This is a genomic window from Sphingomonas sp. G5, from assembly GCF_052660795.1.
Map to the genome: position 1 here is coordinate 3,314,875 of NZ_CP109660.1, position 57,671 is coordinate 3,372,545.

Below are 57,671 nucleotides of genomic sequence, written 5' to 3' on the forward strand. Positions count from 1 at the left end.
GCCGACGACATCGCCTCGATTCGCATCGACTTCCCCGAGGCCCTGGGCCTGGAGGGGCGTGCCGGGTACTACGACGCCGCCGGCGCCCTGGTCGACATGATCCAGAGCCACCTGCTGCAGGTCATGGCCTTCGTCACGATGGAGCCCCCGGCATCCCTCGATCAACTCGATCTGCGCGACGCGACGTCCGCGGTACTCCGCGCAACGCACGTGAAAGACGACGACCCGGTCGCGAACTCGCGCCGCGCGCGCTACACCGCCGGCGACGTGGGCGATCGCCACTTCTCGTCGTACGTCGACGAGCCCGGCGTCGACGCCTCGCGCGGCACCGAGACGCTCGCCGAGATGACCGTCGAGGTGCGCACCGCCCGTTGGCAGGGGGTTCCGATCGTGCTGCGCTCGGGCAAGGCGCTCGGCGCCGGAGACCCGGCCGTCACCGTGACCTTCAAGCCCGTGCGCCACCTTCCCGACGGGTTCATCGGCGACAACGAGCCGTCCGAGATGGTGTTCTCGCTCGGGCCCGACACGATCAGCCTGGGCCTGAACATCAACGGCGCCGACGACCCGCTCGATCTCGAGCGGGTCAACCTCTCCGCCCATCTCGGCGAAGGCGCGCTCAAGGCCTACGGCGAAGTGCTCTCCGGCATCCTCGATGGGGACGCCATGCTCGCCGTCCGCGGTGATGCCGCCGAGCAGTGCTGGCGCATCGTGCAGCCGGTCATCGACGCGTGGCGCAAGAACGAGGTGCCGCTCGACGAGTATCCGGCGGGTACCGCGGGCCCCGCGTCGTGGAAGGCGTGATCGACGCCGCGACAAGGGGCGGTTCTGCGGCCCGGCGTGACGCGGGACGGCGTCTCATCACAGACGCATAAGTTCATACGGGAACACTCGGCCCATCGATGGCGTTGAGTGGTGCGGGTCAACGGCGTCCCGCATCAGTCCCCGTTCTCAGGAGTACCCATGTCTCTCGCGCTCGACCGCACCGCCCCCACCGACGCCCCCATCCTCGACGTGCTCGCCGAGCGATGGAGCACCCGCGTCTTCGACCCCGAGACGCCGATCGACGAGTCGGCCCTCCGCTCCGCTCTCGAGGCCGCCCGTTGGGCTCCCTCGGGCATGAACTTCCAGCCGTGGCGCTTCATCGTCGCGCGCCGGGGTACGGCCGCGCACGAGCGTGTCGTCGCCTCGCTGATGGGCTTCAACCAGGCCTGGGCCCCCGCGGCCGGCGCTCTGCTCGTCGTTCTCGCCGAGACCGAGACCGAAGACGGCGAAGCGCGCGCCTGGGCGATGTACGACAGCGGTCAGGCCGCCGCCCACTTCACGGTCCAGGCCCACGCCGGGGGCCTCGCGACCCACCAGATGGGCGGATTCGTGTCCGACGACCTTCGCGCGGCGTTCGACATCGACCCCCGCTTCACCCCCGTCACCGTCATCGCGGTCGGCACCCTGGGCGATGTCGACGCGGCCGAAGAGGGCCTGCGTCAGCGCGAGCTCGCCCCGCGTGAGCGCCGTACGGTCGAGGAGTCGCTGCTCGTCGACGACTGAGTCACGGCATCCGGCCCCGTCTGCCGCGCCCACGCCGTCCGCCCGCACCACGCTGCGCAACAGCCGCGGGACGGGCGGCGTTCCTCTTGTCTTGACCACGCATAAACGCGATCCGCGCGTATAAACGCTCTCTCCTCGCGTTTATGCGCGGAAAGAGCGTTTATGCGTGACCGGAGCCGGCCGGGGCCCACGAAACGGCGGGCCGAACGCGGAGGAGGGATGCCACGCACCCGACGTGGCACCCTCGTCCGCCGAACTACTCGACGATCTCGGCCTCGATCACGTCGTCGTCGCCCGCCTCCGGTTGCGCGGGGCCGGTGCTGACGAGCGCGAGCGAGTCACCGTCGCTCGCCACATCGACCCGCACGACGTCGCCGTCGCGCACCGTTCCGGCCAGGATGGCCATCGCGAGGCGGTTCTGGATCTCGGTCTGGATGAGGCGACGCAGCGGCCGCGCTCCGTACACCGGGTCGTACCCGCGCTCGGCGAGCCACGATCGGGCGTCGGGGGTGACCGCGAGGCTCAGTCGGCGCTCGCGTAGGCGCTGGTGGAGCGCGTCGACCGAGAGTTCGACGATCTGCGCGAGGTCGTCCTGGCTGAGAGCCTGGAAGATCACGATGTCGTCGAGGCGGTTCACGAACTCCGGCTTGAAGGCCTGGCGCACGAGTGCCTGCACCTGCTCGCGCTTGGTCTCCATCGACAGGGTCGGGTCGATGAGGATCGGCGACCCCAGGTTCGACGTCAGCACCAGGATGACGTTCGTGAAGTCGACCGTACGGCCCTGGCCGTCGGTCAGGCGGCCGTCGTCCATGACCTGCAGCAGCACGTCGAACACCTCGGGGTGCGCCTTCTCGACCTCGTCGAGCAACACGACACTGTAGGGGCGCCGGCGCACGGCCTCGGTCAGCTGGCCGCCCTGCTCGTACCCGATGTACCCCGGAGGGGCACCGACCAGCCGCGAGACGGAGTGCTTCTCGCCATACTCCGACATGTCGATGCGCACCATGGCGTGCTCGTCGTCGAAGAGGAAGTCGGCGAGCGACTTCGCCAGCTCGGTCTTGCCGACACCGGTCGGACCGAGGAACAGGAACGAACCGACCGGCCGGTGCGGGTCGCTGATGCCCGCGCGCGAGCGACGGACGGCGTCGGACACCGCTTTCACGGCATCCCGCTGTCCGATCAGGCGCCGACCGAGCTCGCGCTCGAGGTGCAGAAGCTTCTCGGTCTCGCCCTGCAGGAGGCGACCCACCGGAATACCCGTCCACGCCGCGATCACGGACGCGATGTCCTCATCGGTGACCTGGTCGTTGACCATGCGGTCGCCCGCCGGTTCTTCGCGCTCGGCGACCATGAGCTCGCGCTCGAGAGCGGGGATCTCGGCGTACAGCAGACGCGACGCCCGCTCGAGGTTGCCCTCGCGCTGAGCGCGCTCGGCGTCGACGCGAGCGGCATCCAGTCGGGTCTTCAGATCGCCGACGCGGTTGAGCGAGGCCCGCTCCCGCTCCCAGCGAGCCTGCAGGTCGTCGAGCTTGGCCTGCTCGGCCGCGAGGGTCTCGCGAAGGGTGGCGAGGCGCTCCTTCGAGGCGTCGTCCTTCTCCTTCTTCAGAGCGAGTTCCTCGAGCTTGAGGCGGTCGACGTGTCGTCGCAGTTCGTCGATCTCGAGCGGTGCGGAGTCGATCTCCATTCGCAGGCGCGATGCGGCTTCGTCGATGAGGTCGATCGCCTTGTCGGGGAGCTGACGCGCGGGGATGTAGCGGTTGGACAGGGATGCCGCGGCCACCAGCGCCGTATCGGCGATCGCGACCTTGTGGTGGGCTTCGTACCGCTCCTTGAGGCCGCGCAGGATCGCCACGGTGTCTTCGACCGTGGGCTCACCGACGTAGACCTGCTGGAAGCGCCGCTCGAGGGCGGCGTCCTTCTCGATGAACTCGCGGTACTCGTCGAGCGTGGTCGCTCCGATCAGGCGCAGTTCTCCGCGCGCGAGCATGGGCTTGAGCATGTTGCTCGCCGCCACCGAGCCCTCACCGCCACCCGCGCCCATGAGCACGTGCAGTTCGTCGATGAAGGTGATGATGCGCCCGTCGGACTCGGTGATCTCTTTGAGGACGCTCTTGAGGCGCTCCTCGAACTGGCCGCGGTACATCGCACCGGCGACGAGCGCCGAGATGTCGAGCGAGACCAGCTCTTTGTTCTTGAGGCTCTCGGCGACGTCGCCCGCGACGATGCGCTGAGCGAGGCCCTCGACGACGGCGGTCTTGCCGACACCGGGTTCGCCGATGAGCACGGGGTTGTTCTTGGTGCGCCGAGTGAGCACCTGGCTGACGCGGCGGATCTCGCCGTCGCGCCCGATCACGGGGTCGAGCTTGCCCTGGCGGGCCCGGTCGGTGAGGTTGATGCCGAACTGCTCGAGGGCGCTGCGCGCGTCCTCCTGCCCCGGCTGTTGTGTGGCGTTCATGTGTTCTCCCGGAAGTCTGTTTGCCGCTGCAAAAAGTTGAGCGGAATTGGCTCAAGTTTAGCAGCGAGGAGTGCGCGGGACAATGGGGGTCGAGTCGCCCCGATCAAGGGCCGCGGCACGGGGGCGACCCGGTCGACGTCGAGGCGGGCCGCCATGCGGAGCAGTGCCGCGACGCGCCGGTGGGTGCGGCGTCGACGCGGCGCGTCGGCGTCGTTGTCCGTACGACGGTCGCGCTCCGCGGCTCGGCGTCGGGCGCGACCCGCATCCCGCCGCGCACGGCAGTTCGGACCGTCACGCGGAGCTCCGGCCCGACACGCCGTGACCACGACCGCCTGAGCAGCGCATCGGCCGGGAACTCCGCACGACGGCAGGGGATGCCGGGCCGTGGGGCCGGGCCATAGGGCCGAGGTGCCGGGGCGTAGGGCCGGGGCGTAGGGCCGAGGCGCCGGGCCGGGGTGCCCGGCCGTGGCGCCGGGCCGGGGCGCCGGGTGCCGGACCACCGGGACGGAACCCGTGGTGGCCGGAACCCCGAACGGCGGGGTCAGGCCGGGATCGGCTCCGCGTCTCGTGCGGCAATATCGGCCCCGGACGCCGCGGGCTCACTGCACGAGAAGCGCGCACGGTACGCCGTGGGGGTCAGCCCCATCGTGCGGGCGAAGTTCTGCCGAAGCACGGCCGCGGATCCGAAGCCGCACTCCGCGGCGATCCGGTCGAGGCCGAGGTCGGTCTCCTCGAGCAGCCGCTGGGCGTGGAGCAGGCGCTGCCGCGCGAGCCACGCGGCAGGGGTCGCGCCGAGGTCCGCTTTGAAACGGCGGGCGAAGGTGCGCGGCGACATGTGGGCGCGCGCCGCGAGTCGTTCGACCGAGAGCTCGGCATCCAGGTTCTGCAGCATCCACTCGGTCACCGGGGCGAGCGAGAGCGAGGAATCGATCGGGATCGGTGAGGCGATGAACTGCGCCTGACCGCCGTCGCGCTGGGGGGCGACGACCATGCGGCGAGCGATGCGGTTGGCGAGTTCGGAACCCAGCTCCTGACGCAACAGGTGAAGGCTGGCGTCCAGCCCGGCCGCGGTGCCGGCGCTGGTGATGATGTTCCCGGACTGCACGTAGAGCACGTCGGGGTCCACCTCGATCTCGGGGTACATCCGCGCCATGACGTCGGCGTAGCGCCAGTGCGTCGTTCCGCGCTTGCCGTTGAGCACTCCGGATGCCGCGATCACGAACGACCCGCTGCACACGCTCAGCAGCCAGGCACCCCGGGCGTGCGCCGCGCGCACGACGTCGAGCACACGCGGGTCGACGGCTCCCCACGTCTCCCGGGGGATCGGCGCGAGCACGAGGATGTCGACGTCGGCGGCGGCCTCTAGACCACGTTCGACGTTGATCGAGAACCCGATGTTCGACGGCACGACGCCCGGGTCGGGCGCAACGATCCGGAAGTCGAAGTTCGGGATGCCGTCGTCACTGCGGTCCAACCCGAACGCCTCGCAGGCGAGACCGAATTCGAAGGGGGCGAACCCGGGCTGGATGACGACGGCGACCGAGCGCATGCGAACCTCCGGTGTGGCAGAAATCTTTCGGCAGGCGTCCATCATGTCACTCGTGGGCACCATTCCTCTACCCGTAGCTTTTCTGCCATGGCTTACTTCATCGCTCTCGGCATCCTGTCCCTCGCCGGCATCGTCGGAACCGTGTGGCTCATCCGCACCGACGGATACGGACGCATCCCCACCGACCCTCGACGCGCGGCGCCGCGGGAGCCCCGCGAGAAGCAGACGGAGGCTCCGCGCGAGACGCGGCGAGCGGCGAGTCTCAATGTCCCTCGCACCGTCACCAGCCCCATCGTCGTGCAGACGCCGTGACGGTCCTGCCGCGTGCGCGACGGCGGGCGCGGCAAGAGGCCTCACCCCCGGACGCCGGCATCCCGACGCGGCACGAACCCTCGGCCGTCGCACCCCGGCTTCCGTGGAACCGGGAGCTGGTTCAGCGCCCTGCGGCGACCGCGCGGGCGTACACGTCGACCATCGCGGCCGTGCGGGAGGACTGGCGGAACCGCTCGGCGATCGAGGGATCCGGAGCGACCGGAGTGCCCGCGGCGATGTCGGTTGCGGCATGGCGGAGAGCCTGCGCGAGCGCCGGAACCGTGGCATCCGCGACGGCCCAGATCCCCGACCCCAGCTCGGCCGCGATGTCCGGATCGCTCACCACGGCGGGGGTTCCGAGCGAGGCCGCTTCGAACACCGTCATGCCCTGCGTCTCGAATCCGATCGAGGTCTGCACGACGGCATCCGCGTCGGCGAGGCGACGCAGCGTCTCGGCATAGGGCAGGCGCCCCGCGAAGATCACCGACGCCGTCGGCGACGACCGCTCGATCAGGCGTCGCGCGGCGCGAAGCTGAGCCCCGCCGCCGACGATCTCGACCTCGGCATCGATGCCCGAGGCCACGACCGCCTCGAGGAACGGCAACAGGCGCTTCTCGGGGCTCATGCGCCCGAGCCAGATGAACCGCGGGCGGCCGGGTCGACGCTCCGAGGCCTCAGCGCCGAGCGCGGCGTCGAGTACGTCGTCGTCGATACCGTTCCAGATCACGTCGACCGCATCGGCGACGCCGTGGTTCTCGAGGCGGCCGGCGAAGTGGCTCGAGGGTGCCGTGACCGCTCGAGAGAGACGGGCCAGCTGGCGCAGGAACGCCCAGCCGTCGGCAGGACCGGCGGCCGCGGACCTCGCGATCGCGCGCCGATCTCGGGGCGACGCCCCCGAACGCTCCGCGTTCGGTGCATTGCCGTGGAGGGGGGCACCGCTCGGCAGCACCTTCCTCGCCCAGGCGTTCAGCGCGCGCAGCACGAGCCCGGGGAACGGCGCCGTGGCCTCGATCCCCACGTCGACGCGGTTGTGCATGGTGTGAACCACGGGCAGGCCGTGGCGCGCGGCGTAGCGGTGGCCGATGAACGCACCCCAGAAGTCGGCCTGCACGTGCACGACGTCGACCGGGAGTCGCGCGCCCATCTCGGCATCCAGGAATCTGTCCGTCCGAACACCCGGCCAGCTCAGCGCGTACTCGCGGTCGGGGGTGATCGGGATCGACGGGAGGTCGAGGTACGCCGCATCGTCGCGTGCCGGCCGGTGCAGGCGCGGCGCCACCACCGTGACGACATGACCAGCGCGCTCGAGGAAACGTTTCTGCAGACGCATCGACACCTGCGCGCCGCCGAGCGACTCGAGGTGCTGGTCGGCGAACATCACGACGTGCACGGGGCTACTCCGGCAGGGGGCGACCGCGGTAGAGCGCCTCGAAGGTGTCGAGCGTGCGATTGATGTCGTGCACGGCGACCGCGTCGAGGGAGGCCTGCTGCATGCGCGTGCGCTCCTCGGGAGAGGCGGTGAGCACATCGGTCAGGCGTGCGGCGAGCTCGTCGGCGTTTCCCGGCTCGAAGAGGTAGCCGTTCTCGCCGTCGTGCACGAGATGGGGAAGCGCCACCGCGTTCGCGGCGACGATCGGCAGACCGGATGCCATGGCCTCCATCGTGGCGATCGACTGCAGCTCCGCGATCGAAGCGATGGCGAAGACGCTGGCGCGCGAGTACAGCGTGCGGAGGTCTTCTTCGGAGGCGTGTCCGTGGAACGTGACGCGTGAGGAGACCCCGAGCTGCTGCGCGAGGGTTTCGAGCTTCGCTCGCTGGTCGCCTCCGCCGACGATGTCGAAGGTGACATCGAGGGCGGGGTCGAGCTGCGACAGCGCCGTGAGCACGACGTCGATGTGCTTCTCGGTCGTGAGACGCCCCACGAACAGGAGGCGATTCGCGTCGCGCGGCGTGAGGTCGGGCCGGTAGTTGGAGCGGTCGATGCCGCACGAGATGGGGATGACGCCCGAGATGTCGATCGTCGACTCGAGGAAGTCGGCGGCCTTGCGGGTGGGGGTCGTGACGGCGCGCGTCATCTTGAACGTGCGCTCGGCGTCGGCCCACGCCAGCTTCACGAAGAGGCGGTCGAGCGCGTCGGGCAGGGTCGTGAAATCGAGGATGTTCTCGGCCATCACGTGGTTCGTCGCGATCACCGGGATGCCGCGCTTGCGCGCCTCGCGAGCGAGACCGCGACCGATGATGATGTGCGACTGGATGTGCACGACATCGGGCTTGATCTCGTCGAGCAGGATGCGGGCGTAGTGCTTCGCGCGCCACGGGAACACGAAGGTGAGCCAGTCGTGCGGCAGGAAACGGTGGGAAGGCAGCCGGTGCACCGTCATCGGCTGGTCTTCGATGACCTCGGTGCCGGTGCCGACGGTGCCGTGTTGCGCGCTGGGGGCCGCGACGTGCACCTCGTGTGCGCGGGCGACGAGACCCGCCGCAAGACGTTCGGCGAAGCGCGCGGCGCCGTTGACGTGCGGGAGGAACGTGTCGGCGCCGATGAGGATCCGCAGCGGTCGGTCGGGGGTCGACGGCACATCGGGCGCGGCCGGGGATTCGGTCGTGGCGTCGGGCACGGAAGGATCGGCGGGCGTCGCAGGAGTGGTCACGAGGGGTGAGGCCTATCTATGCGGCGGTCGTAGCGAGGGCAAGGTGCAAGCGCCCGTCCACTGTACCCGAGCGGGTTTTGCGGCCCTGGGGCGCCGCACAGGTGTCGCCGAGGCTCCCCGGGCACCTACCCGCACGGGCGGGTGCGGCGGCCCGGCGACGGCTCGGGGCGCAGCCGAGGGTTCGGGCCGGCCACGGTTCGCCGCGATGCGCCGAGTCCGCCCCCACCCGAGCGGAAGCCCCGCGCGACGAAGCCCGCGCGGTGCGGGACCGAGCGGGCTTCGCGGGTGACGCGAGGCGGCGTTACTCGCCGGGTCGCGAACCGGGCGCAGGGACGCCCTGTGCCGGACGCGGCGGACCGTCGGTGCCCGCGGCGGCGGGAACCTCGGATGCCGCGGCCGCCATCGCCGACACGACCACGGCGTCGTCCGTAGCAGGAGAGTGCCGCGGGTCGCCCTCGCGCTGCGCCTCGACCGAGGCCGGGTCGAGGTCGGTCGAAGCCTGCTCGAACTGCGAGCGGTACAGGCGGTAGTACGCGCCCTCGACCGCGATGAGTTCGTCGTGCGTGCCCTTCTCGACGATGTCGCCGTGCTCCATCACCAGGATGAGGTCCGCATCGCGGATGGTCGACAGGCGGTGCGCGATGACGAACGACGTCCGGCCTTCGCGGAGAGCGGCCATCGCCTGCTGCAGCAACAGCTCGGTGCGGGTGTCGACCGACGAGGTCGCTTCGTCGAGGATCAGCACCGACGGGCGGGCCACGAAGGCGCGCGCGATGGTGATGAGCTGCTTCTCGCCCGCCGAGACGTTGGCGGCATCCTCGTCGAGCACGGTGTCGTACCCCTCGGGAAGAGAGTGCACGAATTGGTCGACACGGGTCGCCACGGCGGCTTCGACGATCTCGTCGTCGGTCGCGCTCTCGCGGCCGTAACGGATGTTGTCGCGGATCGAGCCGGCGAACAGCCACGGATCCTGTAGCACCATGCCCGTGCGCGAGCGGACGTCGTCTCGCCGGAGCTCGGCGATGTCCTGTCCATCGAGGAGGATGCGCCCGCCGTCGAGCTCGTAGAACCGCATGATGAGGTTCACGAGGGTGGTCTTGCCGGCACCGGTCGGGCCGACGATCGCCACGGTCTGTCCGGGCTCGACGCGGAACGACAGGTCGGTGATCAGCGGCTGCTCGGGCGTGTACGAGAACCGGACGTTCTGGAACTCGATGACTCCGCGCCCATCGATCTGGGCCGGGGCGTCTGCGGCATCCGGGTCTTGCTCCTCCGCGTCGAGCAGCGCGAAGACCCGCTCGGCCGAGGCGGTGCCCGACTGCACGACCGCGGCCATGCCGCCCAACTGCGACAGCGGCTGCGTGAACTGCTGCGAGTACTGGATGAAGGCCTGCACGTCGCCGAGGCGGATCTGCCCACCGGCCACCATGAGTCCACCGAGCACGGCGATGCCGACGTAGGTGAGGTTTCCGACGAACATCATGCCGGGCATGATCATGCCCGAGAGGAACTGGGCCTTGAAGCTCGCCTGGAACAGTTCCTCATTCTCGGCCTCGAACTTCTCGCGGGCGTCCTTCTCTCGCCCGTAGACCTTGACGAGGGCGTGACCCGAGAACGATTCCTCGACGCGGGCGTTGAGTCGACCGACCTTCTTCCACTGCTCGCCGAACGCCTTCTGCGACTTCGGTCCGATGACGCCGAAGATGACCGCCATGAGGGGGAGCGACACGAGAGCGACGAGCGCGAGCTGCCACGAGATCGTGAACATCATGATGAGCACGCCCACCACGGTCAGCACCGAGGTCAGGGCGCTCGAGAGCGACTGCTGCATCGTCTGGGTGATGTTGTCGATGTCGTTGGTGACGCGGGAGATGAGTTCGCCGCGCTGGACCTTGTCGAAGTACGACAGCGGCAGGCGGTTGATCTTCGCCTCGACGTCTTCGCGCAGACGCCACATCGTGCGCACCATGATGACGTTGATCACGTAGCCCTGGATCCACGACAGCAGCGACGAGCCGACGTAGATCGCGAGCACCGTCACGATCACGAGGCGGAGCGCGTCGAAGTCGACCCCGGCGCCCACCGAGAAGTTGCTCATCGCACCGACGATGTTGGCGATGTCGTTCTGGCCGGCCGACCGCAATGCCGCGACGACCTCGGCCTGCGAGGTTCCGGCGGGGAACTGCTGAGCGAGACCCTTCGAGACGACCCCCTCGAAGATGATGTTCGTCGCATCGCCCAGGACGCGCGGGGCCAAGACGGCCAGCACGACGCCGAGAGCACCGAGGATCGAGACGAAGACGAAGGCCGCGGCATACGGCCGCAGGAGCCCGATGAGGCGACGGAAGCTGGGGCCGAAGTCCGACGCCTTGCCGGGTGCGACGCTGTCCCAGCTGCCGGAGTTCAGCCGCGCCTGCTCGGCGAGCTCGGCCTCGGCGCGCTCTTCTTCGGTGAGGGTGTCGGGAGTGCTCATGCCTCGACCCCCAGCTGCGACTCGACGATCTCGCGGTAGGTGGCGCTCGTGGCCAGCAGCTCGTCGTGTGTGCCGAGACCGGCCATGCGGCCGTCTTCGAGCACGACGATGCGGTCGGCGCCCGTGATGGTCGACACGCGCTGCGCGACGACGATCTTGGTCACCTCCGGCAGCTCTTTCCAGAGCGCTTGTCGCAATCGCGCGTCGGTGCTGAGGTCGAGCGCCGAGAACGAGTCGTCGAAGACCAGCACCGCGGGGCGGTGCACGATGGCCCGCGCGATCGCCAGGCGCTGGCGCTGACCGCCCGACACGTTCGTGCCGCCCTGTGCGATGCGCCCCTCGAGCCGGCCCTCCATCGCCTCGACGAAGTCCCGCCCCTGAGCGATCTCGAGGGCGTGCCAGAGCTCGTCGTCGGTGGCGTCCTCACGCCCGAACCGCAGGTTCGATGCGACCGTGCCGCTGAAGAGGAACGGCCGTTGCGGGACGAGCCCGATGCTCTTCCACAGCACATCGAGGTCGGCCTCGCGGACATCCACGCCGCCGACGCGCACGGCACCCGACGTGACGTCGAACAGACGGGGGATGAGCGAGACGAGCGTCGTCTTTCCCGCGCCGGTGGAGCCGACGATGGCGACGGTCTCACCGGGTCGAGCCGCGAAGCTGATCCCCGAGACCACCGGTGACTCGGCGCCCGGATAGGCGAACGCGACGTCGTCGAACACGATCGCGCCCGGTTCGGGCAGGCGCTCGACCGGGTCGGCCGGACGCTCGAGCGTCGACCGGCTGTCGAGCACTTCGCCGATGCGCTCGGCCGAGACGGCGGCGCGCGGGATCATCACGGTCATGAAGCTCGCCATGAGCACGCCGCCCAGGATCTGCGCCACGTATTGGATGAAGGCGAACAGCGTTCCGATCTCGACCCCACCGGCGTCGACCTGGATACCGCCGAACCAGATGACGCCGACCACCGTGACGTTGAGGACCAGCATCGCCAGGGGAAAAAGCAGCACGAAGAGGGAGCCGACCTTGCGGCCGACGACCAGGATGTCGGTGTTGGCCTCGCGGAAGCGCTCTTCTTCGATGCGCTCGCGGACGAACGCCCGCACGACGCGCACGCCGGTGAGCTGCTCGCGCATGACGCGGTTCACGCCGTCGAGCTTGGTCTGATAGCTGCGGAACAGCGGCACCATGCGCGCGATGATCAGCCCGGCCGCCACGAGCAGCGTGGGCACCGCGACGGCGATCAGCCAGCTGAGGCCGACGTCTTGCTGCAGGGCCATGACGATGCCGCCGATCGCGAGCAGCGGGGCGCTGACCAGCATGGTCGCGCCCATCATCGCGAGCATCTGCACCTGCTGGACGTCGTTGGTGTTGCGGGTGATGAGGGAGCCCGCGCCGAAGTGCGACAGCTCGCGCTCGGAGAACCCGCTCACGCGTTCGAACACGTCGAGGCGGATGTCGCGGCCCGCGGCCATCGCCGCCCGTGCGGCGAAGTACGTCGCGATGACGGACGCCACGATCTGGCCCAGCGAGATCACGAGCATGAGCCCGCCCTGCGTCCAGATGAAGCCGGTGTCACCGCGGGCGACGCCGAGGTTGATGATGTCGGCGTTCAGGCGCGGGAGGTAGAGCGTCGCGATCGCGGACGCGGCCTGGAAGACGAGGATCGCGACGAGCAGCCAGCGATAGCGCGAAAGATAGCGGACGAGGAGTTTGCCGAGCACGAAGCCCTCCGAGGAGATCGACGCGGTCGCGATGACCGCTGGTCTCAGCCTGGCACCGACCTCCGACATCGGCCACCCCGAGCCGAGACGGGCTCGCTCCTCGCGGTGCGGACCGGACCCGGCATCCCCGAACGTGTACCGGAGGAGAACGAATCGCCGTCAGCGGATGCCCTCGATCCATCGGGCGACCATCCCGCCGAAGACCTCCCAGTTGGCCGCGCGGCCGAGACCACCGTGGTCGAGATCGACCGGCTCGATGCGAAGCCGACCGTCGATGCGCGACCGCCAATCGGCGTCGCGGCGGGCCGCCGTCTCGGCGGTGACCCCCTGCGTCGCCGCCACCAGCAGCGTGTCGGCGCGCGCCGAGGCGGTGACCGCGGGAATTGACAGCCGGAGGTGACGCTCGAACGTCGACACGAGCCTCTCCCGCGCTTCGCCATCGAGATCGGCGAGGACCGGGTCGTCGGCCATGCTCCGCACGAAACCCGCGACCTGCTCGTCGACGGGGGCCCCGAGCTCGTCGTCCGCGCCGTCGGCGTACGCGTCGAGCAGGACGACGGATGCCACCTCGTCGCCGAGTCGCGCGGCGATCTCGTGCGCGAGCTGCCCCCCGAACGACCAGCCGAGCAGGTGATACGGGCCGTGGGGCCGGACTTCGCGGATGCGCGCGATCTGATCGTCGACGATCGCATCGACCGAGGTGAGCTCGGGGCCGCCCGACAGCGCCGGGTCCTGCAGCGCGAAGACCGCGAAAGCCGGGTCGAGGTGGCGACACAGACCCGCGTACGCCCACCCGAGCCCGCCGGCGGGCTGCAGGCAGAAGACGGCGGGGCCGTCGGCATCGCGCAGGCGGAGGACGGGGGCGAACATCGTCTCGCTGCGCTCGCCCGCCGCCGCGCGCGCGAGACCCGCCACGGTCGGCGCCCCGTACAGGTCGCGCACGCTCAGGTCGAGGCCCGACGACGTCCGCAGCCGCGAGACGACCCGTACGGCGAGCAGCGAATGGCCCCCGAGCAGGAAGAAGTCGTCGTCGCGGCCCACCTCGTCGACGCCGAGCACCTCGGCCATCGCCTCGGCGACGAGGTACTCGACATCGCCGATCGGGCGCTGCCGCTCCACCGACTCGCGCACGGGCTCGGGCAGGGCGCGCACATCGAGCTTTCCGTTGACCGTCAGCGGCAGCTCGTCGACGACGGTCACCGTGGCCGGCACGAGATAGTCGGGCAGCTGCGACCGCAGGGCGGCGGTGACGTGGGCGGTCCGCAGCGGCGACACGTCGGCCACGACATAGGCCGCGAGCTCGGTTCCCCGGGGGCCTCGCAGCGGCACGACGGCGGCGCGACGGATGCCGTCGAGGGCGACGAGGGCCGACGAGACCTCGGCGGGCTCCACGCGGTGACCGCGGATCTTGACCTGGTCGTCGCTGCGTCCGAGGTAGCTGATGAGGCCGTCGCCACCGACCATCGCGAGGTCGCCCGTGCGGTACATACGCTCTCCCGGCATCCCGAACGGATCGGCGACGAACCGCTCGGCGGTGAGGTCGCTGCGTCCGAGGTAGCCGCGGGCGAGGCCCACCCCCGAGAGGTAGAGCTCCCCCGTGACCCCGGGCCGCGCGGGGCGGAGCGCATCGTCGAGAACTCGCGCGACGGTTGCGGTGATGGGTCGACCGATCGTCGAGGTGGGGCGTTCCTCGACATCGGCGCCGAGGGCGTTGATCGTGTACTCGGTCGGGCCGTAGAGGTTGTAGCCGTGGACACCGGGCGCGTCGCGCAGCGCCCGCCAGAGGTCGTCGGGCACCGCCTCTCCCCCCAGCGACACGAAGACCACACCCGGGCCGTCGGCGGTCGGGTCGGTGCAGCGCGGGCGGGCGAAAAGCCCCTCGTCGACGAGGATGCGGCCGTAGCTCGGCGTCACATCGAAGCCGTCGATGCGGTGGTCGTCGAAGTAGGCCAGCAGCGCGCGCGGATCGCGCCGCATGTCGTCGTCGATGACGTGCACGCTGTGCCCTTCGAGCAGCCAGAGCAGCTGCTCCCACGAGGCGTCGAACGCGAACGACGTGGTGTGCGCGATCGCCAGGCGCCGGCCGCCCGCCGCCGTCACGACGGGCGTGAAGATCTCGACGCGATGATTCACGAACATGTTCGTCACTCCCCGGTACGGCACGGCCACGCCCTTGGGCCGACCCGTCGACCCCGACGTGAAGATGACATAGGCGAGGGCATCGAGGGATCGACGGGGCTCGATGAACGATCCGTCTCCCGACGCATCGGGCGACAGCACGGGGATGCCGGCCGGAACGGCGGCGGAGAGCACGTCGTCGCTGACGACGGCCGCCGGCGCCGCCTCGCGGAGGATGTCGGCGACGCGGGTGGCGGGCAGGGTGGGGTCGACGGGGACGTACGCCGCGTGCGCGGCGAAGACGGCGAACAGCGCGACGATCATGCGCGCATCGCGCGGCAGATAGAGCGCCACGCGCGACTCCGGCCCGATCCCGCGCTCCTGGAGGGCGGTCGCGAGCTGCGTCGCCCGGTGCACCAGGTCGGAGAAGGTCCAGCGAACCGGGCCGGCCACGACGGCGAGACCGTCGGGATCGACGCGGGCGCGTCGCACGAGCAGTTCCCAGACCGTCGCGTCGAGCAGTGCCGCGTCGTCGCCGCTCGGGGTCGCCCCGACGAGCGCACCCGCCCCGGCCTCGCCCGGGTCGCCGACGTCGAGCGCGGCGAGCGCGCCGGTGTGCGCGGCGATGCCCTCGAGCGCCCGCACGAAGGCGGCGACGATCCGGTCGGTCGCACGAAGGCCCTCGTCGTCGGGCCAGGCGCCGGGGCGCGTCATGACGCGCACGCGCGCGCCGGCGCCCTCACCGCCGGGGTTCACCACGACGGTGACCGGGTAGTGGGTGGCGTCGCGGACGGTCTGCGCGCGCTGGCGCAGGCCCCCGTCGGGGCCGAGCGCCTCGGTCGACGGCGTGACGGGGATGTTCTGGAACACGAACAGGGTGTCGAACAGTTCGCGATGCCCCGAACTCGCGAGGATCTCCGGCAGGGGCACCTCGGGGTGGGCCAGCATCACGCGGCGGAACCGGGTGAGATCGTCGAGGTGACCCTGCAGGTCGCCGCCGGGGCGGACCCGCACGCGGACCGGAACGGTGTTGAAGAGCAACCCGAGCAGGTCGTCGATGCCGGGGATCTCGGGGGGCCGCCCCGAGGTCACGGTGCCGAACGCGACGTCGCTACGGCCCGTCTCGTGCCGCAGCGCCAGGGCCCACGCGAGCTCGTACACCGCGCTGAGCGGCGCCCGCGCGGCGGTGCCGGCCTGCCGCAGCCGTGCCGTCAGGGTGGGGTCGAGGGTCAGGACGCGTTCGAGGGAACGCCCGTCGTCGCCGCGGTCCCGGACCGACGCGGAGGGGGCGACGAGGGTCGGCGCCTCGATGCCCCCGAGTGCGCCGCCCCACGCCGCGCGTGCCGCCTCCCGGTCGCGAGCAGCGAGCCACGAGACGTACCTCGCGTACGGCGGCCCGCAGCGTTCGGCTGCCGAGCCGTGCCGGGTGTACTCGTCGAGGATGCCGCGGAGGAACCGCCAGATCGACCAGCCGTCGAGGATCGCGTGCTCGACGGTGAGCACCCACGTGTGCTGCGAGCCGTCCGGCGTGCTCAGCAGCCCGAACCGCAGAAGCGGCCCCTCGCCGTCGAACCCGCGCCGGCGCTGGTCCTCGAGGAAGCGCTCGCGGTCATCGCCCACGCGCACATCCCATTCGATGCGCGGCGACCGCGGCACGATCAGCACCGTGCGCTCGCCGACGCGTCGGAAGTGGCCTGCCACGTGGGGATGCTGCGCGATCATCCGCGCGGCGGCCGCGCGGAGCGCCGGGATGTCGAGCGTTCCGACCAGGTCGGTGACGGTCTGCGACAGGTAGACATCGGTATCGCCGGAGAGGTCGCGATGAAACAGCAGGCCCTCCTGCAGGGCCGTCGCCGGGTGCACCGCTCGGAGCGATCCGGCCATGCGCTCGAGGTCGCGGATCGCCGCGGTCCCGATTCCCGCCGTGTCGAGCACGCGCGTGTCGGCGGGGCGCACGATCGCGGTGAGTGTGCTCACCCCGACGCCGGGGGTGACGCGGCGGGCGATGGCCGCCGCGATCTCCGCGGCATCCCGATGCCCCGACACCGTCACCCGCCACCGGTCGGCGACCAGGCTCGTGGTCACGGTGACACGGCCCGAGACGGGAGCGACGGGCCGATCGGACACGTGGATGTCGACCAGCACGTCGGCGTTCACGAGACCGTCGAAGACCCCCGGTGTGTGCGGACTCGCCTCGCCGGCGATCTCGTAGTCGCGCGCAGCCTCCGCGGTCGGCTCGACGATGGTGCCGTCGCCTCGAAGGAAGACGGGGAAGGCGCGACGCCGCACGCCGACGGCGGAGGCCTGGGCGGGGTCGTCGCGGTCGGGCTCACCGACCATCGCGACGGCGGGTCCGGCGCAGAGGTCGCCGAGGCCCGACAACACGGCGGTGCGCAGGGCGGTCGTGGTGGTGGGCGGCGCGGGCAGCTCGGCGTGCGCCGACACCCCGGGGTCGAGGGCGGCCCACGACGGATCGACGGCCGACGCGGGAACCGACTCGATCACGTCGAGCCAGGCCTCGGCCGCATCGACGATCCCGAGGTCTTCTCCCCGGCGGGTGCGGGCCTCGACGTACTCGGCGGCATCGCGGATGCCGAGCGCCGAGCCCGTCGAGAGCGCAGCGAGCAGCGCGGGCCAGGACTCTTCGTCGATCGCTTCCGACGCCGCCGCGAGAAGGATGCCGTCGTGTCCGGCCGATGCGGCGACCGGCCGCCCGGCCACCGTATCGGGATCGCGGGGTTCATCCGTGATCGCGGCCGCATCGAGCACCTCGTCGAGCGTGAGCGGGACGAACTCGTCGCCGCTCCGACGGGTGCCGATCGCGTCGCTCGAGGCATAGACACCCACCAGCGCCGCGGCGGCCCGATGCCGGGGCAGAACGATGCGCCGCTCGGTGACCGCGGTGCCCGGCGGCCGTAGCGCGGGGCGGGGACCGGTCGTCCGGCTCAGCGCGAGGCCGTCGACAGGCGCGGCGGCATCGCCGGTGAGGGCGACGAGCGCGAGAACGACCGACTCCAGCAGGGCGGACGTCGTCTCGGGGCGGAAGATCTCGGCGCGCGAGACGACGTCGACCACGAGGCCGTCGTCGCCCTCGCCGATCGCGAAGGTGAGGTCGAATTTCGCCGAAGGCTCGGCGTCGTGGCGCACCTCGGCGGAGACGTCCCCGAGCCCGACCCGGCGGGTGCGGCGGTCGACCTCCGCGATCATGACCTGAAAAAGAGGGTGGACGCCCGCGGCGCGGGCGGGAGCGACCTCGGCGACGAGCTCGTCGAACGGCACGGCCCGGCGCTCCCACGCATCGAGCGCGCACGAACGCACGCGGCCGATCACCTCGCCGACGGTCGTCGTACCGGTGAGATCAGTGAGACCGACGACGGTGTTCAGGAACAGACCGACCCCCTCCGCGTCGGAACCCTCCCGCAGATCGGCGGCCATGCCGAGCGGGATGCGGTCGCCCGCTCCCCTCGATCGCAGGACGAGAGCGACGGCCGCGTGCAGGAGCATGAGCCGGGATGCCGCGACCCGGCCCGACAGGTCGGTGAGCGCCCGCGAGACCCACGCGGGCAAAGGACGCTCCTCGCGATTGGCGACCGAGCTCGGCGCGGGGCTGCGCGGCCGGTCGAGGGGCAGCGGGACGACGCTCGGCATGTCGGCGAACAGCGGCCCGAGCCCGTTCGCCGACGCGCTCGGCGGCTCGGCGTCGGACGCGGGGCCTGCCGGCCAGGTGGGCGCACCGCCCGCGAGCCGGTGCGTGTAGGCGTGCTCGAGGTCGTCGAGGATCGTGGGGATCGACTGCCCGTCAGCCGCCACGTGATGGATGACGATCACGACGTGCTCGGCGTACACGGCCGCGGCGGCGGGGACCTCGCGACGGGGATCGGGAGTGAAGGGCAACCGCCCGTCCCATGTTTCGCCCGACCGATCGCGGACGGGGACCTCGGCGGCATCCCGCACGCTCTCGGTCCAGCCGCCGTCGATCTTCTCGAAGGCGGTACGCAGACTCGCGTGGCGTTCCACGACGTCGCGGAACGCCGCGGCGAAGACCGAGACGTCGACGCGTCCGTCGACGATCCGCAGGACGAGGGGCATCGCGTACGCGCCCGGCGAGTCCTCGAACTCGGCGAGGAAGAGCATGCGCTCCCGCGCGCCCTGCACCCGGACCGTCTCGATCACGTTCTCGCTCATGCTCTTCCCTCTCCTGCACGTACTGCATCTGCACGCACGGCATCCGCCCCCGCCGTGCCCGTGCGCGCCACGTCACAGACCTCGGCGGCGAGACGACGCGCTCCCTGCTCCGCATCGGCGGGCAGCGCCATGCGGTGGACGACGAGACGCGGCGCACCGTCCGCGATCTCGACGGCGACGAGCCTTCCCTGCGCCAGGTCGACGCCGTCGCCGGGCGGGACGCGATCGACCTGGAACGCCCGCCACAGCCGCGCGCGGCTCCGGTCGAGGCGCACGCGCAACTCGGGTCGTGTCGCGACCACCGAGGTGAGCGCGCGGCGGGCGGCCTCGGCCTCCACGGTCTGCAGGGGCACGGAGACCGTCATCGTGTCGACGTCGAGACCGTCGGTGCGAGCGGCGGCGAGCGACGGCGGCAGCGGAACGGGTCGCGCGGTCACGCTTTCGGTCGGCGGGGCGCACCGCGCCGCCAGTCCCTCGACGGTGCGGGTCTCGAAGAGATCGACGACCGACACCGGGATGCCACGGCGCTGAGCCGCGGTGACGACGGCGATCGCCGAGATGCTGTCGCCCCCGAGGGCGAAGAAATCGGCATCGGCCGGTACCGTCGAGGCCCCGAGCGCCGCGGCGAACGCCGCGGCCAGCGCGACTTCGGTCGTCCCCGCGGGCGCTCGACCACCGACTGTCACGGGGGCGCGGTCGAGCTGCGGCAACGCCGCGCGGTCGAGCTTCCCGTGCGGGGTGAGGGGGAGGCCGGCCACCGCCGTGAGGCGCGCCGGGACCAGAGCGGCCGGGACGACGCCGCCCGCGTGTGCGCGCACCGCCTCGGTGGCCGCCGTCCCCACGTACACGGCGACCAACGTGCTCCCGACGACGAACGCCGCAGCCGCCTCGACGCCGGTCGCCGACACCAGCGCCGCCTCGACGTCGCCGAGCTCGATCCGCTGGCCGCCGACCTTGACCTGCTGGTCGCGCCGGCCGAGGTAGTCGATCGTGCCGTCGGGTCGCTGACGCACGCGGTCGCCGGTGTCGTACATGCGCGCGCCGGCGGCGAACGGATCGGCGACGAACCGCTCGGCGGTCAGCGAGGGCCGGTTCGCGTACCCGCGAGCGAGCTGCACACCGCACAGATAGAGGTCGCCCACCGCACCCGGCACGACCGGCTGGAGCGTGGCATCCAGGATGCGGCACGCCACCCCGACCAGGGGCAGCCCGATGCCGATCGGTCGGTCGACCGTGACATCGAGTGCGGCAGTGACGTCGACGGCCGCCTCGGTCGGGCCGTACAGGTTGTCGACGCGCACGCCGGGCAGCAGCTCGGCAAGCCCGCGCAGGTGGTGCGCGGTCAGCGCCTCGCCGCTGCAGACGATCACGCGGAGGCTCCGCGCCACGGCGGCGGCCGTCTCGCGCGCACCCGACAGGTGCTCGAGGAACGCGGCCAGCACCGACGGCACGAAGTGCACGACGCTGGCGCGCTCCGCCACGATCGCGGTGGCGATCGCGGCCGGATCGCGGTGCGCATCGGGCGGGGCGACCGCCTGACGGACGCCCACGACGGCCGGGAGGAACAGCTCCCAGACCGACACGTCGAACGTGAAGGGGGTCTTGTAGAGGATGACGTCGTCGGGCCCGATCCCGTGCAGGCCGGGGGCCGCCAGCAGACGGTTCACGATCGCGCGATGACTGACGACGACGCCCTTGGGTCGTCCGGTCGAGCCCGAGGTGAACAACACATAGGCGGCGTCGTCGGGTCTCGGCGCGAGCGGCGGGGCGGTGGGAGCGGCGCGGTCGGGGACCGCCTCGAGCACGAGGTGGGCGCCCGCGTCGGCGACGACGGCCTCGCGTCGCGCGGCCGGCCACGCGGGGTCGATGGGCACGTAGGCCGCGCCCGCGAGCACGATGCCGTGCACGAGGTCCACCTGGGCGGATCCGCGCACCGCGCACACACCGACCACCGACCCCGGGCCGATCCCCCGGGCCGCGAGCGTTCCCGCGATGCGGCGGGCCTCGTCGGAGACGCCTCGCGCGATGAGGGCGACGAGCGTGCGGTCGCGCCCGGCGTCGATCGCCCGCCCTCCGTCGAGAAGCGCCGGCGACACGGTGTCGACCGCGTCGACGCCCTCCAGGGCCGCGCGCACCTGGCGGAGGAAGCGCTCGGCCTCGTCGCCGGCGAGGGCATCCGTCGCGTATTCGAGCTCGACGGCGAGATCGTCACCGACCTCGGCGACGGTGATCGTCGCATCGAACTTCGCCGTGCCCGTCGAGATCGGCATCCGCGACCCCTCGACCCCGCCCAGCTCGAGCCGGTCGAGACGCCGGGACTGGTGCACGACCATGATGCGCGGGGCGGCCCGGTCGCGCAGCTCCGGCGCCGCGGCCACCAGGTCGGCGACGTCGGCGCGTGTGTCGAGCGCAGCGACGATCTGCGGCCGCAGGTCGGTGCCACGCCGCGCGGCGAAGAGGGTCGTGGTGATGTGGCATCCCACGATCCCGTCGTCGGGCGTCGTGCGCGCCACCGGCGATGCGATGAGCAGATCCGCAGGACCGCCGAGCCGCTCGACCGCCGTGGCGACCGCGCGGACGGCGAGTTCGAAGACGGTCCCCCCGCGCGCGCGATCGCGGACGGCCGCCGCCGCCGTCCCCGTCAGCACGCAGGCCCGGGTCGCCCCGGCGCGACCGAAGCCGGCGGTGGTGACGGACCATCCCGGCACGTCGGCGCGGTCCGGCAGCGGGGCGAGACGCGCCAACGCCTCGGCGGCGCTCTCGCCGCTCGACTCCTCGACCACGGCGTCGACCTCGGCCCAGACCGGGACGGTGCCCGCGCAGCGGGCGCGCATGGACTCCGACAGCGTCTGCAGGAGCACGGGCTCGGACGCCTCGTCGACGGCGCTGTGATGCAGGGCGATGACCAGCAGCCAGCCATCGTCGCGCGGGCTCAGACCGACACGGATCGGGATCGCGGATGCCAGGTCGAACGGCCGGCGAAGAAAAGCGTCGACGTCTGCCACGTCTTCGACCCCGGGGTGCGCTCGGGGGTCGTCTGCAGCGAGCCGGTCGGCGACCAGGGCATCGGGCCCGGGCGACAGCAGCGTCCGCAGCGCCGGATGCCGCCGCGTCGTGTCGGCCAGCGCCGCGCGCAGCGCCGAACGGTCGGGCTCGCGGGGGAAGAGGAAGGCCAGGGGGACGGTGTAGGTCGCCGAGGTCGTGTCGAGCTGCGATGCGAGCCACATGCGCCGCTGTCCCGGGGTCGCCGGGAGGCGAGCCGCCCGGTCGGCGGCACCGGTCGCGCGCGGACGAGCTGCCGCGGCGTCGGCGTTCTCGACGAACCGGGTGAGCTCCGCGACCGTGGGGTGGTCGAACACCGCCCGCGTCGGCACGGTGCGCTGTGCGGCGCGCGACAGCCGGTTCGCCAGCCGCACCGCGGCGAGCGAGTCACCGCCGAGGGTGAAGAACCCGGTGTCGGGGCCGATCTGAGCCGGGTCGACTCCGAGCACCGCGGCCATCTGCTCGGCGACGGGCCGCTGGGCGGCATCGAGGGCACCCGGGCTGACCGCCTGCGAAACCGGCTCGGGGAGAGCGGCGCGGTCGACCTTGCCGTTCGCCGTCGTCGGCAGCGCGTCGAGTGCCGTCACCCACGCGGGCACCATGTGCCGGGGCAGGGTGGCGATCGCGCGCTCCCTGGCCGACACCTCGACGCGCTCCGGCGCGGCGCCCGCCTCGGGCACGACGTAGGCGTGCACGCGCGCTCCGCGCACGACGACGACGCAGGCGCGAACGCCCGGCGCTGCCGCGATCGCCCTCTCGATCTCCTCGAGTTCGACGCGCATGCCGCCGATCTTGACCTGGTTGTCGGTGCGTCCGAGGAATTCCAGTTCGTCGCGGTTCCACCGCGCGCGGTCGCCCGTGCGGTACAGCCGCGGCGTGGATGCCGGGTCGCGGGGATCGTGGAAAGGGTTCGCGACGAAACGCGACGCCGTCAGCGCGGGGGCGTTCACGTAGCCGCGACCCAGGAGGTCGCCGGCCACGTAGAGCTCGCCGCCCATCCCCGCCGGGACGGGGCGCAGGGCGCGATCGAGCACGTACAACCGGCATCCGGGGTTCGGCCGGCCGATCGAGGTCGTGCTGCGCACGCCGTCTCCGCGGTAGACGATGTGCGAGACGCCGATCGTCGCCTCGGCGGGGCCGTAGCCGTGGTACATCGTGGCGTGCGGCAGGTGCCGGCGGAATCTGGCGAACAGCTCGGGGGTGAGCAGCTCGCCGCCGCACCACACGTGCCGCAGGCCCTCGAGGCGCGGGGCCGTCGTCAGCGCATCGCTGTCGAGCAGCGCGTCGAGCATCGAGGCGACGAGGTACGTGAAGGTGACACCGTGCTGCGAGATCAGCTGCAGCAGCCGCTCGGGCTCACGCTCCTCCCCGTCGCGCGCGACGACGACGGTGCCGCCCGAGCAGAGCGGGAGGAGCACCTCGTTGATCGAGATATCGAACGACAGCGGCGCCTTGAACAGGCTCGCATCGTCGGCGCCGAACCCCAGCACGCGCTCGATCTGCCACCGCATGCGGCTCGCGATGGCGCCATGGCGGATCATCGCCCCCTTCGGGGTGCCGGTGGAGCCCGACGTGAAGATCACGTACGCGAGCGACTCGCGGTCGCGCGGCACGAGGTCGGCGGCGGGCTCGATCTGCGCGAGATCGACCGCGTGCGTGCGAAGACCGGTCGGCTCGCCCGCTCCGGGTCCGACGAGCACGGCCCGCGCCCCCGCGTCGGCGACGACGCTCGCGCGGCGCCGGTGCGGCCACGCGGGGTCGAGCGGCACGAACGCCGCCCCCGAGAGGAGGATGCCGAGGATCGCCGCGACCATCTCGGCGCTGCGGTGCATGTCGATGGCGAAGATCGTCTCGGGGGCCGCGCCGAAGTCGTCGCGCAGAGTCCGCGCGATGCGCGTCGCCGCCCCCAGCAGCGTGCGGTAGTCGATGTGACGGTCACCGTCGGCGACGGCGACCGCCGACGGCGCGTTCCGCGCCCGCGCGAAGACCATGTCGACGACGTCCGCGTCCGACAGGCAGCGCCCCGTGTCGTTGCGCGTGGCCAGCAGGAGCGCGCGCTCGGGCTCGTCGACGATCCGGTGCGCACTCAACGCCCGGTCGGGAGCGGCGACGGCGGATGCCAGGAACGCGGCGAGCCCGGAGGCATGGGCCGCGAGCTCGAGATCGTCGGCCCGGCCGCGCACGACGAGCCGCAGAGCGCGGCGAGCGATCTCGCCCTCCGCCACGATGTCGAGGTCGGTCGAGGGCCCCACCCAGGTCGACCGGGCGATGCCGTCGCCCGGGTCGGGGCCGAGCATGACGTTGATTCCCGGCACGACGAGCGTGGGGCTGCCGAAGCGGGTGCGCAGAGCGTCGGCGACGGCACCGGGGTCGGCGCCCAGGTGCGGGCGCTGCGCGCTCAGCGCCTCGTCGAACGATCGCAGGTACGCCTCGATCGTCGCGTCGCCGTCGGCGGCCGGCGGCAGGGGCACGACGGCCGAGCGCATCTCGACGACGTGCGGGTCGCCCGGGGCCGCGACGGCCAGGCGCACCGCGTGCGCCCCCGGTCCGCGCACCGTTGCCGTGTACGCCGCGATGAGTCCCGCCACCGTGCGACCGACGCTCAACCCGCACCGGTCGGCGAGACCGGGGAGCGAATCGACCAGGTCGGGGTCGAGCTCGACGGCGATGCTCCGGATGCCGCGTGCCGGGCGCTCGATCAGGCTCTCGGCGCGGCTCACCGCGGCGACCACCGCCTCCGCGTCCGACCGAGGCGTGTCCGCCGGACGCGCCCCCGACCTACCGGCATCCCCCGCCCGAAGCGACTCGGGCGCCTCCGCGGATCTCGACGCCGGGGGTGCGGCATCCGGATCTCGGAGAACCGCGAGTACTCGACGCGTCAACTCGCGAATCGATCGGCCGTCGACGAGCACGTGGTGGTACGCCTGCGCCCACACGTACCCGTCCGGGACCATGAGGATCTCGTGGCGGTGCAGAAGTCGTCCCGCGCCGAGAGCGACCTCGACGCGCAAGCCGTCGACGCGGGCGGCGACCGCCGCATCGGGCTGGTTCTCGCCGCGCAGGTCGACCACGGCGGGCGCCTCGAACGGGTCGCACGCGACCCATCGCGGCTCGTCGCCGTCGGCGACGACCGTTCGCGACAGCCGCGGTTCCCCGCGCAGCACACGGGCGACCGCCTGAGCGAGACGACCGGGGTCGTGCGCCGAGGAGAAGCGCGTCGTCCACCCGAGGTGGAAGTCGGTGGCGCTGTCGGGATCGACCTCCGATGCCACCCACACGGCGCGCTGCGCGGGGGTCAGGGCGACGGCGTCGTCGGGTCGATCGAGGGAGGGGCGCGCGGGGGCGTCGACGGTCACGGTTCAGGCGCTCCGCACCAGCTCACGCTCGCGGGCGTGCAGTCCCGCGGCGATCGAGTCGACGATCTCTGCCGAGCGCACGGCGATGTTCGACAGCAGCGAGGAGGTGAGCCCGTGCGTGTCCTCGGTGCCGCCCTGCAGGTAGAGGCCTCCCGCCGTCGGTCGCGTCGTCCGCAACCGGTAGTCGCGCATCACCCGCGCATCGCCCGGCCCCTGGGGTGCGTAGAGGTCGCCGAGAATCGCGTCCAGCGGCATGGAGGTGAAGCCGGTCGCGTACACGACGGCATCCGCCGCGACCTGCTCGACCGCACCGGTGAGGCGGTTCTCGATCAGCACGGAGACCCCGTCGGCCCGCTCACGCGCCTCGGCGATCGCGCTGCCGCCGTGCACGAACAGGCGCCGGGCGCCGACGACGCGCTCCGCGTACTCGATCTCGTAGAGCCGCTCGATGAGCGAGAGGTCGACGGCCGAATAGTTGGTGCCACGGTGGTAGGACAGCAGGCGGGCCTTCATCTCGGCGCTGCTGCCGTAGTAGTCGTCGACGGCCTCCGCGTCGAAGATGCGGTTGGCGTAGGGGCTGTCGTCGGCGGGGGTGTAGCCGTACTTGCCGAAGACGGCGTGCACGCGTGCGCCGGGGTACTGCTCGTGGAGGTAGTGGGACACCTCGGCGGCGCTCTGCCCGGCCCCGACGACCACGAATGCGTCGTGCGTCGTCTCGGGCAACGCGGCGAGGCTGCTGAGCAGCGCGTGGTTGTGGAACTGGCGTGCGCTGGCCCTCACCCCCTCGGGGAGGCGCGCGGTCAGTCCGCCCGCCAGGACGACGTTGCGGGCACGGACCGATCCGGCGTGGGCGCCCTCGAGCACGACCTCGAAGTGGTCGGGGTGGTCGATGATCCTCGTCCCGCGCGTGTCGTAGAGCACCTCGGCGTCGACCCGGTCGGCCGCCCACTCGAGGTACTGGTGGAACTCGATCCGGGTCGGGAAGAACGTCTGGCGGTTGATGAAGTGGGGCAGTCGTCCGCTGTCGTGCAGGAAGGAGAGGAAGCTGTAGTCGCTCGCCGCGTTGCGCTGGGTCACGAGGTCTTTGAGGAACGAGATCTGCATCGTCGCCCCGGGCAGGAGCATGTCGGGGTGCCACGCGAAGCGGGGCTTCGACTCGACGAATGTCGACGTGATCGGCGAATTGCCCGGGATGGCGTTGCGTTCCCGCAGCGCGATGGCGAGTCCGAGGTTCGACGGGCCGAACCCGATGCCGACGATGTCGACGACCCCGTCCTGCGTGCTGGTATTGCGCGGTTTCTCTGCCGAAACGCGGGCGTGCGTCATCCGTCACTCCTGTTCGTCACCGCCCTCGCGAGTCCGCGGGGGCGTTGTGCTAGCTTAGGCAAGCCTTACATAAGTAAGGGCAGGCTAACTGATCTACAGGCCAGCCGAAACCATCGAGGAGGGAAACGCATGCGGGTTGCGATGTTCGGGTACCAGACATGGGGACACCGCACGCTGGACGCCCTGCTCGGATCGACGCATGACATCGTCGGCGTCGTCACGCACCCTGCTAGCGATCACGCCTACGAGAAGATCTGGGACGACTCCGTCGAGCAGCTCGCGCAGGAACACGGCATCCCCGTCCACCTCGCGCGACGCCCCGACGACGCGATGATCGCCCGGCTCACCGAGTGGCGTCCGGACATCATCGTCGCCAACAACTGGCGCACCTGGCTCCCTCCCGAGGTGTATGACCGCCCCCCGCACGGCACTCTCAACCTGCACGACTCGCTCCTGCCCGCGTTCACCGGCTTCTCGCCCGTGCCCTGGGCCCTCATCAGCGGGGCGGAGCAGGTCGGCATCACGGCCCACCGTATGGACGGCGGGCTCGACACCGGCGACATCGCCGTGCAGCGTGCCGTTCCCATCGGTCCACGCTCGACCGGCACCGAGCTCGTGCGGGCGACGATCGACCTCATTCCCGAGGTGCTGCTCGACGCTCTGCAACAGATCGAGACGGGCACGGTCGAGTGGCGCCCACAGGACCTCGACCAGCGCGTCTTCTTCCACCGCCGCACCGAGCTCGACAGCCTCATCGACTGGACATGGCCCGCCGAAGACATCGACCGGCTCGTGCGGGCCATGTCGGACCCGTACCCGAGCGCACACACGTACTGCCGCGGCGAGCGCCTCGAGATCCTCGAGGCGCACGTCTCGACGTTCCGCTACGGCGGCACACCGGGGCGCATCTTCATCAGGGAAGGCGACGGCATGGCCGTCGTCGCCGGCGGCGACGCCTACCGGGGCGACCGGCGCGCGCTCGTGATCGACCGCGTCCGCACGCCCGACGGGGTCGAGCACACGGCGAACGCCTACTTCCCGACCGGCGGCGGTTACCTGAGCCGCGAGCCGTGACCGCACGCGCGATCCGCTCGGGCAAGGACGTCATCCGGCGGACGATCGCCCGCAACCGCTCGGCGATCCTGACCGGCACGGTGCTGCTGTGCGTGCATCAGCTCGCCGAGACCTCGGTGGCGGTCGTGATCGGTGTCCTCATCGACGCCGGCATCGCTCCGGGACGCGTTCCCGGGATCATCACCGCCATCACCGCCCTCGCGGGGGTGTTCCTCGTGCTCACGGTGTCGTACCGGGCGGGCATGCGCGTCCTCAACATCGCCCTCCAGAAGGAGGCGCACCTGTTGCGCCTGGAGGTGTCCGAGAAGGCGCTCTCGCCGCGCGGCCTGCGCACCGATGTGACCCCCGGCGAGCTCGTCACCGTGTCGGGCAGCGACGCCGACCAGACCGCCTGGTTCCTCGACCTCCTCCCCCGCATGATCGCGGCGGCCGCTGCCGTGGTCGCGACCGCGATCGCGCTCCTCGCCGTCGACGCCGCGCTCGGCGTGGTCGCCCTCGTCGCCATGCCCGTGTTCTTCGCGCTGGCTCACGCAGCCGGACCGCGCATCACGGCGAGAGCCGTGCAGCAGCAGTCACGCGTGGCCGCGGCGACCGCTCTCGCCGGCGACCTCATCTCGGGCCTGCGGTCGATCGCCGGTATCGGGGCACAGGATGCCGCTGCCCGGCGATACCGTGCCGCGAGCCGCGTCGCCCTCTCGGCCGCGATGTCGACCAACCGGTGGATCGCGGTGCAACGCGGCGTCACGGCGGCGCTGAGCGGCGTCGCGGCCGCCGTGATCGCCTCGGTCGCCGGATGGTACGCCCTCACCGGACACATCACGACCGGCGAATTGGTCACCGTCGTGGGGCTCGCGCAGTTCCTCATCGACCCCCTCACCACGCTGTCGGGTCTGCCTGCCACGGCAGCCAAAGCCCGGGGATCCGCCGAGCGGGTGGCCACCGTCCTCGCGGCGCAGCCGCTCCTCCCGGCGGTCGCACCGTCATCGCCCTCCACCGCGACCCCGGGGCTGCGTCTGCGCGGCGTGCACCACGGGTCGCTCGACGGCGTCGATCTCACGGCGCGGTCGGCCGAGATCACGGCGGTCTTCGCCCACGACACCGCGGACGGCGATGCCGTGGCATCCCTCCTCGCGGGGCGGGTCGCGCCCGAGTCGTATCGCGGCAGCATCGAGGTCTGCGGACTCGGGCCCGGCGAGACCGAGGCGTGGCTGGTCGCCGAACCCCACGAGGCGCACCTGTTCAGCGGCAGCATCCGCGCCAACGTCGTCGCGAGCAGCGACACCGTCGACTCCGTCCGCCTGACGCGCGCCCTGCAGTCCTCCGGGGCCGATGACGTCGTCGCCCTCTTCGAGCACGGACTCGACCACCACCTGGTCGACCGGGGCCACAACCTCTCCGGCGGCCAGCGCCAACGCCTTGCACTGGCGCGCGCCCTGTATGCCGATGCCCCCGTGCTCGTGCTGCACGAGCCCACGACGGCTGTCGATTCGGTGACCGAGCAGCAGATCGCGGTCGGCATCGCCGCGCTCCGCGGTCGCTCCGACGCGTCGACGGTCGTGATCACCGGCTCGCCCGCGCTGCTCGCGGTGGCCGACCGGGTCGCGGTTCTCCGGCACGGCCGGGTGATCGCCGAGGGCACGCACCGCGAGCTGCTCGAGAGCGACCCGCTCTACGCCGAGGCGGTGGCGAGATGACGACGCCGCGCCCGGTCTCCCTGCCGATCGCCCGCTATCGCGCCTCCCTGCGGTGGCTCGCCCGCACGACGCTGCGGCATCCGCTCCTCCTCGTCGCGGCCCTCGGAACGGGCGTGCTCGCTGCCGCCACCGCGCTGGTGCCGGTCTACGCCATGGGCTGGCTCGTCGACGCCGCCGTCGCCGACAGAGCGACATCCGACATCGTCGTCCTGGTCGTCGTGCTGGTGACGGCCGCCATCGTCGCTGGTGCACTCTCGGGGCTCAGCACGTACGTCATCGTGCGGCTCGGCGAGACCGCCGTGGCGGTCTTGCGCGAAGACGTCGTCGCGGGCGTGCTCGACCTGCCGTCGGGGGTCGCCGAACGCGGCGGGCGCGGCGACGTGCTCTCGCGCGTCGGCGACGACATCGCCCGGATCACCCGCGCCAGCGGCGAGGTCGTTCCGGCTGTGCTGTCCGCGGGCCTGCTGGTGGCCGTGTCGCTGGGCTCGCTGTTCGGCGTCGATCCGGTCCTCGGGGTCGCCGGGCTGCTCACCCTCCCCCTCTACGGCGCCGCACTGCTGTGGTACCTCCCCCGTAGCGCTCACCTCTACGCGGAGGAGCGCGTCGCGGCCGGAGAGCGCACCGAGGCTCTCGCATCGAGCCTGCACGGCCGCGAGACGGTGCGTGCGTACCGGATGGAGGAGGCACGACTCGACGAGATCCGCACCGCGTCCGACCGTATGCGAGCTCTGTCGGTCTCGGTCTTCCGCCTGCTGCTGGGGCTCGTCGGTCGCGTGAATCTCGCGGAGTTCTGCGGCTTGGCCGTGCTGTTCGTCGTCGGATTCGTTCGGTACACCGACGGCGACGTCACGATCGGCGCGGTGACGACCGCGATCCTGCTCTTCCACCGCCTGTTCACTCCGCTCGGCACGGTGCTGTTCCTCTTCGACGAGATGCAGTCCGCCGGCGCGGCGATGAACCGCCTTGTCGGGGTCGTCGCGACGCCCTCCGTCCGAGTCCCCTCGCGGTCGACCCCGTCCGACGGCGCTCTGCGGGTCGACGACGTCCGTTTCGCCTACGGACCGGGCGACGACGTGCTGCACGGGGTGTCGTTCAGCGTTCCCGCCGGAACCCGGCTCGCACTCGTGGGCGCCTCGGGGGCCGGCAAGACCACGGCGGCGCTCATCGCGGCGGGCGCTCTCACTCCCGATTCCGGCAGCGTCCGGCTGGGCGGGGCGGCCCTATCCGACATCGGTACCGACGCGATGCGGTCACGCGTCGCGGTCCTCAGCCAAGACGTCCACGTGGTGGCCGGCCCCGTGATCGACGATCTCCGGCTGGCCGACGAGAACGCGGACGAGGACACCGTCTGGCGTGCCCTCCAGACCGTCGGTGCCGACGCCTGGGTGCGGGCCCTGCCCGAAGGCGTGCACACCGAGGTCGGCGCGCACCGTCACCGGCTCACCGCCGCACAGCAGCAGCAGATCGCCCTCGCGCGTCTCGTGCTGAAGGACCCCGACGTCGCGATCCTCGACGAGGCGACCGCCGAAGCCGGCAGTGCGGGGGCCGCCGCACTCGAACGCGCCGCCCTCGCGGCGACCGCGGGACGCACGACGCTCATCGTCGCGCACCGACTCGCCCAGGCGGCATCCGCCGACGCCATCGCCGTCATGGAGGCGGGGCAGATCGTCGAGTTCGGCTCGCACGACGACCTCCTCGCCCGGGGCGGCGCGTACGCGGGGCAATGGGGCGCCTGGCGGGGGGATGCCGGGCCCGCGAGCACCCCTTCCGCACCCCGATGAAGAACCTCGACCCTCCACCGACACCACGCACACAGCAAAGGCGGTACCCATGAAAATCCGACCCAAGGTCACGGCTCGCGCGCTCGCGGTCCTCGGACTCGGCGCACTCGTGCTCTCGCAGGCGGCCTGCGCCTCCCCCACCGAACCCGGTGCCGCCACCACCGCGTCGGCGGCGGGCGGGTTCGACTACACCGACGCGCGCGGCGACACCGTCACGCTCGACACCGTCCCGCACAACATCGTCATGAGCGAACAGGCCGCGGCCGCGCTCATCCCCTACGGCATCCGTCCCGTCGGGATCTGGGGGTCGAGCACCCCCGACACGAGTGGTGTCCTCGCGGGGCTCGACGTGTCGGGCATCGAGTCTCTCGGCGTCTCGTACGGTGACGTCGACGTCGACAAGCTCGCGTCCCTCGAGCCCGACCTCGTCATCACGGGCTGGTACGCGGGCGGATACCTGGGCGGGCTGGGCGCCGAAGACGCAGAGGTGTCGAAGCAGATCGAGCAGGTCGCCCCCCTGATCACGGTCTCGGCGCAGAAGAGCGCCTCGGCGTCGCTCGACGACTGGCGAGGCCTCGCGCAGACGCTCGGCGCCGACGTCGACTCGGGCACGATCGCCGAGGAGAAGTCGACGTACGACGACGCCGTCTCGCAGCTGAAGAGCGCCCTGGCCGCGCGCCCGGGCACCACCGCCTACGCCGTCGCTCCCTCGACGCAGTTCTACGTCGCGATCCCGGGTGAGTTCGCCGAGCTGATCGATTACGCCGAGTGGGGCCTCGACGTGCGCGAGTCCCCGGTCGCCCGTGACAGCACCTCGGGCTCGTTCAGCCCCGTGAGCTGGGAGAACGCCGGCGACTACACCTCCGACCTGCTCCTCTACGACACGCGGGCGTGGACGACGCCGCTGGCACAGGTCGAGCACGATCACCCCACGGTGGCGACGCTGAACGCCGTCGCGCGCGGGCACGTGGTCGACTGGACCACCGATGCGACGTTCAACTACGCGAGCTACACGAAGCAGATCGCACTGCTGACGGATGCCGTGAAGGCCCTGCCCGCGAGCGAGTGACGTCCGAGCGAATGACACGCAATCGAGGAGTGCGATGACCCTGACCGATCTGGTGCCCGCGGCCCCGGATCGGCCGGGTCCCGCTCCCGGTCCGCCGAGGACAGCCCCGCGGGCGGCGGCACGTCTGGTCGACGTGCTGCTGCCCGCGGTGCCCGCCGCGATGACGCTCACGCTGATCCTCGCGATCCCCGACGAGCGCGGCGCCTGGCAGAGCGACCGGATCGTCGTCGCCGTCGTGGGTCTCGTGCTCGTCGTCGCCCTGGTCGGCGTGAACGTCTCGCGTGGCCGACGCGGCCAGAGCATCGGCATGACGGCGCTCGGGCTCGTTCGCGTCCCCGGGCTCGGCGTGCGGTCGGTGGCGGCGCTCCGCCGAGCCCGGATCGACGTCGATGCGCTCATCGTCCGACCCCGTCGAACCGCCGGGGTCATCGTGGTGCTCGCGGTGGTCGTCGTCGGAGTTGCGATGATCGCGATCGCCGTCGGGGCACGGAACGTGACGCTCCCCGAGGTCGCCCATGCCTTCGTCGGGGGTTCCCCCACCTACAACGACATCGTGATTCGCGAGCGGGCGCCTCGCGCGATCGTCGCGATCGCCGCGGGTCTGGCACTCGGCGCCGCGGGCGCCGTCGTGCAAGCGCAGACGCGAAACCCGCTGGCCGACCCCGACCTCATGGGGATCACGCGCGGCGCGACGCTCGCGACCGTGCTCGCGATCGCGCTGGGCGGTCTGACCACTCCCGCCGAGTACACGGCGTACGCGCTGCTGGGGGCGCTGGCCGTGACGGCTCTCGTGATCGTGCTGGCCGAGACGATGGGCGAGTCGATCATCGCGCTGCCCCTCGTCGGAGCCGCGGTCTCGTCGGTGCTCGGCAGCGCGACGGCCATCCTGCTGCTGCTCGATCAGACCGTCCAGCAGTCGTTCCGACGCTGGATGATCGGAGGCCTGTCCGACGGGCCGTTGTCGACGTACGCCGTGCCCCTCGTCGCGATCGGCGGGGGCCTCGCGCTCGCCCTGATGTGTGCGCCGTCGCTGAACGCGCTGAGCTTCGGTGCCGAGATGGCGACGTCGCTGGGTACGGACGTGCGCCGCGCCCGCATCGCCGGGCTGCTCGCCGTCGGGCTGCTGGCGGGTGCGGCGACGGCGGCCTGCGGCCCCCTCGCCTTTCTCGGGCTCATTGCGCCGCACACCGCTCGCCTCCTGGTCGGCACGGACCACAGGACGCTGCTCCCCGCGTCGGCGCTGATCGGTGCTGTCGCTCTGCTGTTCGCCGACGTCGTCGGACGCAGCGTCGCCCGCCCGGCCGAGATCCCGGCCGGGATCGTCTTCCTGCTCGTCGGTGCTCCCCTGTTCGTCGCGCTTGCGCGCCGGAGATCGGGGGCGCGATGAGCACGCGCGTCCCCGTCGTGCGGCTGGGCGGTCTCTCCCTCCCGGTGCGCACCCGGCCCCTCGTCACGTTCGTGGCGCTGTCGGTCGTCGCCGCGCTCCTGTTGTGCCTGTCGATCAGCGCCGGAAGCACGTGGGTGAATCCCACGACCGTCGTCGAGACACTCGGCGGGGGCGGAGGGCAGGCCGTCCGTTACCAGGTGCTCGGACTACGCCTGCCCCGCACGGTCATCGGAGCGCTCGCGGGCGCCGCCCTGGCCCTCGCCGGAGCGTTCATGCAATCGGTCGCCCGCAATCCCCTCTCGAGCCCCGACGTCCTCGGCATCACCAGCGGCGCCAGCGTCGGCGCCGCCGCCGTCTTCGTGCTCGGATGGCGTGTCTTCGGTGCCCCCCTGACGCTCTCACTCCCCCTCGCCGCACTGATCGGCGGCTCGATCGCGGCGGCCGTGGTGTTCTCGTTCTCACGGGGAGCGGCCGGGGGGATGCGACTGATCCTCGTCGGCGTCGGAATCAACGCCGCCCTGCTGGGCGTGCTGCACGCGATGCTCATCGCGGGCGGCACCTACGACGTGCTCCAGGTGCAGGTGTGGCTCACCGGCGACCTGTCGTCCGACGCCGCGCGCATCGCCCCGCTCGCCGCGGTGCTCGTCGTCGCCGCCCTCATCGCCGTGGCCACCTCCCGGTCGGTCGCCGCGATGCACCTCGGCGACGACGTCGCGCACGGGCTCGGCGTCGCCGTCGGACGCACCCGCGTCGTGCTGCTGACCGGGTCGGTGCTCTCCTCCTCGGCCGCCGTCGGCGCGGCCGGACCGCTCGGCTTCGTCGCCCTGTCGGCGCCGCAGATCGCACGGTTCCTGACGAGCGAGTCCCGCGCTCCGCTGGGGTGCACGGCCGCGTGCGGTACGATCCTGGTGCTCGCGGCCGACCTCGCCGCCCGAACACTGTTTTCGAGCGCCGTGTCGGTGGGACTGCTCACCGCGCTCGTGGGCGGCCCGATCCTGATCTCCCTGATGCTGCGACGGCTGAGGAGCTGGGCATGACCGACCCCGCGGCACACGCGCTGACGACCTCCGGCCTCCGGGTCGGCTACGGCGGCCGCGAGATCCTGAACGGTGTCGACCTCGCGCTCCGAGCGGGCGCGGTCACCGCGATCATCGGGCCGAACGGCAGCGGAAAATCGACGCTGCTCCGCACGCTCTGCCGGCTCCTGGCCCCTGACGAGGGTTCCGTTGCGGTGCGAGGTCGAGCGCTCTCCACGCTGCGCACCCGCGATCTCGCGAGAGAGCTGTCGTTCCTCCCCCAGGCCCCCACGGCTCCCGAGGGGATGACGGTGCGCGAGCTCGTCGCCCGCGGGCGCCACCCGCACCAGTCACTGCTGCGCCAGTGGAGCAGGCTCGACGCCACAGCGGTCGAGGCGGCCCTGCAGCTCACCGGGCTCACCGAGCTGGCCGATCGCGATGTGCAGACCCTCTCAGGCGGGCAACGGCAGCGGGCGTGGATCGCCCTGAGTCTTGCTCAAGACACCGGCATCCTGCTTCTCGACGAACCGACGACCTACCTCGACATCGCCCACTCCGTGGAAGTGCTCGACCTCGTCGACCATCTGTGCGTCGACCTCGGCCGGACGGTCGTGATGGTCATCCACGATCTCAACCTCGCCGCACGCTATGCCGACGACCTCGTGGTCGTGCACGAGGGCGGCATCGCCGCGCAAGGCCCGCCCGACGCCGTCATCACCGCGCGTCTCCTCGAGACCGTCTTCGGCCTGACGGCCCGGGTCGTCGCCGATCCGGCGTCGGGCCGCCCCCTCGTCGTCCCGGTCGGACGCCGACGGGTCCACCGATCTGACCACCCCCACCCAGAAGAGACAGGAGACACCCATGTCGCATAACCCCTTCGACGACGAGTCCAGCCGCTTCCTCGTGCTGATCAACGACGAGGAGCAGCATTCGCTGTGGCCCGTCTTCGCCCCCGTGCCGGAGGGCTGGAGCATCGCCTACGGCGGCCCCGCCGGCGCCGAGCGCGCGGAATGCCTGGCGTTCGTGGAGACGAACTGGACCGACCTGCGACCCCTGAGCCTTCGCGAGGCGCAGGGCACGGCGGCGCCCTGAGCGGTTCATGATCGAAACGATCCTGCCGGCCGCCGCTCATGCCGTCGAGGAGTTCGGCGACACACGCGCGGGTCCGCTCTTCCCCGACGAAGAAGCGGTCGTCGCGAACGCCGTGCCGCAGCGCCGCAACGAGTTCAGCGCCGTGCGGCGCTGCGCCCGCCGCGCCCTCGCGGAACGGGGCCACCCGCCGGTCGCCCTTCTCCCCGGACCGGGCGGAGCTCCGGCGTGGCCCGAGGGCATCGTGGGCAGCATGACCCACTGCGCGGGCTACCGTGCGGCGGTGGTCGCCGACCGCGCGCACCTGTCGAGCATCGGGATCGACGCGGAGCCCGATGAACCGCTGCCTCGTGATGTGCTGCGGATCGTCGCCCGACCCGATGAGATCGAGCGCTTCCGCGCGGGCATCCCCGTCCCCTCGAGGAACTGGGACCGCCTCCTCTTCAGCGCGAAGGAAGCCGTCTACAAGGCCTGGTATCCGTTGACCGGGCGATGGCTGGACTTCACCGACGTGTCGGTGTCGCCCACGTCCGATCCGCGGGGCTTCACGGCCGACGTCCTCGTGCCGGCCCCCGGCCGCGCCCGCCTCTTCCGAGGTACCTGGACGACGGGGGACGGCCTGATCCTCACCGCGAGTGTGCCGGTCGAGCCCCACCGCCGATGACCGCCCGTTCGTCGGAGGCGGGCGCGCGATGCCCGTCCTTCCACACCGCCGCGGTCAGCGGCATCCCGGGCCGGTAGGCCAGGTGCGTCGCCGAGGGAGCATCGAGCAGGTGCAGGTCGGCGCGGTGTCCTACCGCGATCGAGCCCACCGCCCCCTCGCCGGTGGCGCGGCCGAGGGCGATCGCACCGCCGCGCGTCGCCGCGCGCACCGCTTCGGCGACGCTCAACCCCATCTGCAGCACGGCGGTCGCGACGCAGAACGGCATCGAACTCGTGTACGAGGTGCCGGGGTTGCAGTTCGAGGCGATCGCGACCTCCACGCCCGCGTCGAGCAGCCGCCGTGCGGGGGCGAGCGGCGCGCGGGTCGACAGATCGCAGGCCGGGAGCACCGTCGCCACCGTCGACCCCTCGGCGAGCGCGTCCAGGTCGGCGTCAGAGACGAAGTTGCAGTGGTCGACGCTCGCGGCCCCCAGCTCGACCGCCAGCCGGATGCCCTCGCCGTGCCCCAGTTGATTGCCATGCACGCGCAGTCCCAACCCCGACGTCCGGGCGGCCAAAAGCACCTCGCGCGACTGTTCCGGGCTGAAGGCCCCGCGCTCGCAGAACACGTCGGCCCACGATACGAAGGGCCGTACCGCCTCGAGCATCGGGCCGCACACCTCGCGGACATAATCGTCGGCGTCTCGGCCCGCGGGCACGAGGTGCGCCCCGAGGAAGGTGGCGTCATCGACCCCCGCCGTGGCGATCCGCGCGCTGCGCTCCTCGCTGGCGAGATCGAGCCCGTAGCCCGTCTTGGTCTCGATCCACGTCGTGCCCTGCGCGCGGGCCTCGCGGACGCGGGCGGTGAGAAGCGCGGCGAGACGGTCGTCGGAGGCGGTCCGGGTGGCATCCCGCGTCACCGCGATCCCGCCCGCGGCGTAGCTCTGTCCTGCCATACGGGCCTCGAACTCGGCCGTACGGTCACCGTCGAAGACCAGGTGGGTGTGCGAATCGACCCAGCCCGGTAGCAGCGCCCGGCCGGCGGCATCCACCCGCTCGTCTGCCGCGGGAGCCTCGGACGCCGCACCGATCCAGGCGATGCGGTCTGCGTCGATGACCACGGCGGCGTCGTGGAGCACGCGCTCCTCGTCGTCGACGGTCATGAGCTCTCCGATGCGGGTGATCACGGTCGAGGTCATGCGCTCATCGCCTTTCGCAGCAGATCTCCGATGGGTCCGAGGTCGGTGTGCGTGCCGCCCACGGCGCGCTCGCGTCCCCCGATGATCACACGGCTGACGTCGTGCGCGGTGGCGCTCAGCACGAGTTGGCCGGGGTCGCTTCCGGCCGTGCGGGCGCTCGTCTCGTCGACGACGAGGAGGTCGCAGGGCTGCCCCACGGCGATCTCGCCGAGCGAGCGTCCCACCGCCGAGGCTCCACCCCGTGTGAGCGCCGCCACGAGCTCGGCGGGCGAGAAGCGCCCGCGACGCCGCGACGCGAGCCGCTCGCCGTGTTCGAGCGCGCGGGCCTCGAGCAGAGGATCGACCACGGCGTGCTGATCGGTGCCGAGCGCGAGACGCGCCCCCGCGTCGGCGAGGCGGCGGGCGGGACCGATGCCGTCCCCCAGGTCGGCCTCGGTGGTCGGGCACATCACGATGCTCGCGCGAGCGGCGCCGAGCGCGTCGATGTCGTCGTCGGTGAGGTGGGTGGCGTGCACGACCGACAGGCGCGACGACAGCAGGCCGCTGCGGGCGAGGAGCCCGGTGGGCGTGAGGCCCGTGGCCTCGATGCACGCCGCGTTCTCGGCGGGTTGCTCCGACAGGTGTACGTGCAGCGGGATCGCCGGGTCCAGCTCCGCGCCGATCCGCTCCAACGCGGCGACGGGCACGGCACGCACCGAGTGCACGGCCGCCCCGACCACGACCTCGGGGTGCTCGTCGGCGAACGCCCCGCGCAGCGCCGACAGACGTGTGAGCCAGGTCTCGGCATCCGCGTCCCCGAAGCGCCGCTGGGCGGGTTCGAGCGGTGAACCGAAGCCGCTGGAGAGGTAGCACGTGTCGAGCAGGGTGAGACGGATGCCACTGGCCCGGGCCGCGCGCGCGAGCGCGCGCTCCATGGCGTGCGCGGGGGCGTAGGGCGAGGCGTCGGGCGCGTGATGCACGTAGTGGAACTCGGCGACCGAGGTCCATCCCGCGGCGACCATCTCGGCGTAGACCGCCGTGGCCACACGCTCGTAGGAGTCCGGATCGAGTCGACCGGCCTCGCGGTACATCAGCTCGCGCCAGGTCCAGAAGCTTCCGCCGTCGCCGTGCGTGCGGCCGCGAAGCAGCCGGTGGAAGGCGTGCGAGTGCGCGTTGATCGCGCCCGGCAGGGCGAGTCCGTCGAGGCGATGGTCGGCGGCATCCGGGGTCGCCCCCGTCTCGACGGAGGCGATGAGACCCTCGGATGCCGTCACCCGCACGTCGTTCGCCACGGCGTCGCCGATCCACGCCCGCGGTGCCCAGAAGCGCGTCATGCCAGCAGATCCTGCAGCACGTCGGCGAGCGCCGCGGCGGAGGCATCCGCATCGGTGTCGACGACGTGCTCCTCGGGGGAGTGCGAGATGCCCGAGGGATTGCGGACGAAGAGCATGCCGGTGGGCACGGCGCTCGCGAGGATGCCGGCGTCGTGTCCGGCGCCCGTGCGCAGGTACGGAGCGTCGGGCAGCGTCGAGCCCAGGCGACGGGCGAGGCTCGGGTCGAAGCCGACCGTGGGGCTCCACGACTCCTCGACCAGGACGGCCTCGCACCCGCGGGCGGCGGCGAGCTCGACGCACATGCGGTCGATGTCGGCGACGAGACGGCGGGTGACGGCGTCGTCGGGATGCCGGGCGTCGATCCAGAAGTCGACCGACGACGCGATGACGTTGGTGCCGCCGGGCACGGGCTCGAAGCGGCCGACGGTGGCTCGGGCGTCGTCGACGGCGCCGGCGAGCTCGGCGATGCGCCCGACCATGCCGGCGGCGGCGACCAGGGGGTCGCGGCGATCGGCCATGAGCGTGGTGCCGGCGTGATTGCCCTCGCCGCGCACCGACACCTTGAACCGGCCGTGGCCGAGGATCGACTCCGCCACGGCGAAGGGGCGATCGAGGTCGATGAGCCCGCGCCCCTGCTCGACGTGCAGCTCGACGAAGACGCCGATGCGCCCGAGCGTCTCGGAGTCGGGGCCGATCCTCGCCGGGTCGATACCGCCCGCGGCGAAGACCTCGGCGAGCGTGTCGCCCTCACGGTCGGTGAGCCGCCGCGCAGCGTCGGGAGACAAGGCTCCCGTGAGCAGTCGTGAGCCGAGGCACGCGACGCCGAAGCGCGAACCCTCCTCCTCGGGGAACACCGCGATCGCGAGGGGCTTCGCGGGCGTGAACCCGCGCTCGCGCAGCACGTCGACCGCAGCGAGCGCCGCCGCGACCCCCAGCGGACCGTCGAACGCCCCGCCGCCGGGCACCGAGTCGAGGTGGCTGCCGGTCACGACGGCGCCGGGTCCCGGCATCCCCCACCACGCCCACAGGATGCCGTTGCGGTCGACCTCGACGTCGAGCCCGCGCGCCTCGGCCTCGGCGACGAACCACGCGCGCAGGTCGCGCTCGGCGGTCGAGAACACCGGGCGGGCGTACCCGCCGCTGCGGGGCTCGCGGCCGATGCCCGAGATGGCGTCGAGGAGAGCGGTGACGGAGGTCATGAATCGAGCATGGGTACGCGCACCCCGCGCTCTCGGGCGACCTCGATCGCGCGGTCGTATCCGGCATCCACGTGACGGATGACGCCCATGCCGGGGTCGTTCGTCAGCAGACGCTGCAGCTTCTCGGCGGCGAGCTCCGTGCCGTCGGCGACCGAGACCTGGCCCGCGTGAATGGAGCGGCCGATGCCGACGCCGCCACCGTGGTGCAGCGACACCCAGGTCGCTCCCGAGGCCGTGTTGATGAGTGCGTTCAGAATCGGCCAGTCGGCGATGGCATCCGATCCGTCCGCCATCGCCTCCGTCTCCCGGTAGGGCGAGGCCACCGAGCCGGAGTCGAGGTGGTCGCGACCGATGACGATCGGCGCCGAGATCTTGCCCTCGGCGACGAGCTCGTTGAAGCGGACAGCCGCCTTGGCGCGGTCGCCGTAGCCGAGCCAGCAGATGCGGGCCGGAAGACCCTCGAACTCGACGTGCTCCTGCGCCGCGGTGATCCAGCGCTTGAGTCCCTCGTTCTCGGGGAAGAGCTCGAGGATCGCCTGGTCGGTGACGGCGATGTCGGCCGGGTCGCCCGACAGCGCCACCCAGCGGAACGGACCGAGGCCCTCGCAGAACAGCGGGCGGATGTAGGCCGGCACGAAGCCGGGGAAGGCGAACGCGTCGGCGTAGCCGCCCTGGCGGGCCTCGTCGCGGATCGAGTTGCCGTAGTCGAACACCTCGGCACCGCGCTTCTGGAACTCCACCATCGCCTCGACGTGGCGGGCCATCGACTCGCGCGAGCGCACGGTGAAGCCCTCGGGGTCGCGGGCCGACTCGGTGCGCCAGTCCTCGAACGCGATGCCCGCGGGGAGGTAGGCCAGCGGGTCGTGGGCCGAGGTCTGGTCGGTGACGATGTCGACCGGCACCTCGCGGCGCAGCAACTCGGGCAGCACCTCGGCACTGTTGCCGACGAGGCCGACAGAGAGCGCACGGCCCTCGGCCTTCGCGGCGAGCACGCGCTCGAGCGCGTCGTCGAGGTCGGTCGTGACCTCGTCGAGGTAGCGCTTGCCCTGGCGGCGGCGGAGCCGCGTCTCATCGACGTCGACGATGAGCACGACGCCGCCGTTGAGGGTGACCGACAGGGGCTGAGCACCGCCCATGCCGCCGCAGCCGCCCGTGACGGTGAGGGTCCCGGCGAGCGTGCCGCCGAAACGCTTGCGCGCCACGGCGCCGAACGTCTCGTACGTGCCCTGCAGGATGCCCTGCGTGCCGATGTAGATCCACGAGCCGGCCGTCATCTGGCCGTACATCATGAGCCCCTCGGCCTCGAGGCGGCGGAACTCCGGCCAGGTGGCCCAGTCGCCGACGAGGTTGGAGTTGGCCAGAAGCACGCGCGGTGCCCACACGTTCGTGCGGAACACCCCCACGGGCTTGCCCGACTGCACCAGCAGTGTCTCGTCGTCGTCGAGGTCGGCGAGGGTCGCGACGATCGCGTCGTAGCTCGCCCAGTTGCGGGCGGCCTTTCCCGTTCCGCCGTAGACGATGAGGTCTTCGGGCCGTTCCGCGACCTCGGGGTCGAGGTTGTTCATGAGCATCCGCAGCGGGGCCTCGGTCTGCCAGCTCTTCGCTGTCAGCGTCGTCCCTCGCGGCGCGCGGATCTCCCGTGGTCCAGTCATGTCGTTCTCTCTCCCTCGAGGTCGGATACCGCACCGATCGAGCGGCTCTCCACGAGGAGCAAGCGCCCGATCTCGGCGGTCTTGGCTGCGGTGGTGCGGTAACTGGGGACAACGACGGAGAGGGATGCCACGACCCGCCCACCCACGACGACCGGTGCGGCGATCGCGGTGACGTCGTCTTCGACGCCCTGGGTGACGACGACGTAGCCTTCGAGGCCGGTCTCTCCGGCGAGCACCGCTCCGGCGGCGGAGCCGTGCAGCGGAATGGTGCGTCCGACCCAACTCGCGTGCCGGATCGAGTGGGTGCCCTCGACGATCGCGACGTAGAGCGCGGTGTCGCCCGCGCCGCGCACGGCGAGGTAGGTCGATTCGCCGGTCTGGGCCACGACCCGCGCCAGGGCGGACTCGGCGAGGGAGACGAGCGAGTCATTCGATAGGGCTCGCGCGCCCAGCTGAATCATGCGCGCGCCGGCCGCGTAGCGACCGTCGTCGGAGCGCCGGACGAACTCCTGCGCTTCGAGAGTGCGCAGGAGGCGCAGGGCGGTGCTGGCCGACAGCCCCGCCGCCCGCGCGGCATCCGCCAGAGTCAGCGGCCCGTCATTGCAGACGGTCGCGAGCAGCGACAGAGCCCGATCGACGGTGCGGGTGGGGTTCTCGGCCATGACCCTCCTTAATGCCGTCCAGTAAAATACATGTTTCACCAGATGACAAGCATGGATGCCTTCTAGGCTGGACCCATGTCCCGACTGCAGGCCGACGCCCCCGCCGACCTCTGGGTTCCCGTGACGGGTTCCCTCGGATTCCGTGGCCGCCGCCACCGGAAGGCCGCCATCGGCATGCTGCTGAGCCAGGCCAATCAGGCCACCGGCGCCACGCCGAAGCCGGGCGGCGGCGCCTTCGCCTGGATCCTCAGTCAGGCGGCGCCCCTGCTCATGCGCCGCGCGGCCGGGCGCGTGCTCGTGTGGGTCTGGAAGAGCGACCCCGAGCTGCTCGTCGTCATGGCGCAGCTGCAAGAGGCCACGCCCCAGCTGCGCACGGCGCGCGCCATGATGCCGATGGAGTACGACGACACCGAGTCGTTCCGAAACCCGCACCTCGGCGTGGGCGAGAAGCTCGCGATGCCGCTCCCGAGCGATCCGAAGACCCCGCCGTTCGCCACCTACACGTGGGACACGGGTTCGCACTTCGTCACGGTGACGGCCGTGTGCTCGGACCGCGAGCGCTTCGGCACGATCATCTCGTCGGTCGACGAGGTGGCGCGCACGATCCGCGTGGTCGACGACCTGAAGCTCGGCGAATCGCCGACGGTGCTGCGGCTCGACCCGGCCTGAGGCACGGCGCTGTCACCGGGAAGAGGCGTTGGATCCGCGACACGGACGCGCGCGGAGATCGGCGCGCAAGTCGACGCGGAACGGGCTCTCTGAAGCCCGGACGAAAAGACGACGTCTCAGTCGTCGTGCGGGCCACGCGGGCGCCAGAGCACGATGTCGGTGGCGCGGCGCACGCGGGCTCCGTGGCGGAGCGTGACGACCGATCCCGTCGCACCGGCCGCGAAGACACGGGCCCCGGGGCGGGATTGCCGCTCGACCGTGAGCTGACGTTCGAGGTCGTTCACGCGGCGGGCGAGCTCGTGCACCCGCTCCTCGAGGGCGAGCAGGCGGGCGATCGCCGGCAGGCTCATCCCCTCGCCGGAAAGACGGGCGACCTCGCGCAGCTGTTGCACGTGTCGGCTGGAGTAACGGCGCGACCCGCCCTGGGTGCGCGCGGGCACGACGAGACCGAGCCGGTCGTACTGTCGCAGAGTCTGCGGGTGCATGTTCGACAGCTCGGCGGCCGCGGCGATGGCGAAGATCGGGGCGTCTTCGTCGATCTCTCTCTCGGACACGTCTTCACCTCTTTCGTCGTGCCGGACGGCGTGCCGGGTTCTCGGCATCCTGTCGTATCGGATGCCGAGAACCGCGGCGACGCGCGCGGTGTTATCGCGCCTTGGCCATCAGGTCGGCGCGGGGGTTCTCTTTGGGCTCGAGCTCGTGGAACCGCTCGAGGGCCTCGCGGGCGGCGTCGTCGAGATGAGTGGGAACCGCGACCTGGACCTCGGCGAGCAGGTCGCCGGAGCCCTTCGCGGTCTCGATCCCGCGTCCCTTGACGCGGAGCACGCGGCCGGACGGTGTTCCGGGGGCGACGCGCAGGCGGACGGGGTCGCCCCCCAGCGTCGGCACCTCGATGGTCGCGCCCAGCGCCGCCTCGGTGAAGGTGACCGGCACGGTGAGACGGAGGTTGAGTCCGTCTCTCGTGAACACCGGGTGCGGACGCACCGCGACGGTCACGACGATGTCGCCGCTCTCGCCGCCGTCGGGCGACTTGCGCCCCCGTCCGCGCAGACGGATCTTCTGCCCGTCCGAGACGCCCGCCGGGATCTTCACTTTGAACGGCACGTTGTCTTCACCCGCGAGGGTGATGGTCTCGCCCTTGGCCGCGGTGACGAAGTCGAGCGTCGTCCGCGCGGTGACGTCGGCGCCCTTCTGCGGGCCGCCGAAGCCGCGGAACCCTCCGGTCGTCTGACCGAACCGGCCGGAGCCGAAGCCGCCGCCCTGCTGGTCGAACATCGTGAAGAAGTCGTCGAAGCCGCCCGACGGCGCCTGCCGCCCCTGGCCGAAACGGCTGAAGACGTCGTCGAAGCCGCCCCCGCCCCCGGCCCCGGGAGCCGAGAAGCGCGCCCCCGAGCCCATGGCCCGGATCTGGTCGTACTCCTCGCGCTGCTCGGGGTCGTTGAGCACCGAATAGGCCTCGCTGATCTCTTTGAACTTCGCCTCGGCCTTCGCGTCTCCCGGGTTCGAGTCGGGGTGGTACTGGCGCGCGAGCTTGCGGTACGTCTTCTTCAGATCGGCAGCGCTGACGCTCTTGTCGACACCGAGGACCTTGTAGAAGTCCTTGTCGAACCAGTCCTGACTCGCCATTCGTCCTCCTCCTAGGCCGGCACGGCGACGACGACCTTCGCCGGTCGCAGTTCGACCGAACCGAGGCGGTACCCGACCTCGACGACCTCGAGGATCGTCGTCTCGGTCACGCCCGGAGTCGGGGCCTGGAAGATCGCCTCATGCTGCTGCGGGTCGAACACGTCGCCGACGGCGCCGTACGAGACCACGCCGAGGCGCTCGGCCACGGCCCGCACCTTGTCGCCGATGGCCGCGAGCGGGGTGCCCTCGACCAGATCGCCGTGCTTGGCGGCGCGGTCGAGGTCGTCCATGACGGGTAGCAGGCCCTTCACGGCCTCACCCTTGGCGCGCTCGATCTCGCGCTCGCGCTGCTCCTCGGTGCGCCGACGGTAGTTGGCGTACTCGGCCTGCAGGCGCTTGAGGTCGATCAGCAGCGAGGCCTCCTTGTCGGAGGAAGCCCCCTCTGCGGCGGCCTCGGGCGTCTGCTCGGCCCCGAGGATGTCGTCGATGGTCAGGCCCTCGGCATCCGGTTCCTGCGTCTCGGACTGCTCGCCCGACGGCGCGGGGCCGGAGGTGTTCTCCTCCGACCCCGTCTCGTCAGGACCGGCGCCCGAGCCCGTGGGCTGTTCGTCGTCCTTGTGTGCCATGTTCTATCGCTTACTTCTTGTTCTCGTCGGTCGGCTCGTCGTCGACGACCTCGGCATCGATGACGTCTTCCTCGGGGTTCGGCGTCTCACCGTTGCCGGGCTGACCCACGTTGGGGTCGGCCTGCTCGCCCGCGGCCTGCGAGGAGGCGTAGATGGCCTCGCCGAGCTTGCCCTGGCTGGCGTTCAACTTGTCGAACGCGGTCTTGACCGCGTCGTCGTCGTCGCCGGCGAGAGCCGTCTTGAGTGCGTCGACATCGCCCTGCACCTCGGTCTTGACCTCGGCGGGGAGCTTGTCCTCGTTCTCCTTGATCAGCTTCTCGATCGAGTACGACAGGGTCTCGGCCTGGTTGCGGGTCTCGGCGGACTCGCGGCGCTTCTTGTCGTCGGCCGCGTTCTCTTCGGCCTCGCGCACCATGCGCTCGATGTCTTCCTTCGGCAGCGACGAACCGCCGGTGATGGTCATCGACTGCTCCTTGCCGGTGCCCTTGTCCTTCGCCGAGACGTGCACGATGCCGTTCGCGTCGATGTCGAAGGTGACCTCCACCTGCGGGATGCCGCGGGGAGCCGGGGCGATGCCGGTGAGCTCGAAGGTGCCCAGCGGCTTGTTGTCGCGGGTGAACTCGCGCTCGCCCTGGAAGACCTGGATCGCGACCGACGGCTGGTTGTCGTCGGCGGTGGTGAAGGTCTCGCTGCGCTTGGTCGGGATGGCGGTGTTGCGCTCGATGAGCTTGGTCATGATGCCGCCCTTGGTCTCGATGCCGAGGCTCAGGGGGGTGACGTCGATGAGCAGGACGTCCTTGCGCTCGCCCTTGAGGACACCGGCCTGCAGGGCTGCGCCGACGGCCACGACCTCGTCGGGGTTCACGCCCTTGTTGGCATCCTTGCCCGTCTCCTTCTTGACGAGCTCGGCGACCGCGGGCATGCGGGTCGAGCCGCCGACGAGCACCACGTGGGCGATGTCGTCGACCTTGACACCGGCCTCGCGGATGACGTCGGAGAAGGGCTTGCGGGTGCGGTCGAGGAGGTCCTTGGTGAGGTCCTCGAACTTCGCGCGCGTGAGGGTCTCGCTGAGCGAGACGGGGCCCGAGTCGGTGAGCGACAGGTACGGCAGGTTGATGCTGGTCGAGGTCGAGCTCGACAGCTCCTTCTTGGCCTGCTCGGCCGCTTCCTTCAAACGCTGCAGGGCGATCTTGTCACCCGAGACGTCGACGCCCGTGGTGTCCTTGAACTGCTTGATGAGGTAGTCGACGACGCGCTGGTCCCAGTCGTCTCCACCGAGGCGGTTGTCGCCGGAGGTGGCGCGCACCTGGATGGTCGAGAAGTCGTCGTCCTTGCCCACTTCGAGCAGCGAGACGTCGAACGTTCCGCCACCGAGGTCGAAGACGAGGATGAGCTCGTCTTCCTTGCCCTTGTCGAGGCCGTACGCGAGGGCCGCGGCGGTGGGCTCGTTGATGATGCGCAGCACGTTGAGGCCCGCGATCTCACCGGCCTCCTTGGTGGCCTGACGCTCGGCGTCGTTGAAGTACGCGGGGACCGTGATGACGGCATCGGTGACGCTGTCACCGAGGTACTCCTCGGCGTCGCGCTTGAGCTTCTGCAGGATGCGGGCCGAGATCTCCTGCGGCGTCCACTTCTTGCCGTCGACGTCGAAGGTCCAGGTGGTGCCCATGTGGCGCTTCACGCTGGAGATCGTGCGGTCGACGTTGGTGACGGCCTGGCGCTTGGCGGTCTCGCCGACGAGCACCTCGCCGTCCTTCGTGAAGGCGACGACCGAGGGGGTCGTGCGGAAACCCTCGGCGTTGGCGATGACCTTGGGCTCGCCACCCTCGAGCACGCTCACGACGGAGTTGGTCGTACCGAGGTCGATTCCCACTGCACGGGGCATATGTGTCTCCTTGCTTGTGAGCACGGCCGTTGCCGCGCTCGGGGTTCTGGATGAAAGTCTCTGCGCGGGTTGAGCCGCGGTGACTCAAGGCTAACGCACGCCCGTCGCCCCGTCAAGAAGAGTTGATATGAATCGGCTCAACTTCGGGATACCACGAACGTGGAGACCCTGCGCCTAGCCCCGCGCGTCCCCGGCCCGCCCCGCGTATCCCCGGTGTTCCGGCATCCCTCCACCCCTGTCCCGATCTGCGCAGACCATGTCCCGAAATGGGCGGCCTAAGCGGGCCGCAGGCAACCAAAAGCGGGACATGGTCGGAAGAGACCGGGGCGGCCATCCCTCGCCCACCCATGTCCCGATCTGTGCAAACCATGTCCCGAAAAGGGCGGCCCGAGCGGACCCCAGGCAACCAGGAGTGGGACACGGCCGCGCGAACGCGCCCGCACCCCCACCACGCACGACGCCCCCGCACCCTCAACGGGATACGGGGGCGTCGAACGGATGCCGTGACTCAGTCGCGGTCGCGGTCGCGGCGCTGGGGACGGTCGCTGCGCTTGGCGGAGCGACCGCCCTGGTCGAGGCGCAGATCGATCAGCTGACCCGAGATCCGCGTGTCGGCGAGGCGGCCGATCGTGTCGCTCGACAGGTCGGCGGGGAGCTCGACGAGCGAGAAGTCCTGGCGGATCTGGATCGCGCCGAAATCGCCCCGGCGCAGACCCCCCTCGTTGGCGAGGGCGCCGACGATCTGGCGGGGCTCGACGCGCTGGCGACGACCGACCGCGATGCGGTAGGTGGCGAAGCGGCCGGAGGTGTCGCGGCGCGGGCCGCCGTCGCGCGACGCGCCGTCGCGCGAGTCGCGCGCGGGCCGGTCGTTGTCGAAGCGCTGCTGACGGAACGCCTCGGCCTCGAGCAGCAGCGGGGTGTCGCCCTGGGCGACCACGGCGAGAGCTGCGGCCACGTCGGCCTCGGGGACGTCGTGATGCGCCACGTAGTGGGCCACCACGTCGCGGAAGGTCGCGATCGCGGCGGTGTCCTCGAGGGCGGCGGTGATGGCGTCGTCGAAGCGGGTGAGGCGCGTCGCGTTGACGTCGTCGACGCTCGGCAGCGACATCTCGGTCAGCGGCTGGCGCGTGGCCTTCTCGATCGCGGTGAGCATGCGGCGCTCGCGCGGGGTGACGAAGCTGATCGCGTCGCCGGTGCGACCCGCGCGGCCGGTGCGACCGATGCGGTGCACGTACGACTCGGTGTCGATCGGCAGGTCGTAGTTGACGACGTGGCTGATGCGGTCGACGTCGAGGCCGCGCGCGGCGACGTCGGTGGCGACGAGGATGTCGAGCTTGCCCGACTTCAGCTGGTTGACCGTGCGCTCGCGCTGCACCTGGGCGACGTCGCCGTTGATCGCCGCCGCGGTGTAGCCGCGGGCGCGCAGTTTCTCGGCGACCGTCTCGGTCTCGTTCTTGGTGCGGGTGAAGACGATCATGCCCTCGAAGTTCTCGACCTCGAGGATGCGCGTGAGGGCGTCGATCTTCTGCTGGTACGACACGATCAGGTAGCGCTGGGCGATGTTCGTCGAGGTCGCGGTCTTGGTCTTGACCGTGATCTCTTCGGGATTGTTGAGGTACTGCGCCGAGATGCGACGAATCTGCGCCGGCATGGTCGCCGAGAACAGCGCGACCTGCTTGGTCGACGGGGTGTCGGCGAGGATCGTCTCGACGTCTTCGGCGAAGCCCATCTTGAGCATCTCGTCGGCCTCGTCGAGCACGAGGTACTTGAGCTCGCTCAGGTCGAGGGTGCCCTTGTCGAGATGGTCCATGATGCGACCGGGGGTGCCCACGACGATGTCGACACCGCGGCGCAGGGCCGACAGCTGCTGACCGTAGCCCTGGCCGCCGTAGACGGGCAGCACCGAGACGCCCTTGATGTGCGCGGCGTACTTCTCGAACGCCTCGCACACCTGCAGGGCGAGCTCGCGGGTGGGCGCCAGCACGAGGGCCTGGGGGTTCTTGTGGCCGGTCTCCATCTGCGAGAGCACCGGCAGTGCGAAGGCGGCGGTCTTGCCGGTTCCGGTCTGAGCGAGACCGACGACGTCGCGCCCCTGCAGCAGCACGGGGATCGTGGCGGCCTGGATCGCGGACGGGGTCTCGTACCCCACATCCTTCAGGGCCTTGAGCACAGCGGCATCCAGTCCCAGATCGGCGAAGGTGAGCTTCTCGGGGGCGGTCTCGGCTTCAGCGGAGTCGACGGGGGTTTCGGATGCCATGACTCCACGGTAGTCTCCTCCGCGCTCTCGCGCGGGCCGGGGTCTAACCTGAACCCGCGCGCCGACGACGGCGCGGCTGCCTCCCCGGCCGTACCGGGCGTTCACCGAAGGACCCTAGCGTGACCGACATGTCCTCCCCCGGCACCACCGCAGCCCCCGCCACCGACCGCCGACAGGTGATCGCCTGGGCCCTCTGGGACTGGGGGTCCGCGGCCTTCAACGCCGTCGTGACGACCTTCGTCTTCAGCACCTATCTGGCCAGCCAGCTCTTCGTCGATCCGCGGATCGTGGCGGCCGCGAACGGCGACGACAAAGACCCCGCCCTCGTGCGCGCCCTCGCCGACAACGCGACCCTCGTCGGGGTCGCGCTGATGATCGCGGGGATCGTGGTGGCCCTCGTCGCCCCCGTCCTGGGCCAACGGTCCGACGGCACCGGCCGCCGCAAGCTCTGGCTCGGCATCAACACCGGTCTCGTGGTGCTCGCCATGGCGGCGATGGTGTTCGTGGAGGGCACTCCCCGGTTCCTCGTGCTGGGCGCGACACTGATCGCGGTCGGCAACGTCTTCTTCGAGTTCGCCAGCGTCAACTACTACGCGATGCTCACCCAGGTCTCGACCCGCGAGAACATCGGCCGCGTCTCCGGCTTCGGCTGGGGCATGGGGTACGTCGGCGGCATCGTTCTGCTGATCCTGCTGCTCGTGCTGTTCATCCAGAGCTTCGGGACTGCGGATGCCGGTGGGCTCCTCGCCGTGACCAAGGACGACGGGTGGAACATCCGCCTGGCGGTGGTGGCATCCGCCCTCTGGTACGCCGTCTTCGCGATTCCGGTGCTGCTGCGCGTGCCGGAGATCCCGGCCCGGGAGCGTCGGGTGAAGGTCAGCTTCTTCCGCTCCTACGTTCTGCTGTGGGCCACGTTGCGATCGCTGTGGAGCGACAGCCGACAGGTCCTGGTGTTCCTCGTCGCCAGCGCGGTGTTCCGCGACGGGCTGACGGGCGTCTTCACCTTCGGGGCGATCATCGCCGCGCAGGTCTTCGGCTTCAGCTCGACGCAGGTGCTGTACTTCGCCGTCGCGGCGAACGTCGTCGCCGGTATCAGCACCTTCGCGGCCGGACGCCTGGACGACCGGTTCGGACCCAAGCGCGTCATCATGGCCTCGCTCGTCGGCCTCATCGTGCTCGGCAGCGCGGTGCTGTTCATCGGCACCTCGCAGACGGCGTTCTGGATCGTGGGCCTGGGCCTGTGCGCCTTCGTCGGCCCGGTGCAGTCGGCGAGCAGATCGTTCCTGGCGCGCGTCGCTCCGGAGGGTCGCGAGGGCGAGATCTTCGGCCTCTACGCCACGACCGGTCGCGCCGTGTCGTTCCTGGCCCCGGGCCTGTTCGCGCTGTTCGTCGGACTGACGGGTGACACGCGCCTCGGCATCCTGGGCATCGTGCTGATCCTCGGCGCGGGGCTGCTGCTGATGATCCCGGTGAAGGCGAAGCCCGCCGTCATCGCCTGATACGCGCCGGCACGCAGCTCCGCCAGATCACACGGTGCGCGTGGTCCCGGTCGGGTGATCTCGCGCGGACCGCGTGGTCCATCGTCGAGAATCCGGATGCCGCGACCTCAGTCGCGCGGCCAGGAGTCGGCGAACTTCGCCAAGAGGCGGGCGAACTCCACGCGCTCGGCGTCGCTGAAGGACTCGAGTGCGGAGCGCACGGCATCCCGTCTGCGCCCCCGGAAGCCCGACACGAGCCCCTCGCCCTCGGGGGTGAGGCGCACGCGCGTGCGGCGGGCGTCGTCGGGATCGGGTTCGCGCGCGACCAGCCCCATCTGCGCGGCCTGCTGCACGAGGCGCGAGGCACGGGGCTGATCGACGCCCACGGCCTCGCCGATCTCGCTGACCGAGAGGGATCCGGATGCCGCGACCAGCGCGTCGAGCATGCGGAGCCGCGCGGGTCCACCGAAGCGCCCGTGCGAAGGATCGGCGACCCACGGCGGAGCGCCGCGGCCCCACGGCCCCCCGTGCCCACCGCCGTGGTCGCCGTGCGGGTGATGGTGCGCCTCGGCCGGGAACGGCGGCCGCGGGCGACGACCGCGCAGACGCCCGAGGGCGGCGGCGATCTCGTCGGCGGGGTCGGTGGACATGAGGAGATTTTACATGTCGCTTGACAAGCATCGGGAATGCATGTCACAGTACATTCATTGTCACATGACATGCAATGGCGGATCGACCGCCCACGAAAGGACTCCCCATGAACACCCCCACACCTCACGACCCCCGCATCCTCGCCCACCGCCTCACGACGGTCGGCCACGCGCTGCACCACCGTCTGCTCGCCCCGTTGCGCGACGGCGACCTGCACCCGAAGACCGTCCTGGTTCTCTCCGTGATCGACGGGCGCCTCGACGCCCCGTGGATCAGCGACCGCATCGCCCGCGGCGGCAAGCGCATCAGCGCCCTCGCCGACCGGGGATGGATCGCCCCCGCCGGCGACGGCTGGACGCTCACCGACGAGGGTCGTCAGACGCTCGATCGAGTGGATGCCGACCGCCAGGCGCTTCTGTCCCAGGTCCCGGCCGACGAGATCGAGCGCCTCACCGCCGCTCTCGACGCGATCTCCGAGGCCCTCGGCCTCGAGGAAGACGCCGGCTCGCGCGGTCCGCGCGGGTTCGGCTTCGGTCCCGGCCCGTTCGGCCCCGGCTCGGGCCGCGGATTCGGCCCCGGCATGCGCGGCGGCCCCCGCTTCGGCGGCGGCGAGCGCGATCACCGACGCGGCGACGGCGGCAATGCCCACCACGGCTTCGGACCCCGCCACGGCGGGCACACCGACGGGCACTTCTCCGACGGCGACGGCACATCCGACGGCTCCCCGCAGGGCGGCGACCCCCGCCACGGCGACCACGGCCACCGGCACGAGCGCGGGCACGGCCGCGGGCACCGGGCGGCCGAGCGCGCCTACGAGCGCGGTTTCGACGCCGGGTTCATCCGTGGGCGCGAGTCCGCGGCATCCGAGTGATCATCGAGAACACGACGCGGCGGGACCTCCCTCGGGAGCCCGCCGCGTCGTCGTTCGGTCAGCGTCCCGCAGACCCCTCGTCGGTGGAACCGACGTCGGTGCGGTGGAAGTTCAGCGACGAGCGCGAGGCCGTCGGGCCGCGCTGGCCTTGGTAGCGGTTGCCGTACGGACCGGATCCGTAGGGGTTCTCGGCCGGCGACGTGAGTCGGAAGTAGCAGACCTGCCCGATCTTCATCCCGGGCCACAGCTTGATGGGCAGCGTCGCGACGTTCGAGAGCTCGAGCGTGACGTGGCCCGAGAATCCGGGGTCGATGAACCCCGCGGTCGAGTGGGTGAGCAGCCCGAGACGCCCGAGCGACGACTTGCCCTCGAGGCGCGCGGCGACGTCGTCGGGCAGGCTGACGCGCTCGAACGTCGATCCGAGCGCGAACTCCCCCGGGTGAAGGATGAACGGCTCGTCGGGCTCGACCTCGATGAGGCGCGTGAGCTCGGGCTGATCCTCGGCGGGATCGATGAAGGGGTACTTGTGGTTGTCGAACAACCGGAAGTACCGGTCGAGACGCACGTCGACGCTCGAGGGCTGGACCATGGCCGGGTCGAAGGGCTCGAGGCCGAGGCGCTTCGCGTCGAGTTCGGCCCGGATGTCGCGATCGGAGAGCAGCACGGCCCCAGCCTAGGGGCGAGGCCTGTGCCGCGTCTGCGCGGTTTCGGCGCGAGGTGATGGGCGCGGCATCGAGATCACCCGCGTTTCCCGACGTGACTCGGGATGCCATCGCGTGCCCCGTCATCTCGCTCGACGACCGTCATCTCGACGTGGGGCGGGGTGGGGCGGCGTCGAGGCCGTACTCGATTTGACGAGACCGCACTCGATGCGTGTCAAACGCGTGCGTCCTCGCAAATCTCCTGCGGTTTCGACGCCACCGTCCCGTCGCGTGGACCCCGGGATGGGCGCGGATGCCTCGGGATGCCGCGCAGACGCTGTTATGCTGGCCGGGCTGCCGCACGGCGCACGGGGCTGTAGTTCAATGGCAGAACATCTGCTTCCCAAGCAGATAGCGCGGGTTCGATTCCCGTCAGCCCCTCCACAGCCCTCACGGGTGGCCATCGGCCGCCCGGAAGGGCTCTCGCATTGCCCTGACTCGAAGCCCGGGGTGGACCCTGGCGCCGGAGGCTCTGCACGCCGCGAAGCCGCCCCCGCCGACCACGTCAACCCCTCCTCGCCCCTTCGGCCCCACCCGCGAGAGTGGGTACCGACGAAGGGGGACGTCATGACGGAGATCTCGGAAGGTCAAACGGATACCGCGGGCATCGAGAGGCCGGGCCTGCCGTTCTGGGTGAAGGCGCTCGGGTGGCTGCAGCTCGTCGCGATCGCGCTCATCGTGGTGGCCTTCATCGCCCTGCAAGTCGTGCAGGCGCAGTCGTCCGGCGTGAACTACACCGCCGCGGCACTGGCCATCATCTTCGCCCTTCCCCTGCTGGTCGTGTGGCAGCAGCCCGTCGTCGCGGCCGTGGTCGCGATCGTGCTCGTCGTCGGAGGGGCGTTCGGTGTCCGATTCCGCCGCGGACGGATGAGCGTGGGCGAGGCGATCTGGGGCTACACCCTGCTGGCGTGGACGCTGTTCTGGGTTGCGATGTGCGCGGTGGGTGCCGCCAGGATCTTCGGCAGCATGATGGGCTGAGCCCCGGGGCCGTGGCATCCGGTCGAGGACTTTCCACAGGGCAAAGCATCGAACCCGGCCCGCCGCTCCGCGGAATTACGCGCGTGTAGTTTCGAACACGTTAACGAATACGGGGCTTATCCACACCTATTTGCACAGGCCGCGCCGGTTTCCACACACACTCTCCACAAAGTTATCCACAGCTGTGGAGACAGCTGTTCGCCGGTGTGCACGACGTGGACGCGCGGTGCCCCCGCATGGGTATCGTGAGGATCCTCGCGGGGCGGATCCGGCGAGTGCACCATCGTCCCGTGCGATCGAACACCGGCTTCCCCTTTCACGTCAGCGGCACCTGGGGCTCCTACGAACGTCGATGGAGCGGACACGGGCTCATCGTCGAGCACCTGCGGGTCCTCCCCCCGGACGGCACCCCCGAGGAGCGGCTCGCCTGGAACGCCGCCGTCATCTGGCCCACCATCGGTTTCTTCTGCGGCATCGCCGCAGCCGTCGTCGCACACCACGCCGCCTCCGTCTCGTGGAGCGTGGCGCTCGGCGCGGCCGTATGGCTGGGGCCGTGGGCATGGCTGGTGTGGAGGAGCCGACCGTTCGCGCGGCGCGTACGCGAGTCCTGGCAGATCAGCGGCGCGGGCGTATGGATGACGGACGCCTCACCGCTCCGCGATCACGCGGATCGGCTGGACGAGGCCGGGCGGTGGACAGCCGTCACGGGGAGCCGCGCGCACCTGATGCTCACCTGGGGCGATGTCTATGCGGCGCTGTCCCCCGCGCCGGGGCACACTCCCGCCGCCCTCGTGGAGCACATGACCGACCTGCGGCCCGCGGGGTCCTGACTCGTGCTGCCGGCGGTCACGTCCGCAGGTGCGAGGCGCCGTTCAGATCGAGGATCGTTCCCGACGCCCACTGCGACCCGGGCGCGCTGAGATACACCACGGCATCCGCCACCTCCTCGGGGGTAGCGACGCGGCCGAAAGGACTCTGATCCCGGATGCCGTCACCCGTCGGCCCGGACAGCTTCTCCTGCTGCCGATCGGTGCCGACGAACCCCGGCGCGACGCTCGTGACGGCGATGCCGTGTGGCGCCAGGGCCACGGCGAGGGACTGGCCCATGGCGTGCAGGCCCGCCTTGGCCGCGCCGTAGGCCGGGAACTCCGGCTCGCCGCGGAAGGCGCCGCGAGAGCCCACGTTCACGATCGCCCCGGGCAGCCCCCTCTCGATCAGGGAGCGGGCGACGAGGAAGCTCAGGTTGGCAGGCGCCTGCAGATCGACCTGGACCATGCGTTCCCAGGTGCGGTGCCAGGTGGCATAGTCGACCGTCGCGACCGGGTGCGAGGTCGAGGGGTTCGGGGCGAGGGCCGCGTTGTTGACGAGGACGTCGATGCGTCCGAACGTGTGGAGGACGTCGTCGACGATCCGTTCCGCGGTCGCGGGGTCCGAGACGTCCCCCTCGACCAGGACGTGCCCCTCACCGTGCAGAAGGGCGAGGGTCTCTTCGGCGGCCGATCGATCCTGACCGTAGTGAACGGCGACCCGATCGCCGCGTGCGCTGAGGGCGACGGCGATGGCGCGTCCGATTCCGCGCGACGCGCCGGTGACGAGGGAGTGCAGCATGTGCCCATCCTCCCGGTGCCGAGCGTTCGGGCGGCTCCACGAAACGGCGGGCCGCCCGAACTGTCCGGGGCTCACGCATCGGGGCGATGAACCGGTCGCGTCCGATGCGGATCACCCACGCTACGTCTGAGCGCGGGCGGCGAGGCGGGCTTGACGAGCTCCCCCCGCGGGTGCGGGGCCCGGTCGTGCGGGCTCAGGCGCGGGTGAAGCCGTCGAGGTCGGGATCCCAGAAGGCGTCGGGGTTCGCGTCGTCGCTCGACTGCTCGACCGCGACGGCGGGCGCCTGCGGAAAACGCTTGTGCCGGCGCAGCTCCTCGGCCGCCCACGAGAAGTCGGGCTCCTGACCTTCCCAGTCGGCCGGGGCGCTGAGCACGTCGTTGCCGACGCCGATGACGAGCTCGGCCTCGTCTTCCTGTCCGCCGCCGGTGACGATGGGGATGCTCACGGCCTCGGCCTGCCCCTCGGCAGCGATCGACGCGGTGAGCTGCACGAGTGCCTCGGCCACATCGTCGGTCGTGGTCACGGTCTCACCGGCATAAGTCACACTGCGCATTCAGCGATGTTCTCCTCTCGAACGCATCGGAGGGGGCCGGTTGCCCCGGGGCGCGCGCTCCGATAGGGCGCTCGTGTCGGGGGTCCGCGCTAGGGTCCGATGAGCCGGCCGAGAGGATCACGATCATGACCGAAGCCCCCGAACTGATCGTGGCCGACGCCGCGCGCTGGCGATCCTGGCTCGACGCCCACGAAGACACCAGCGACGGCGTCTGGCTCGTCCTCGCGAAGAAGGGCACCACCTCGCCCACGTCTCTCACCTACGCCCAGGCCCTCGACGAGGCCCTCTGCAGCGGGTGGATCGACGGGCGAAAGCAGTCTCGGGATGCCGACACCTTCCGGCAGCACTTCACCCCGCGCCGCGCCCGCTCGATGTGGTCGAAGCGGAACGTCGATCACGTCGCCCGCCTGACGGACGAGGGTCGCCTGCGGCCCCGCGGGGCCGACGAGATCGCACGCGCTCAGGCCGACGGGCGGTGGGAGCGCGCCTACGAGGGATCCGCGGCGATCGAGGTCCCGGCGGATCTGCGCGAAGCCTTGGATGCCGAGCCCGTCGCGGCGCGCGCCTTCGAGGCGCTGACCAAGGCCGAGCGCTACTCGGTGCTGCATCCCGTCGTCACCGCGACGACGCCCGCGACCCGGGCGACGAGGATCGCGCGCCACGTGCAACGTCTCGCCGCCGATCCGGCTCCCCCGGCCCGGGGGGACTGATCGCCACCGAGAATGGGCTCATGCGTGCGCGACGACTCCTCGGCCTGATCGCCGCGGCATCCCTTGTTCTCGGCGTGTCCGCGTGCTCGGCCCCCACCGCAGAACCCGCACCCGCCGTCACCGGACCCGTCGTGTCGTTCTACGGCGACTCGTACACGCGCGGCACGGGCGCGAGTTCGAACGACAAGCGCTGGTCGACGATCGTGTCGGCCGAGCGGGGCTGGCAAGAGATCAACCGCAGCGAGAACGGCCTCGGCTTCGTCAACCGCCGCGCGTCGATGGGGCCAGGACTCGACGACATCCCCGCCCAGGTCATCGCCGACGACCCCGATCTGGTGTTCGTCACCATGGGTCTCAACGACAACTTCAGTTACGACCGCGCGGCCGACCGCATCCGCGAGACCATCGACAGCGACCTGCAGCGCCTGCGCGACGGGTTGCCCGACGCGCGGATCGTCGTCGTCGAGCCCTTCTGGTACACCGCCGACCGCCCGGCGTCGGTCGACATCATCGCGGGCTGGGTCGAAGACGCCGCCGCGCGCATC

Annotated in this window: 42 protein-coding genes and 1 tRNA gene (2 of these 43 only partly in view); 20 read left to right on the plus strand and 23 right to left on the minus strand. The window is 71.4% G+C overall.

Annotated elements, in window-relative coordinates:
• On the plus strand, nucleotides 1-801 hold the 3' portion of the coding sequence (locus NE358_RS15700; RefSeq protein ID WP_289939979.1) for a glucose-6-phosphate dehydrogenase. Its footprint begins 561 nt before the window's first position; the window shows 801 of its 1,362 coding nt (coding positions 562-1,362); its start codon lies off the left edge, out of view; it ends in the stop codon at nucleotides 799-801.
• A gap of 159 nt (nucleotides 802-960) precedes the next feature.
• Nucleotides 961-1,545, plus strand: coding sequence for a nitroreductase family protein (locus NE358_RS15705; protein WP_289939980.1), 585 nt, complete (start codon nucleotides 961-963; stop codon nucleotides 1,543-1,545).
• A 256-nt stretch (nucleotides 1,546-1,801) separates the two neighbouring features.
• On the opposite strand, the gene NE358_RS15710 is transcribed toward NE358_RS15705, so the two are convergent.
• Nucleotides 1,802-4,000 carry an ATP-dependent Clp protease ATP-binding subunit gene (locus NE358_RS15710; protein WP_103207952.1) on the minus strand — a complete coding sequence of 733 codons (2,199 nt, stop codon included), beginning with the start codon at nucleotides 3,998-4,000 and terminating at the stop codon, nucleotides 1,802-1,804.
• Between the two features lie 541 nt (nucleotides 4,001-4,541).
• A complete protein-coding gene (locus NE358_RS15715) occupies nucleotides 4,542-5,549 on the minus strand; it encodes a GlxA family transcriptional regulator (protein ID WP_116239520.1) in 1,008 nt (335 codons plus the stop codon).
• 87 nt (nucleotides 5,550-5,636) lie between these two features.
• Here NE358_RS15715 and NE358_RS15720 point away from each other — a divergent pair, with 87 nt between their 5' ends.
• On the plus strand, nucleotides 5,637-5,861 hold the full coding sequence (locus NE358_RS15720) for a hypothetical protein (protein WP_289939989.1): 225 nt from the start codon (nucleotides 5,637-5,639) through the stop codon (nucleotides 5,859-5,861).
• Between the two features lie 121 nt (nucleotides 5,862-5,982).
• Here the strand turns inward: NE358_RS15720 and NE358_RS15725 are convergent, their stop codons facing one another.
• From NE358_RS15725 to NE358_RS15755, 7 genes are all read right to left on the minus strand, one after another.
• A complete protein-coding gene (locus NE358_RS15725; protein ID WP_289939991.1) occupies nucleotides 5,983-7,251 on the minus strand; it encodes a glycosyltransferase in 1,269 nt (422 codons plus the stop codon).
• Between the two features lie 4 nt (nucleotides 7,252-7,255).
• Nucleotides 7,256-8,512 (minus strand): glycosyltransferase, encoded by a 1,257-nt coding sequence (locus tag NE358_RS15730; protein WP_174799700.1) that lies wholly within the window; start codon nucleotides 8,510-8,512, stop codon nucleotides 7,256-7,258.
• Between the two features lie 301 nt (nucleotides 8,513-8,813).
• Entirely contained in the window at nucleotides 8,814-10,985 is a 2,172-nt protein-coding gene (locus NE358_RS15735) for an ABC transporter ATP-binding protein (protein ID WP_289939993.1), read from the minus strand.
• The gene (locus NE358_RS15740) at nucleotides 10,982-12,709 is read right to left on the minus strand and encodes an ABC transporter ATP-binding protein (protein ID WP_103208579.1); all 1,728 of its coding nucleotides are present in this window, start codon (nucleotides 12,707-12,709) and stop codon (nucleotides 10,982-10,984) included. Before NE358_RS15740 ends, NE358_RS15735 begins: the two co-directional genes overlap by 4 nt.
• Before the next feature lie 159 nt (nucleotides 12,710-12,868).
• Entirely contained in the window at nucleotides 12,869-19,012 is a 6,144-nt protein-coding gene (locus tag NE358_RS15745; RefSeq protein WP_289939996.1) for a non-ribosomal peptide synthetase, read from the minus strand.
• Entirely contained in the window at nucleotides 19,009-25,410 is a 6,402-nt protein-coding gene (locus NE358_RS15750; protein ID WP_289939999.1) for a non-ribosomal peptide synthetase, read from the minus strand. Before NE358_RS15750 ends, NE358_RS15745 begins: the two co-directional genes overlap by 4 nt.
• A gap of 3 nt (nucleotides 25,411-25,413) precedes the next feature.
• Complete coding sequence (locus tag NE358_RS15755) at nucleotides 25,414-26,736, minus strand: lysine N(6)-hydroxylase/L-ornithine N(5)-oxygenase family protein (protein WP_289940000.1); 1,323 nt, start codon at nucleotides 26,734-26,736, stop codon at nucleotides 25,414-25,416.
• Nucleotides 26,737-26,865: 129 nt separating this feature from the next.
• Here NE358_RS15755 and NE358_RS15760 point away from each other — a divergent pair, with 129 nt between their 5' ends.
• The 9 genes from NE358_RS15760 to NE358_RS15800 are packed head-to-tail and all read left to right on the plus strand — an operon-like array spanning nucleotide 26,866 to nucleotide 36,510.
• On the plus strand, nucleotides 26,866-27,810 hold the full coding sequence (locus NE358_RS15760) for a methionyl-tRNA formyltransferase (protein ID WP_103207928.1): 945 nt from the start codon (nucleotides 26,866-26,868) through the stop codon (nucleotides 27,808-27,810).
• A complete protein-coding gene (locus tag NE358_RS15765) occupies nucleotides 27,807-29,504 on the plus strand; it encodes an ABC transporter ATP-binding protein (protein ID WP_499318061.1) in 1,698 nt (565 codons plus the stop codon). Before NE358_RS15760 ends, NE358_RS15765 begins: the two co-directional genes overlap by 4 nt.
• Nucleotides 29,501-31,285, plus strand: a complete 1,785-nt coding sequence (locus NE358_RS15770) for an ABC transporter ATP-binding protein (RefSeq protein WP_289940006.1) — start codon at nucleotides 29,501-29,503, stop codon at nucleotides 31,283-31,285. The genes NE358_RS15765 and NE358_RS15770 overlap by 4 nt, the downstream gene beginning before the upstream one ends.
• 49 nt (nucleotides 31,286-31,334) lie before the next feature.
• Nucleotides 31,335-32,354: an ABC transporter substrate-binding protein gene (locus NE358_RS15775; RefSeq protein ID WP_289940008.1), complete on the plus strand. Its 1,020-nt coding sequence runs from the start codon at nucleotides 31,335-31,337 to the stop codon at nucleotides 32,352-32,354.
• Between the two features lie 34 nt (nucleotides 32,355-32,388).
• Nucleotides 32,389-33,741 (plus strand): FecCD family ABC transporter permease, encoded by a 1,353-nt coding sequence (locus NE358_RS15780; protein ID WP_289940011.1) that lies wholly within the window; start codon nucleotides 32,389-32,391, stop codon nucleotides 33,739-33,741.
• The gene (locus NE358_RS15785) at nucleotides 33,738-34,778 is read left to right on the plus strand and encodes a FecCD family ABC transporter permease (RefSeq protein WP_103207915.1); all 1,041 of its coding nucleotides are present in this window, start codon (nucleotides 33,738-33,740) and stop codon (nucleotides 34,776-34,778) included. The genes NE358_RS15780 and NE358_RS15785 overlap by 4 nt, the downstream gene beginning before the upstream one ends.
• Nucleotides 34,775-35,629, plus strand: coding sequence for an ABC transporter ATP-binding protein (locus NE358_RS15790; RefSeq protein WP_289940014.1), 855 nt, complete (start codon nucleotides 34,775-34,777; stop codon nucleotides 35,627-35,629). Before NE358_RS15785 ends, NE358_RS15790 begins: the two co-directional genes overlap by 4 nt.
• Entirely contained in the window at nucleotides 35,619-35,849 is a 231-nt protein-coding gene (locus tag NE358_RS15795) for an MbtH family protein (RefSeq protein WP_141378060.1), read from the plus strand. The genes NE358_RS15790 and NE358_RS15795 overlap by 11 nt, the downstream gene beginning before the upstream one ends.
• Nucleotides 35,850-35,856: 7 nt before the next feature.
• Nucleotides 35,857-36,510, plus strand: coding sequence for a 4'-phosphopantetheinyl transferase family protein (locus tag NE358_RS15800; protein ID WP_289940016.1), 654 nt, complete (start codon nucleotides 35,857-35,859; stop codon nucleotides 36,508-36,510).
• On the opposite strand, the gene hutI is transcribed toward NE358_RS15800, so the two are convergent.
• Genes hutI through NE358_RS15825 form a run of 5 tightly spaced genes read right to left on the minus strand, consistent with a single transcriptional unit; the run spans nucleotide 36,473 to nucleotide 42,513 of the window.
• Nucleotides 36,473-37,687, minus strand: a complete 1,215-nt coding sequence (hutI, locus tag NE358_RS15805; protein WP_289940018.1) for an imidazolonepropionase — start codon at nucleotides 37,685-37,687, stop codon at nucleotides 36,473-36,475. The two genes, NE358_RS15800 and hutI, sit on opposite strands and share 38 nt — an antisense overlap.
• Complete coding sequence (locus NE358_RS15810) at nucleotides 37,684-39,000, minus strand: formimidoylglutamate deiminase (RefSeq protein ID WP_103207901.1); 1,317 nt, start codon at nucleotides 38,998-39,000, stop codon at nucleotides 37,684-37,686. The genes hutI and NE358_RS15810 overlap by 4 nt, the downstream gene beginning before the upstream one ends.
• Nucleotides 38,997-40,199, minus strand: a complete 1,203-nt coding sequence (locus tag NE358_RS15815; protein WP_289940021.1) for an allantoate amidohydrolase — start codon at nucleotides 40,197-40,199, stop codon at nucleotides 38,997-38,999. Before NE358_RS15815 ends, NE358_RS15810 begins: the two co-directional genes overlap by 4 nt.
• On the minus strand, nucleotides 40,196-41,851 hold the full coding sequence (gene hutU / locus NE358_RS15820; RefSeq protein ID WP_103207895.1) for a urocanate hydratase: 1,656 nt from the start codon (nucleotides 41,849-41,851) through the stop codon (nucleotides 40,196-40,198). Before hutU ends, NE358_RS15815 begins: the two co-directional genes overlap by 4 nt.
• Nucleotides 41,848-42,513 (minus strand): IclR family transcriptional regulator, encoded by a 666-nt coding sequence (locus tag NE358_RS15825; RefSeq protein ID WP_141378054.1) that lies wholly within the window; start codon nucleotides 42,511-42,513, stop codon nucleotides 41,848-41,850. The genes hutU and NE358_RS15825 overlap by 4 nt, the downstream gene beginning before the upstream one ends.
• A gap of 75 nt (nucleotides 42,514-42,588) precedes the next feature.
• Here NE358_RS15825 and NE358_RS15830 point away from each other — a divergent pair, with 75 nt between their 5' ends.
• Nucleotides 42,589-43,182, plus strand: coding sequence for a hypothetical protein (locus NE358_RS15830; protein WP_141378053.1), 594 nt, complete (start codon nucleotides 42,589-42,591; stop codon nucleotides 43,180-43,182).
• 116 nt (nucleotides 43,183-43,298) lie between these two features.
• Here the strand turns inward: NE358_RS15830 and NE358_RS15835 are convergent, their stop codons facing one another.
• The 5 genes from NE358_RS15835 to NE358_RS15855 all read right to left on the minus strand — a co-directional run bounded on the left by NE358_RS15835 (nucleotide 43,299) and on the right by NE358_RS15855 (nucleotide 49,576).
• Complete coding sequence (locus NE358_RS15835; RefSeq protein WP_103207887.1) at nucleotides 43,299-43,736, minus strand: heat shock protein transcriptional repressor HspR; 438 nt, start codon at nucleotides 43,734-43,736, stop codon at nucleotides 43,299-43,301.
• Between the two features lie 91 nt (nucleotides 43,737-43,827).
• The gene (locus NE358_RS15840; RefSeq protein ID WP_116239534.1) at nucleotides 43,828-44,808 is read right to left on the minus strand and encodes a DnaJ C-terminal domain-containing protein; all 981 of its coding nucleotides are present in this window, start codon (nucleotides 44,806-44,808) and stop codon (nucleotides 43,828-43,830) included.
• Between the two features lie 11 nt (nucleotides 44,809-44,819).
• Nucleotides 44,820-45,434: a nucleotide exchange factor GrpE gene (locus tag NE358_RS15845; protein ID WP_289940031.1), complete on the minus strand. Its 615-nt coding sequence runs from the start codon at nucleotides 45,432-45,434 to the stop codon at nucleotides 44,820-44,822.
• 10 nt (nucleotides 45,435-45,444) lie between these two features.
• Nucleotides 45,445-47,319, minus strand: coding sequence for a molecular chaperone DnaK (gene dnaK / locus NE358_RS15850; RefSeq protein ID WP_289940034.1), 1,875 nt, complete (start codon nucleotides 47,317-47,319; stop codon nucleotides 45,445-45,447).
• A 508-nt stretch (nucleotides 47,320-47,827) separates the two neighbouring features.
• Nucleotides 47,828-49,576 carry a DEAD/DEAH box helicase gene (locus NE358_RS15855; RefSeq protein WP_289940036.1) on the minus strand — a complete coding sequence of 583 codons (1,749 nt, stop codon included), beginning with the start codon at nucleotides 49,574-49,576 and terminating at the stop codon, nucleotides 47,828-47,830.
• Between the two features lie 128 nt (nucleotides 49,577-49,704).
• Between NE358_RS15855 and NE358_RS15860 the strand changes: the two genes are divergently transcribed.
• Nucleotides 49,705-51,075 carry an MFS transporter gene (locus tag NE358_RS15860; RefSeq protein WP_103208575.1) on the plus strand — a complete coding sequence of 457 codons (1,371 nt, stop codon included), beginning with the start codon at nucleotides 49,705-49,707 and terminating at the stop codon, nucleotides 51,073-51,075.
• A 107-nt stretch (nucleotides 51,076-51,182) separates the two neighbouring features.
• Here NE358_RS15860 and NE358_RS15865 read toward each other — a convergent pair whose 3' ends face one another.
• Nucleotides 51,183-51,704 carry a MarR family winged helix-turn-helix transcriptional regulator gene (locus tag NE358_RS15865; RefSeq protein ID WP_103207876.1) on the minus strand — a complete coding sequence of 174 codons (522 nt, stop codon included), beginning with the start codon at nucleotides 51,702-51,704 and terminating at the stop codon, nucleotides 51,183-51,185.
• A 107-nt stretch (nucleotides 51,705-51,811) separates the two neighbouring features.
• On the opposite strand from NE358_RS15865, the gene NE358_RS15870 reads away from it, so the two are divergent.
• Complete coding sequence (locus NE358_RS15870; protein WP_289940038.1) at nucleotides 51,812-52,576, plus strand: winged helix DNA-binding protein; 765 nt, start codon at nucleotides 51,812-51,814, stop codon at nucleotides 52,574-52,576.
• 58 nt (nucleotides 52,577-52,634) lie between these two features.
• Here NE358_RS15870 and dcd read toward each other — a convergent pair whose 3' ends face one another.
• Nucleotides 52,635-53,240 carry a dCTP deaminase gene (gene dcd / locus NE358_RS15875; RefSeq protein WP_103207874.1) on the minus strand — a complete coding sequence of 202 codons (606 nt, stop codon included), beginning with the start codon at nucleotides 53,238-53,240 and terminating at the stop codon, nucleotides 52,635-52,637.
• Nucleotides 53,241-53,587: 347 nt separating this feature from the next.
• Between dcd and NE358_RS15880 the strand changes: the two genes are divergently transcribed.
• The 3 genes from NE358_RS15880 (at nucleotide 53,588) to NE358_RS15890 (ending at nucleotide 55,085) form a co-directional block, all read left to right on the plus strand.
• Nucleotides 53,588-53,661: transfer RNA gene (locus NE358_RS15880), tRNA-Gly, on the plus strand.
• A gap of 183 nt (nucleotides 53,662-53,844) precedes the next feature.
• The gene (locus NE358_RS15885) at nucleotides 53,845-54,255 is read left to right on the plus strand and encodes a hypothetical protein (protein ID WP_289940043.1); all 411 of its coding nucleotides are present in this window, start codon (nucleotides 53,845-53,847) and stop codon (nucleotides 54,253-54,255) included.
• A 290-nt stretch (nucleotides 54,256-54,545) separates the two neighbouring features.
• Nucleotides 54,546-55,085, plus strand: a complete 540-nt coding sequence (locus NE358_RS15890; RefSeq protein ID WP_141378050.1) for a DUF6611 family protein — start codon at nucleotides 54,546-54,548, stop codon at nucleotides 55,083-55,085.
• A gap of 16 nt (nucleotides 55,086-55,101) precedes the next feature.
• Here the strand turns inward: NE358_RS15890 and NE358_RS15895 are convergent, their stop codons facing one another.
• Both NE358_RS15895 and NE358_RS15900 read right to left on the minus strand, forming a co-directional pair.
• Complete coding sequence (locus NE358_RS15895) at nucleotides 55,102-55,863, minus strand: SDR family NAD(P)-dependent oxidoreductase (RefSeq protein WP_116239540.1); 762 nt, start codon at nucleotides 55,861-55,863, stop codon at nucleotides 55,102-55,104.
• Between the two features lie 193 nt (nucleotides 55,864-56,056).
• Nucleotides 56,057-56,416 carry a hypothetical protein gene (locus NE358_RS15900; protein ID WP_289940048.1) on the minus strand — a complete coding sequence of 120 codons (360 nt, stop codon included), beginning with the start codon at nucleotides 56,414-56,416 and terminating at the stop codon, nucleotides 56,057-56,059.
• A 125-nt stretch (nucleotides 56,417-56,541) separates the two neighbouring features.
• On the opposite strand from NE358_RS15900, the gene NE358_RS15905 reads away from it, so the two are divergent.
• A complete protein-coding gene (locus NE358_RS15905; protein WP_116239541.1) occupies nucleotides 56,542-57,126 on the plus strand; it encodes a YdeI/OmpD-associated family protein in 585 nt (194 codons plus the stop codon).
• 20 nt (nucleotides 57,127-57,146) lie between these two features.
• Nucleotides 57,147-57,671: the 5' portion of an SGNH/GDSL hydrolase family protein gene (locus NE358_RS15910; RefSeq protein WP_289940051.1), read on the plus strand. The gene runs 165 nt beyond the window's last position; 525 of the gene's 690 nt are visible here — the first part of the coding sequence; its start codon is at nucleotides 57,147-57,149; the stop codon falls past the right edge of the window.

Coding starts and splice junctions, on each gene's coding strand:
- NE358_RS15895 (WP_116239540.1), bottom strand. CDS start 55,863: ATGCTGCACTCCCTCGTCACCGGCGCGTCGCGCGGAATCGGACGCGCC.
- NE358_RS15870 (WP_289940038.1), top strand. CDS start 51,812: ATGAACACCCCCACACCTCACGACCCCCGCATCCTCGCCCACCGCCTC.
- NE358_RS15860 (WP_103208575.1), top strand. CDS start 49,705: ATGTCCTCCCCCGGCACCACCGCAGCCCCCGCCACCGACCGCCGACAG.
- hutU (WP_103207895.1), bottom strand. CDS start 41,851: ATGACTGGACCACGGGAGATCCGCGCGCCGCGAGGGACGACGCTGACA.
- NE358_RS15745 (WP_289939996.1), bottom strand. CDS start 19,012: ATGAGCGAGAACGTGATCGAGACGGTCCGGGTGCAGGGCGCGCGGGAG.
- NE358_RS15785 (WP_103207915.1), top strand. CDS start 33,738: ATGAGCACGCGCGTCCCCGTCGTGCGGCTGGGCGGTCTCTCCCTCCCG.
- NE358_RS15810 (WP_103207901.1), bottom strand. CDS start 39,000: ATGACGCGCTTCTGGGCACCGCGGGCGTGGATCGGCGACGCCGTGGCG.
- NE358_RS15845 (WP_289940031.1), bottom strand. CDS start 45,434: ATGGCACACAAGGACGACGAACAGCCCACGGGCTCGGGCGCCGGTCCT.
- NE358_RS15905 (WP_116239541.1), top strand. CDS start 56,542: ATGACCGAAGCCCCCGAACTGATCGTGGCCGACGCCGCGCGCTGGCGA.
- NE358_RS15720 (WP_289939989.1), top strand. CDS start 5,637: ATGGCTTACTTCATCGCTCTCGGCATCCTGTCCCTCGCCGGCATCGTC.
- NE358_RS15865 (WP_103207876.1), bottom strand. CDS start 51,704: ATGTCCACCGACCCCGCCGACGAGATCGCCGCCGCCCTCGGGCGTCTG.
- NE358_RS15855 (WP_289940036.1), bottom strand. CDS start 49,576: ATGGCATCCGAAACCCCCGTCGACTCCGCTGAAGCCGAGACCGCCCCC.
- NE358_RS15790 (WP_289940014.1), top strand. CDS start 34,775: ATGACCGACCCCGCGGCACACGCGCTGACGACCTCCGGCCTCCGGGTC.
- NE358_RS15780 (WP_289940011.1), top strand. CDS start 32,389: ATGACCCTGACCGATCTGGTGCCCGCGGCCCCGGATCGGCCGGGTCCC.
- NE358_RS15900 (WP_289940048.1), bottom strand. CDS start 56,416: ATGCGCAGTGTGACTTATGCCGGTGAGACCGTGACCACGACCGACGAT.
- NE358_RS15830 (WP_141378053.1), top strand. CDS start 42,589: ATGTCCCGACTGCAGGCCGACGCCCCCGCCGACCTCTGGGTTCCCGTG.
- NE358_RS15715 (WP_116239520.1), bottom strand. CDS start 5,549: ATGCGCTCGGTCGCCGTCGTCATCCAGCCCGGGTTCGCCCCCTTCGAA.
- NE358_RS15705 (WP_289939980.1), top strand. CDS start 961: ATGTCTCTCGCGCTCGACCGCACCGCCCCCACCGACGCCCCCATCCTC.
- NE358_RS15840 (WP_116239534.1), bottom strand. CDS start 44,808: ATGGCGAGTCAGGACTGGTTCGACAAGGACTTCTACAAGGTCCTCGGT.
- NE358_RS15795 (WP_141378060.1), top strand. CDS start 35,619: ATGTCGCATAACCCCTTCGACGACGAGTCCAGCCGCTTCCTCGTGCTG.
- NE358_RS15760 (WP_103207928.1), top strand. CDS start 26,866: ATGCGGGTTGCGATGTTCGGGTACCAGACATGGGGACACCGCACGCTG.
- NE358_RS15815 (WP_289940021.1), bottom strand. CDS start 40,199: ATGACCTCCGTCACCGCTCTCCTCGACGCCATCTCGGGCATCGGCCGC.
- NE358_RS15770 (WP_289940006.1), top strand. CDS start 29,501: ATGACGACGCCGCGCCCGGTCTCCCTGCCGATCGCCCGCTATCGCGCC.
- NE358_RS15885 (WP_289940043.1), top strand. CDS start 53,845: ATGACGGAGATCTCGGAAGGTCAAACGGATACCGCGGGCATCGAGAGG.
- NE358_RS15710 (WP_103207952.1), bottom strand. CDS start 4,000: ATGAACGCCACACAACAGCCGGGGCAGGAGGACGCGCGCAGCGCCCTC.
- dnaK (WP_289940034.1), bottom strand. CDS start 47,319: ATGCCCCGTGCAGTGGGAATCGACCTCGGTACGACCAACTCCGTCGTG.
- NE358_RS15775 (WP_289940008.1), top strand. CDS start 31,335: ATGAAAATCCGACCCAAGGTCACGGCTCGCGCGCTCGCGGTCCTCGGA.
- hutI (WP_289940018.1), bottom strand. CDS start 37,687: ATGACCTCGACCGTGATCACCCGCATCGGAGAGCTCATGACCGTCGAC.
- NE358_RS15800 (WP_289940016.1), top strand. CDS start 35,857: ATGATCGAAACGATCCTGCCGGCCGCCGCTCATGCCGTCGAGGAGTTC.
- NE358_RS15825 (WP_141378054.1), bottom strand. CDS start 42,513: ATGGCCGAGAACCCCACCCGCACCGTCGATCGGGCTCTGTCGCTGCTC.
- NE358_RS15755 (WP_289940000.1), bottom strand. CDS start 26,736: ATGACGCACGCCCGCGTTTCGGCAGAGAAACCGCGCAATACCAGCACG.
- NE358_RS15735 (WP_289939993.1), bottom strand. CDS start 10,985: ATGAGCACTCCCGACACCCTCACCGAAGAAGAGCGCGCCGAGGCCGAG.